This window comes from Zhongshania borealis, assembly GCF_039539625.1.
In the GTDB taxonomy this organism is placed as follows: Bacteria; Pseudomonadota; Gammaproteobacteria; order Pseudomonadales; family Spongiibacteraceae; genus Spongiibacter; species Spongiibacter borealis.
Genome location: NZ_BAABDM010000015.1, coordinates 1 through 47,569, shown reverse-complemented (window position 1 = coordinate 47,569; position 47,569 = coordinate 1). Strand labels below are relative to the sequence as shown.

Genomic DNA, 47,569 nt, shown 5'->3' with positions numbered 1-47,569 from the left:
CGATCAACATTAAGCAGCAAGGTATTCTGAAGTTAAAAGCGACGGGGCTCGTCGTTTCTGCTCATGGAGGCCTGCGTAAGACCGGCACAGTGTCGGCAGCGGCCTAAGAAGTGAGAAGCCTCACCCTGGCGAAGCGTAGGGTGGGGAGAAGTCACACGTGATTGATTTGCCTTGGCCTGTCATTTCTTTTCTCGTCAAAAAATATTGTGCAGTTTCTTCCCGCTGCTTTTGCACGATATAAGGCTTCATCGGCACACTTAACTAACAGGTTTAGCGGTGTCTTCTTATTGGCCTGGGTTTGGCTAACACCAATACTGACCGTGAGATGTTGCTGGTCTAAGTTAATCGACCCGGCTAATTCGTGTATGCGATGGGCGTAGCTTCGCGCGGCATCGCGGCTGGCGTCAGGCATGACGATAATAAATTCTTCACCGCCATAGCGGCCGACAATGTCAGAGCTGCGACCAGATTCACTCAGTATTTTGCCTAGTTGTTTTAGTATGCGATCGCCGTAAGGGTGTCCGTGACTATCGTTTATTACTTTAAAATAGTCGATGTCGATAAAGAGCAGTGCAACTTCGCGTGAGCCTCGTATTGCCTGTTCTACAAGACTTTCACTTAATCGCATAAGTTCGCGGCGGTTATTGACGCCGGTGAGTTCATCGGTAGTGGCGAGTGAGTTGAGAGTCTCCGCTTGGGCTTCTAAACGTTCCCGATTAGTGATGAGCTCTTCGTAGAGTTTGTCGCGATTAATCGATGGCACAATTGTCCAATACAGTAGATCTTCTTGATCTGGTGCGCTTCGAATATAAACCACAGCAGGTAGGCGTTCACCGTTGCCTTTTATTAAGGTGATTTGTGTTTCTTCGCAGCGGCCCTCAACGGAGGTTATCGGAAAGAGGTATGAGTCGCAAAAAATTTGCGAGGCTCCGGTGAAGAGAATATTGATATCGTTACCGAGGAGGCGCGAGTCATCCCAGCCGAGCTCTTTCTGGAAATAGCTATTGGTAAAAATAATTTTTCGGTGTTTGTCACTAATCATGAGTGCGCAAAGGAAATGATCGGCAAAATCAGCCTTTGTGGTTTCTGGCTGGGAGGAGATTTTACTTTCCATTGAACTGAGTTTCTCGATCTAGTGACACGAAATCCTTAATTTTAGCGCTAATGTCTGTGGGGTTTGTCATATGCAGGCAGTGGCCGTGGGCGTCGATAATATGTAATTCGCTATTGGAGATATTTTGATTCATGTATTGGCCTACCCGTACTGGTGCGAGTATGTCGTTACTACTTTGGAGAATTAAGCATGGCAGTGGTGTTTGAATTAGTAAGTTCCGGTGATCTTCAAAGAAAGTGGCCTTGGCAAAGTTCTTGGCAATAATAGGGTCAGTAGAGCAAAAGCTGCCGGTGAGTTCGTCGAGAAAAGCTTCTTTGTTTGCTGTGCCTATAACTAAGGGCGCGAGGTAATTTGCCCAGCCGATATAGTTTTTGTCCATCAGTGATATTAATTCTTCGAGATCTTGGCGATCAAAGCCACCCATATAATCTGGTGGTTGATTGAGGAAGCACGGTGACGGGCAAACCATTGTCAATGATGAGAATAGCTCAGGCCGCGCGATAGACGCCATTAGCCCGATCATGCAACTTACCGAATGCCCAATGAACGTGATGTTACGTAATTGCAGTGCGTCGCAGATTTCAATTAGGTCTTGGCTGTAACCGCTAAGTTGGCTGTAACGGCGGGAGGAGTAGGCTGAGATTGTCGAGTGACCGGAGCCGACGTAGTCGAATAGAACGATGCGAAAGTGCGTTTCAAGGCTTGGTATTAGAAATCGCCACATGTTTTGATCGCAGCCGAAACCGTGGGCCATGAGCAGAGTCTGTTCACCGCTTCCGATAATTTGCACATTGTTTCTACGTAAAATATCGCTCGCGGGCATCTGCTTCACATCTCTGGGTGTTGGGTTTGCAGAAGCGGAGTGTGAGGATTGAGGATCTGCACAAGTACAATGGTTAGAATCCCCATTTTATGACCGATGCGGTGAGATGGATGTAGGTAGATGCACTTATACGCGGCGCGCTAGTGGCGATGCTATGGAGAATTCATGTTGCGCAGGTAAGCGAATGCCCAAAGGAGACGCAGCGGCTTCCCCTGGGCGTTTAGCGGTTGTCAGAGCACGGCGCGCTGTTGGAAACGCTGTTTCTTGCGGTATGGGAAAACGTCGGCAACGTAGCCATTGCGTATTATTTCTTGCAGGCCTTGCCAGTAGGCTGGATCGTAGAGGTCGCTATGTAGGGAATCAAACACTTTTTTAGCGCGCTGATTGCCAGAGAAGAACAGGCGAAACTCTTCGGGGAAGACGTCTTCTGGTTTGACCTCGTACCAGGGTTGGCTGGACATCGCTTGCTCGTCGTTCTTGGGTTCCGGCAGCTTGCGGAAGTTGCAATCGGTCAGCGGGCAAATTTCGTCGTAGTCATAGAACACCACCCGTCCGTGACGGGTAACCCCGAAGTTTTTGAGCAGCATATCGCCGGGGAAGATATTGCCGGCGGCCAATTGTTTTATGGCATTGCCGTATTCGCCCATCACGCTGTCGAGCTGTTGTTCGTTGCAGTCTTTGAGGTAGAGGTTGAGAGGGGTCATTTTGCGCTCAACGTAGACGTGCTTTAAGAGAAGCGCGTTGCCCTTTACGCTGACCTTGGACGGCGCCTCTTTTTCTAACTCGGCGATGAGCTCGTCGGAGAAGCGGCGACGATCAAAGGCCAAGTTATTAAACTCTTGTGTGTCTGCCATGCGCCCGCCACGGTCCCAACGTTTTACTAGGCTATAACATTTACGGACATGTTCTTGGCTCATGTCTTTTGGCGGCGTGAAGCGATCTTTGATCACTTTGTATACATAGCCAAAGTCAGGCCGGGTAAATACCAGCATGACCATGCCCTTGATTCCCGGCGCAATAATATAGGGTGAATCACTATTGGTGGTTTCGTTTACCGCAAAGCGATAGAACTCGGTTTTGCCGTGTTTCGGCATGCCGATAGCGATATACAGTTCAAAGATTTCTTTGTGGGGCATTAAACGATGTAAAAAGGCGATGTACTCTGAGGGTACCGAGGTGTCGACCATGAAGTAGCTACGACTGAAGCTAAATAGTATGGAAATATCATCTGGGTCAGAGAGCACGGTGTCGACAAATATAGAGTTGTTCTCGCTGTGCAGGATTGGCAGTACAAAAGGCATGCTGAAATCGCCACTGACAATACGGCCAACCAAGTAAGCGGCTTTGTTGCGGAAGAATAAGGACTCTAAGGTTTCGACGTAAATATCTTTGCTGCGGTCTCGTATTTTTGGGATAAGCTCGCGGTTGACCACGTTCATGATAAAGCCCACGTCGCGGTCAAGGTCTTCCCAGGGGATATTGAATTCGCAGTCGATGAGTAGCGATTTGGCAATATCTGCAGCATTGTCACCGTCGAAGCGGTAGCGCCGTAGTATGGACTCGCTTGAAACGGGGGCGCAGTGTTCAACTGACGTCAGTGCAAAGGTGTGCAGGTCGCGGATTTTTTCGTGGTTAAAGATGTAGCAATATATTGAATTGAAAAACGACTGTGCAATTTCGAAGTTGTCGTGATTTTGAATTAATTCGGCGTACTCTTGTTTGGCGATTTCCCAGTTGTCGCGATCTTCGACACTGCCACCGGTAATGGTATAGGCGGCCTCAGCAACAATTCGGCGTTTTTGTTTCCATAAATCTAAGCGGTCGCGCATGGCCTTTTGAGCGCCGTGCCAATCAGCGCCCTCAAAGCGCGCTTGGGCGCCGAGGGTAATGTTTTTATACTCTGCAAAGAATGCATCAAAGCCATTGAGAATGGCCATGGCAAGGCGACGGGTAACGGCGGTCATGGGGGCGTCCTTAGTGTGTGGCTGTTTATGGTTCGGCAGATATTGGCCGTATGCTTGACGGAAGACGCTAAAACCGTATCACTGCCTAAGGCGGCTAGCTATCTATGTGAGTGCAGCGATTGCGCTAGCGTCTCCCATCAAGCGCTTCCTCTTAAAGGAAGCAATCCGCCATTACTTCCATTGCGTCGGGCTGCTGGCAGTTCAGTAGCATGGTGTTGACTTCACCTCGGCTACACGCGGCGTTCCAGTCTTTGGCGCGTTCGCGAATACGGGCTTCTGGGCCAACCAGCGCGACTTCGTCGACGAGCGCATTGGGTATAGCTGCGCGGGCTTCGTCTTTTTTGCCGGCCAAGTACAGGTCCTGTACTTCTTCGGCGGCGTCGCCATAACCCATGCGAGTTGCGTAGTCGGTGTAGAAGTTTTTACCCTTGGCACCCATGCCGCCGATATAAAGCGCGAGGAAGTCTTTAACAAATACACGGCAGCCGTCAAGGTCGTCATCCATTATGACGCCCACAAAGGGAGCTACATCAAAATCGGCTTTCGTTCGGCCGCTAATTTGTAAGCCTTTATCAATACTTGGCTGCAGCACGGAGTATTTCTCTGGGCTCATCCAAACCGGAAATACGCCATCGGCAACTTCTGCTGAGGCGCTTACGCCGGCCGGTGTGATAGACGCGGTATAGATAGGAATGCTGGGATCACCGTGAAGTATGGATTTTAGCGGCTTGCCAAGACCCGTCGCGCCGGGGCCTTTATAAGGCATTTGGTACATTTTGCCGTCAAATTCGACTGGGCCTTTGCGCTCAAAAATTTCTTTCATGATTTTGATGTACTCGCGGGTGCGAGTTACAGGCTTGCCGTAGGGCACGCCGTGCCAGCCTTCTACTACTTGTGGGCCAGAGGCGCCAAGGCCAACGATAAAGCGGCCACCCGACAGCTGGTCGAGGCTCATCGCGGTCATCGCGCACATGGCTGGGCTGCGTGCCGGCATTTGCATAATAGCCGTGCCGACTTTAATTTTGCTGGTTTGGGCAAGTATCCATGCGGCAGGGGTAACGGCATCTGAACCGTAAGCTTCTGCGGTCCATACTGAATCAAAGCCGAGGGTCTCGGCTTGTTTAACAGTATCCATGGGAATGGATAGTTTTGCCCCAGAGTAGCCCAGTAATAGTCCTAGTTTCATTGTCTTATCCTTTTATTTTGTTTGCGACAGCCTAGTAGATTACGGCGCTTATGTCAGCGCCTGACTTGAAATGATAATACCGGTTAGGTCGGCGTAAAGGTGTTCGCCAGGGCTTAGGGTGGTGCCGCCAAACTCTAGGGCTATGTCGCAGCGTCCGTCGCCCAGTTTTTCGGTTTTACGGGGGACGCTGCCCAGCGCCATAATCCCAATTGGCATGGTGGCAAGTTCTTCAACATCGCGAAGATAGCCGTAAATTACGATGCCACGCCAACCATTCTCGGCGGCTGCGCGGGCGAGGTTGTCGCCTAGTAAAGAGCGCCGCGGCGAGGCGCCACCGTCGACTACGAGTACTCGATCCTTGCCGGGCTCTTTGACCATTTCGGCAACTCTTGAGTTGTCTTCGAAGCATTTTATGGTCGCTATCTCGCCCCAAAAATGCTGCTTGCCGCCATAGTGACGAAAATTACCGTCGATTACGCGAACCTTATCGCCGTGTTCATCGCAGAGGTCGGGGGTGGATATAATGTCCATAATGGCTCCTGTAATTTGCTTTGCCTAAGGTCAGAGGTGGCGGGAGTAAAATACTACTATGCCCTTTTTTGCGTCTCCCGTCTTCCGTCCTGCTTGTCCATAATTGTTTGTTTAGCCAGTAATAATATCGAGGCATGATGCATCAATATCGGCATTCAGATAGGCCATTCCCAATACGCTTAAGTACGCTAATCGATCTGCCTTCATTAGGTCTATTTCGGGTGTTCCTAAACCGTTTTCCTGGTAGATGGCGGCTAGGTAGGCCATAAAGTCTTCGCCCTCTTTTAGTAGCAGTAAGCTTGCCGCACCGACATCGGGTTTTACTTTAGCATTTAGCGCCTCTGGCAGTGTTATGCCAAACACGACGGCTTGCTCGTCGCCTTCAATGCGCACGCTGCGGTTTCTTACTGTTTGCGTGGCCCAGTAAAAGGCGAGCTCTTTGCTTTGGGTTAAAAATACCGGTTCAATCGATTCGGTGTAGCTATTTCCGATTGTTGCCATGGTTTGCTTTGCGGCGTTCTTGAGCGCTTTGTCGCCGGAACGCTTTAGGCCTTGCGCTTTGATTGAGTCAACCAGCGCCGACGAAGTGCCGTGATACCAGACGTTACTCGTAGCAAATCCTTGGTCGCTTAATACATTTTTAGCGTCTTTAAGAAAAGTAGGTGTATCAGTCATATTCGAAGTCACTTAGTCAGATTGAGATAGCAGGTAGCGGGAATGCTGAGTTAAAAGCCATTCTCTGCTTTTGCCGAAATAGTAGGGAGCAATCATATTCTATTCACAAAAAAGGCGACACCTTTTGCAAGGGTCGCCTTTTTGTACTGCGCTGAACTGTGCCCTGCGTATGCGTATGCAATCGTTAGGGCACGTCACTTACACCTTAATTCAACTTAGCTGAACTGGTTAGAAGTGTTTTTCGCGCCGCCTGCTTTCAGTGCAAGCTCGCCAGCGTAGTATTCTTTGTGGTCGTCACCCATGTCTGAACCAGACATGTTTTGGTGCTTAACACAGGCGATACCCTGACGAATTTCTTTACGCTGTACGCCAGCAACATAACCCAGCATGCCCTGCTCACCGAAGTACTCTTTTGCGAGGTTGTCAGTAGACAGCGCTGCAGTGTGGTAAGTCGGCAGAGTGATCAGGTGGTGAAATACGTTCGCTTCACGGGCAGTATCTGCTTGGAAGGTCTTGATGCGTTCGTCAGCAGTAGCAGCTAGCGCAGTGTCGTCGTAATCAGCGCTCATTAGTGCTGTACGATCGTAAGCAGAAACGTCTTGACCTGCTTCAACCATTGCATCGTAAGCCTGCTGACGGAAGTTCAGCGTCCAGTTGAAAGAAGGTGAGTTGTTGTACACCAGCTTCGCATCTGGGTGAACTTTCCGAACGTCATCCATCATGCCCTTGATTTCGTGAACAGTCGGAACGGCAGTTTCAATCCACAGCAAGTCAGCGCCGGCATTGATGGCTTCGATACAATCGAATACGCAACGCTCGTGGCCAGTACCTTGACGGAATTGGTATAAACCCGAAGGCAGACGCTTAGGGCGTACCAGTTTGCCGTCACGGTTGAAGCAGACATCGCCTTCAGCCATATCAGCTACGTCGATTTCTTCAACGTCTAAGAAAGAGTTGTAAACGTCGCCCTGATCACCTGGCTCTTTAACAACCGCAATTTCTTTGGTCAGGCCAGCGCCTTCAGAGTCAGTACGTGCAACGATAACGCCGTTGTCGACACCCAGCTCCAAGAAAGCGTAACGCAATGCGCGCAGCTTATTGTGGAAGTCGGCGTGAGGTACGGTTACTTTGCCGTCTTGGTGGCCGCACTGCTTCTCGTCAGCAACCTGGTTTTCGATCTGCAAGCAGCACGCGCCGGCTTCGATCATTTGCTTGGCCATCAGGTAAGTCGCCTCAGCGTTACCGAAGCCAGCGTCGATATCGGCAACAATGGGTACTACGTGAGTAACATGGTTGTCGATTTGATCTTGGATCTTAGCTTCTTCAGCCGTGTCGCCAGCTTCGCGAGCAGCATCTAGAGCGCGGAATAGGCCGCCAAGCTCACGTGCATCTGCTTGACGCAGGAAGGTGTACAGTTCGCGAACCAAATCGGCAACAACGGTTTTTTCATGCATTGATTGGTCAGGCAGGGGACCGAAGGAAGAGCGCAGCGCGGCAACCATCCAGCCAGACAGGTACAAGTAGCGACGGTCAGTTTTGCCGTTGAAGTGTTTCTTGATAGAAATCATCTTCTGCTGACCAATGAAACCATGCCAGCAACCCAGAGACTGAGTGTATTTAGTCTTGTCTTTGTCGAACGCTGCCATGTCTGCGCGCATGATGTCGGCAGTGTATTTGGCAATGTCTAGACCGGTTTTGAATTTGTTCTGTGCACGCATGCGTGCTGCAGATTCTGGGTTGATGGCGTCCCAGCTGCTGCCGCCGGTTTCTTTGAGTGAGGCAACTGCCTGGATGTCTGCTTGTAGAGTTGACATATGTGGTCCCTATTTTGTCGCGTTTAGGTTGTTTAACGCTGGCTAGTCTACGCGCGGCGGTTAAATTTTTCTAATTTATAGTTATTATGACGAGTATTTTTCTTGCGAATGAGGTTTGCTTGATAGTATTTGAAGAGCTATATAGCTACATAACAAGATAAGTGCAAATTAAATGGCTGGCGTGGTGTATTGCTAAAGTGGCTCGATTTAGTGCGTGCATTCACAAAAAGAATAGCAGTGATAATATGGATAAATTTGCAGAATTATCCTCAGCTGCTAGGATGTCATTCTATATCGCGCTTCATCGTAAGCCACTATTTCTTAAACAGAACATACTAAATTCATAAGGAGTGATTATGTCTTCGCAGGCCAATACCCGGGTGCAGCACGCAGGTTTACAGATTGCTGATGTGCTTTATCGTTTGGTCAACGATGAGGTTGCTCCTGGTACCGGTATAAGCACCGCGCAGTTTTGGGATGCAATGGCAGCCCTGATTAAAGATCTTGCGCCGAAGAATCGCGCACTGCTTGCAAAGCGTGAGCAAATTCAAGCGCAAATCGACGATTGGCACCGCGCTAATCGTGGTCAGTTCAACGCCGCAAAGTATAAAGCCTTTTTGACCGACATTGGTTACTTGCTACCTGAACCCGCAGACTTTGCGGTGAGCACCGTAAATGTTGATGAAGAAATAGCGACATTGGCAGGCCCACAGTTGGTTGTACCTGTAATGAATGCGCGTTACGCGCTCAACGCGGCTAACGCGCGTTGGGGCAGTCTTTACGATGCGTTGTACGGCACCAATGTTATTTCAGAGGCCGACGGCGCCGACAAGGGCAAGGGCTACAACCCTGTTCGTGGTGCGAAAGTAATCGCCTATGCTCGCCAGTTTTTGGATCAAAGCGCGCCGCTGGTTGCTGGCAGTCATGCCGATGCCACACTTTATAGTGTTGTAGATGGTGCGTTGGCCGTGAGCTTGGCCGATGGGTCTGTAGCGGCGCTGCAAAAGCCGGAGCAATTTGTGGGTTTCCTTGGCGACGCCGCCAGCCCGAGCAATATTTTGCTGGTCAACAACGGCTTGCACATCGATATCCAAATTGATGATCAGCACCCTATAGGCCGTGATGACGCTGCGCGGGTAAAAGACGTGGTGTTGGAATCGGCGCTTACCACGATCCAAGATTGCGAAGACTCCGTTGCGGCAGTCGATGCCGACGATAAAGTCGAGGTTTATCGCAATTGGCTGGGATTAATGAAGGGCGATCTTCAGGAGAAGCTTACTAAGGGTGGCAAAGAGATGGTGCGCACCCTGGTTGGTGATCGGGTGTTTACTGCTGCCGAGGGCGGTGAGAAGAGCTTACACGGCCGAAGCCTGTTGTTGGTTCGTAACGTTGGTCACTTAATGACGAACGAAGCCATTATCGATGCTGACGGCTTTGAAGTGCCCGAAGGCATTATGGATGCCATGGTTACCGTATTGGCGGCGATGCACGATCTAAAACAAACCGGTTCACTGCGCAATTCGCGCACTGGCAGCGTTTATATCGTTAAGCCGAAAATGCATGGCCCTGAAGAAGTTGCCTTTGCTGGTGAGTTGTTCACACGTGTTGAAGATGCTTTTGGTCTGCCACGCAATACTCTGAAAATTGGCATTATGGATGAAGAGCGCCGCACCACGGTTAACCTTAAAGCCTGTATTGCTGCGGTGCCTGAGCGGGTTATCTTTATCAATACCGGTTTCTTGGATCGTACCGGTGACGAAATTCACACCAGCATGGAAGCCGGCCCGTTTGTGCGCAAGGCGGATATGAAGCAGCAGGCGTGGATTAGTGCCTACGAAGATTGGAACGTAGATATCGGTTTGGCCTGTGGTTTAAGCGGGCGCGCCCAAATCGGTAAGGGCATGTGGGCAATGCCGGACGAAATGGCGGCCATGATGGATGCGAAAATTGCACATCCGCAAGCTGGCGCAAACTGCGCGTGGGTGCCGTCACCGACTGCGGCGACCCTGCATGTTATGCACTACCACCAAGTTAATGTTAAATCAGTGCAAGAACAGTTGGCCAGCCGTCAGCGCGCCGCGCTGGATGACATTTTAAGCATCCCTGTAGCGGAAAACCCCAATTGGAGCGCGGAAGAGATTCAGCAAGAATTGGATAACAACGCTCAGGGTATGCTCGGCTACGTGGTGCGCTGGATTGACGCCGGTGTTGGCTGTTCCAAAGTGCCTGATATCAATGATGTTGGTTTGATGGAAGATCGCGCGACCCTGCGTATCTCCAGCCAGCATATCGCAAACTGGTTGCACCACGGTGTGTGCACCGAAGAACAAGTAATGGAAACCATTAAGCGCATGGCTGCGGTAGTTGATCGCCAGAACGCGAGCGACCCGAGCTACACGCCAATGGCGCCCAACTTTGACGACAGCGTGGCCTTCCAAGCCGCCTGTGAACTGGTATTTAAAGGTTGTGAGCAGCCTAGTGGATACACTGAACCAGTATTGCATCGCCGTCGTATAGAGTACAAAGCGCAGGTTTAAACCCAAGGGTTTATGCTCAGTTTTAAACAGTTCCTTTCCTGTCAGTGAGGCTTGGCCCGGATTTATCCGGGCCTTTTTTATTGCAAAGCCGGGTGTCGGACGTATGGCGTCAGAAGCTGTTTGTGGGGCTTTTACGTCCGACTTCAGGCATCCGCCGCCCGACTTGCCTTGCAGCCTCTGGCAGCAAGGCTTAAAAACGCCCATAATCACCTCAAACTATAAAGTCCTGCGGAGTTATTCTTAGTATGAATCTATCGCGAATCGATCTTAACTTGCTGGTCTATCTCGACGTGCTGTTGCGGGAGAAAAATGTCACTCGCGCTGCAGAGCAATTGGGCATTACCCAGCCAGCGCTGAGTAATGGTTTGCGGCGTCTGCGGGATTTGTTTAATGATCCACTGCTGGTGCGCACTAGTGAAGGTATGACGCCAACTGAACGAGCGCTGGAATTGCAGCCTCAAGTGCGCACGATTTTGTCTGCGGTCGAGCAGGCGGTGCTGCCAGTATCGGAGTTTGAGGTTACTAAGAGCACGCGAGTGTTTCGGATTATGGCCAGCGACTATGCTGAGTCCACGCTGCTGATGCCATTGCTCTTTAAGCTTAGGGATGAAGCGCCAAATATTACCTTGGATATTCTTACGCCCAGCGACGTCACTTTTCAGGATCTTGAGCAGGGCAAGATTGATATGGCGATCAACCGCTTTGACCGCCTGCCTCAGTCTTTTCATCAGGCTACGGTATGGCGAGACAGTTTTTCTTGCTTAATGAGTAGCGGCAATTCGGCATTAAATAACTTTGATATGGACGCTTTTTTAGCGGCGCCTCATATTTGGGTTAGCAAAACCGGTATGGGTGTTGGTCGCGGTATGAGCCAGCGCGACAGTCAGCGCTTGGGGTGGGTGGATGAGGCCTTGGCCGAGTGTGGGCACGAGCGGCAAATCCGCGTGTTTACCCGGCATTACCAGGTTGCGGCGCTATTGGCCAAGCACCCTGATTTGATAGCTACGTTACCAACTCAGGTGGCTAATCTGTATACCGACGACCCGCGTTTAGCTGTACGTAAGCCGCCGTTTATGATTATTCCCATCGAGCTGAAATTGGCGTGGAGTCCCTTGTTGCAGCACGACCCCGGCCATATTTGGTTGCGCCGTCGTATTGTTGAAGTGGGCGAGGAAATTTCTGGTCGCGCCTGAGTTTGGCTGTAGCGCGCCAAGTTCTGCAAAGCGCGCCGATATTGCCAGCTGGTCGTCGAATCTCGCCAAATAGGCAATAATTTTGCCCCTTGGCGTGACCTTGCCCACTAAAACTGTCATGCTTACCGGCTTATTTTAACGGGAGGCTCCCATGATTATTGCTAACGATTGCGTAGTGGCTTTTCACTACACCCTGACTGACGAAGCTGGTGTTGAAATTGACACTTCAAAAGGTCAAGAGCCACTGGCCTACCTGCATGGTCATGGCGGAATTATTCCGGGTTTAGAGCGTGAACTGACTGGAAAAACCATTGGCGACGCAATGAAAGTGACTGTTCAGCCTGAAGATGGCTACGGCGAGCTAAATGCTGAGCTTATTCAAGCTGTGCCACGCGAGGCGTTCCAGGGCGTTGATCAAATTGAAGTTGGTATGCAATTTCAAGCACAGGGTGCGCAGGGTCAGGTGCAAACTGTTGTGGTTAAAGCGGTTGACGACGAGTCGGTTACTGTTGACGCAAACCACCCTCTGGCCGGTCAGGTCTTGAGTTTTGATGTCAGCATTGAAGAAGTGCGCGCTGCCAGCGAAGAAGAATTGAGCCACGGCCATGTTCACGGCGCCGGTGGTCATCAGCACTAAGTTTTTGCGGTGTTAGAAAGGAGCCTTTTGGCTCCTTTTTTTTGCGAAAAATTTGTGCCCAAACCGCATAGGCAATTGCGGTTAGCTATTTTATTGGCAAGGAAACTGCTTGTTAAAGGCGTTGGGCGTATCGATATTTGAAATCGCACTGTGCTATAACTAAACAGCGGCATTTATTTCTAAGAGGACATTCTATTGTCAAAGATAGACGCAGACCTGACTGAATTTTTACTGGGCGAGCGTTTGCCGGAAGACTACCGGCGGCAAATACATGATTATTTTATTCCATTTATTCGCGATATCCTGCCGCAAATAGAATGCGGCGAACTGCGGGTATTGGGTATTCACGGTGCCCAAGGCAGTGGTAAGTCGACGCTAGCGGAATTTTTGCGTTGGTATCTGGAGGGCGAGCACGGTATGACCGTCGCGGTGGTATCGATCGACGATTTCTATTTGCGTCGCGCAGAACGACAGGCGCTGGCCGCAGCGGTGCATCCTTTATTGCTTACCCGCGGCGTGCCGGGCAGTCACGATGTGTCCCTCGCTGAAGAAACCTTGACCGATTTAATGGCCTTGACGACAGGCCAGCAATTGGATCTACCACGCTTTGATAAAGCCAGCGACGATCGGGCGCCGCAGTCGGAATGGCCGACAATTTATGGGCCAGTCGATTTAATTATCTTTGAAGGTTGGTGTCTCGGCGCGGAGCCTTGTGACGAGACTGCATTGATCGCACCGGTCAATAGTCTCGAGGCCGCAGAGGACCGTGAGGGTCAGTGGCGAGGCTATGTAAATAGGGCGTTGGCTGGTGAGTATCGTCGCCTCTTTTCAAAAATAGATTATCTCCTGATGCTTGCCGCGCCGAGTTTTGACTGTGTGCAGGGTTGGCGCCTAGAGCAAGAACAGAAACTCGCCGCGCGAGTGGATAGGGGCACTGCCACGGCATTGATGGATTCCGCCGCGATTCAGCGCTTTATCCAGCATTATGAGCGTATTACTCGGCAGTGTTTGGCGACATTGCCGCAGCGTGCTGATTGCGTAATGACGATGGCAAAAGATCGCCGAATTAGCGCGGTGAGTTACGCTGAACATGGCTCAGCGAATATTGCTGAATTGCCTCCCACGGTGATTTTTACTGATTTAGACGGCACGCTACTGGATCACGATAATTACTCCTTTAGCGCGGCGACATCGGCGCTGGCGCGGATCGCCGAGCTCGATATTATTTGGGTGCTCAATACCAGTAAGACCCAGGCTGAGCTTCATCAATTGGCTGGCCAACTAAATAATCCCTATCCTTTCATTATTGAAAATGGCGCAGCCGTTGTGGTGCCTGAGGGCTGTGATTTGCTGGCAGGCGTGCCGCTTGATGTGGTGAACGGTCAGCGGGTAAAGGCATTTGCTCCGCGGCGCGAAGATATCGTTCAGTTGCTGCATGATTGGCGAACAGAGAAGGGGTTTCAGTTTTCAGGCTTCGCCGATTACAGTGCACCAATGTTGTGCGAAACAACGGGATTACGTTTACACGAGGCTGAGCTGGCTTTGCAGCGTGAATATTCGGAGCCGATTCGTTGGGAGGACAGCGCTGAACGTTGGCAGGAGTTTGCCGCCTTGCTTTCAGCGGAAGGCTTGCAAGCGCTGAAAGGGGGGCGTTTCATCCATATTATGGGTGCCGCCGATAAAGGGGCGGCAATGGCGTGGCTGGCTTCTTGCTTATATCCAACTGGGGCCGCGCCGCGACTTATCGCTTTAGGTGATAGTGGTAATGATATTGCCATGCTGGTGCGCGCTGACATTGCTGTTGTGGTGCGTTCGCCGCATCACGCACCGCCGGACATTATGGCGCCGCAGGGGGAGTTACGTATTACTGAGGGTTTTGGCCCATCGGGTTGGAATCAAGCTATTTTGGATATTTTAGGTGCGGCTACGTAAGCGGCATTCGTAATTACATGATGACAATAAGATAGGTATTTTTATGGGTGATTTTTACCAGAACGGCATCATTACTACATTGCACAACTTAATTGATCGTCCGGTTAGTGACATTGAGGCCGAACTTAAGCAGTTTGCTAAGCAGCGACCGATGTCCTTGATGTTGCCGTCACTGTTTTCTGAGTTAGAGGGGCCGGCATTAGCCGCCATTATTGATGAAATTGCCAAAGTCGATTATATCGACGAAATTATCATTGGCCTGGATCAGGCCGACGAGGCGCAATATCGCTACGCGTTAAAATTTTTTAGCCGATTGCCCCAGCGTCACCGGGTGCTTTGGAATGACGGTCCGCGCCTCCGCGAAATAGATGCACGTTTACAGAAACGGGGCTTGTCGCCAGAGGAGCCGGGCAAGGGGCGCAATGTGTGGTTTTGCCTGGGCTTTATTCAGGCATCTGGTCGCGCAGAAGCGATCGCACTGCACGATTGCGATATTCTGACCTATGACCGTCGCTTGCTCGCGCAATTGTTTTATCCGGTGGCTAACCCCGCGTTTAATTATGAATTTTGTAAGGGGTACTATGCTCGGGTGGCTGACGGCAAAATTAACGGCCGGGTCAGTCGTTTACTTGTGACACCGTTAATTCGGTCGTTGAAAAAAATTCTAGGCTCGCTGGATTACCTTGATTACCTCGATAGCTATCGTTATCCCTTGTCTGGGGAGTTTTCCATGCGAATGGACGTGCTAAACGATTTGCGCATTCCCAGTGACTGGGGCTTGGAAATTGGTGTGCTGTCAGAGATGTATCGCAATTACTCGACTAACCGCCTGTGTCAGGTTGATATTGCGGATGCTTATGATCATAAACATCAATCTCTGTCCGCGGCCGATGATGGCAGTGGCCTGTCAAAAATGTCGATTGATATTTCCAAAGCGATTTTCCGCAAGCTGGCCACCAACGGTGTGGTTTTTAATAGTGAAACCTTCCGGACTATCAAGGCTACTTATTATCGCGTTGCCTTGGACTTTGTCGATAGCTACCGCGCTGACGCGGTCATGAATGGCCTCGATTTAGACCTGCACCGCGAGGAGCAGGCGGTGGAGTTGTTTGCGCAGAATATTGTGAAAGCCGGGAATATGTTTTTAGAAAACCCAATGGAAACCCCATTCATCCCCAGCTGGAATCGGGTAAGCAGCGCAGAGCCGAGTTTGCTTGACGATATGCTGCTTGCGGTCGAGGCTGACAATGAGGAATTTGCAGAGTAATGACGGATTTAGGGCCTGAGCATCATTTACGAAATCGTCTCGCCACGCATTTACAGGTTTTGTACCCAGACCTCGATAAAGCGGCATTAGTCGAAGAAATAATTGGCGTGATGGCGCTGGATCAGCGCTGCTTTATGCCGGAGGCCCATAAAAATCACTGGGACGAAAGTGATGCTTTGGTGATCACTTACGGCGACTCAATTTTGCGCGAGGGAGAGTGGCCGCTGCATACGCTGCACGACTTTCTGCGGCGAGAGTTGCGGGGTGTGGTCAGCGGGGTGCACATTTTGCCCTTCTATCCCTACAGCTCCGATGACGGTTTTTCGGTCATTAACTATGTTGAGGTTAATCCCTCTCTGGGTGATTGGCAGGATGTGAGTGCGATTGCTCGTGACTTCGACTTGATGGCCGACTTGGTGATTAACCACTGTTCGAGCCGTAGTCTCTGGTTTGAAAATTTTAAACAGCGTCGTGATCCGGGGCAGGATTATTTTTTTGAGGCCGACCCTGAACTGGATTTAAGTGCTGTGGTGCGTCCCCGTACGAGCTCTTTGCTTAACGAAGTGCAGACCCTTGATGGCAAGCGCCATGTTTGGTGTACGTTTAGCCATGACCAAGTTGACCTAAATTTTAAGAACCCGACGGTGTTGCTTGAATTTATTAAAATTATTCGGCATTACTTGGATATGGGGGTCAAAATATTCCGCCTCGACGCAGTTGCGTTTCTGTGGAAAATACCTGGCACCAACTGTTTGAATCTGGAGCAGACACACGAGGCAGTGCGTCTGCTCCGTAGTCTGATTGAGCACGCGGTGCCCGACGCCATTATCATTACAGAAACGAATATTCCGCTACGTGAAAATTTGGCCTACTTTGGCAACGCTAACGAAGCGCATATGGTGTACAACTTTTCGCTGCCGCCTTTGTTAATCAATACCATGGTCACTGGTAGTAGTCGCGCCCTAAAAACCTGGATGATGGGGATGCCGGCGGCGCAGGATGGTACGACCTACTTTAATTTTATCGCCTCACATGACGGTATCGGCTTGCGCCCGGCTGAGGGTTTGTTGTCTGACGATGAAATTCAGGCGATGGTAGGTCTTATGCAAAAAAGCGGAGGCCGAGTGTCGTGGCGCGCGTTGGCTAATGGGGAAAATCGGCCGTATGAAATTAATATTAGTTTGTTCGATGCGATGCGTCGGCGAATTATGGATGGCGATTCAGCGGACGATGATGAAGACGGCTACCAAGAACAGCGATTTATCTGCGCTCACGCACTTATGTTGGCCGTGCAAGGCGTGCCAGCATTTTATATTCATAGCTTGTTAGCCACTGAAAATGACGAGAATCGGGTTTTGCATACCAGTCATAATCGTTCGATTAATCGCCATCAGTGGTCGGCGGATGATCTTGAGACGCAGTTGGCCACGTCGAGTCATCACGCTCGGATTTTTGCTGTGCTCAAGGAATTGATAGCGTTGCGCTCTGCGCAGCCCGCATTCCACCCTAATGCAGCGCAGTATCCCTTACATTTGGGTGATCAGGTTTTCGGTTTGCGTCGGGAAAGTAGCTCTGACGGCAAATCTGGTCAAACCGTGCTGGCTATTTATAACGTCAGTGCTATCCCGCAATCGCTATCATTGGGTAGTCTAAATTTAGACGCTGATAAACAATGGCGCGAATTGCTCAGCGACGGTGATATCCACGCCGAAACCGGTGATATTGTATTGCCGCCATACGCCTATTGTTGGCTTGCCTGCGGATCTTGAACCGGGCTGCTAGGCTCGGTTCTTGTATGCGCTGGGGTTTTTATGGTGAGTGAATGATCTGCATGTCTGTTGACCCCCGATGTTACTAAACCGCCGTCGTTAATCTGCTATGGTGTTTTCACTTAATGATGTGAACACCAGATCTGAGGTTTGTGATGGCTGACTACAAAGCCCCCCTGCGCGATATCGATTTTGTCCTAAAAGATTTTTTAAACTGCGAACAACACTACGCTGGCCTTACGGGTTGTGAGGAGCTTGGTGCCGATTTAATGGATGCCATTATCGGCGAGGGTGCCAAGTTCGCCGAGAATGTGGTGAACCCCATTGCCGCAAGCGGTGATGAGCAGGGCTGCCAGTATGTTGATGGCAAGGTGACAACACCGAGCGGTTTTAAAGAGGCCTTTCGGCAGTGGGGCGAGGGCGGTTGGCAAACGCTGGGTATTCCTGTGGCGGCAGGCGGGCAAGGTCTGCCATCATCGCTGGGCTCGGTTATTGGTGAAATGGTGGGTGCGCCGAGTTGGGCGTTCAGCATGTACGGCGGTCTGGCGCTGGCGCCGGTCACCTGTCTTCTGAACGGCGGCACTGAAGAGCAGAAACAGCGATATTTGCCCAAGCTGCTCAGTGGCGAATGGGCCGGTACTATGTGTCTGACTGAGGCGCATTGTGGTTCGGATGTTGGCTTGTTGCGCACCAAGGCCAGCAAAAATGATGACGGCACCTATACATTGCAGGGCACCAAGATATTTATCTCCGGTGGCGAGCAGGATATGACTGACAACATCATTCACGCGATTCTGGCGAGGGTGGAGGGGGCGCCGGCAGGCACCAAAGGGATCTCTTTGTTCATCGCGCCTAAGTACTGGGTTGATGAAGATGGTGCAATGGGGGAGTTTAACAATATTAATTGCGGTGCCATTGAGAAGAAGATGGGGCTCAAGGCTTCTGCTACCTGCGTAATGAATTACGATGGGGCTCGCGCGGTACTTTTGGGTGAAGAGAATCGCGGCCTGGAGATTATGTTCAAATTAATGAACGCGGCCCGGCTTGGCACGGCTTTGCAGGGGCTCGCGATGGGCGAAATGGCGTATCAAGGCGCCGTGAGTTACGCTCGCGACCGCTTGCAAATGCGCTCGTTAACCGGCCCTAAAAACCCCAATGGCCCCGCTGATCCGATTATGGTCCACCCAGATGTCCGCCGTATGCTGCTTACCCAAAAAGCCTTTGTCGAAGGTCAGCGCGGGCTTATTTACTGGTTGGCGCAGCAAGTTGATTTGAGTCAGTTTGGTAGTGAAGAGCAGCAGGCTGAGGCCGGGCAGCTATTGGAGTTACTCACGCCAATTGCCAAGGCATTTTGTACTGAAACAGCGCAGGAGGTGACATACCTCGGCGTGCAGGTGTTTGGTGGTCATGGCTATATCAGCGATAACGGCATGGAGCGGATAGCGCGGGATAACCGTATTTCCACCGTGTACGAAGGTACCACCGGCATTCAGGCGCTCGACTTAATTGGTCGCAAGGTGCTGGGCAGCGGCGGCAGCGTATTGCGTAATTTTACAAAGATTGTGCATAAATACTGTGAAGCAAATAAAGATAATGCGCAGCTAGCCGAGTTTATCGCGCCGCTCGTTTTGCTGAATAAAGAATGGGGTGAAGTCACTATGGCGGTTGGTGAAAAAGCCATGGCTGACGCCGACGAAGTGGGCGCTGCTTCGGTCGATTATTTGATGTATTCCGGCTACGTGGTCTTTGCTTTTCTCTGGGCGCAGATGGCGGAAGTTGCTCAGCAAAAGCTCGATTCAGGTATGGATGATCCGCTCTATCACGGCAAACTCAAAACCGCGCGCTTCTACTTTCAAAGGCTACTGCCGAGAACGGCAAGTCATAAAGCGGCTATGCTCGCCGGGGCGGCGGGCCTTATGGGTATGGCTGAAGAAGAGTTTATTTGCTAAGTACCGGCTTGGTGTGAGTGAAGCCCCGGATGCGGTATTCGTCTGCGCTCGGGGCTTTGGTTTTACTTATCTATTCAGGCGATTGTCAATAAGCTGATCAACCACGGATGGGTCTGCAAGCGTTGATGTGTCGCCAAGGTTGTCGAGTTCATTGGCGGCAATTTTGCGCAGTATTCGGCGCATGATTTTACCGGAGCGTGTCTTCGGTAGTCCCGGCGCCCACTGAACCAAGTCTGGTTTGGCAATTGGGCCGATTTCCTTAACGCAAAGTGCGGTTAATTCCTTAAGCAATTCATCGCTGCCTTCAACATCGTGCATCAACGTGACGTAGGCGTAAATACCTTGGCCCTTAATGTCATGTGGGTAACCCGCGACGGCTGCCTCAGCGACGGCCTCGTGAAGTACAAGGGCGCTTTCAATTTCGGCTGTACCCATGCGGTGGCCAGAAATATTCAAAACGTCATCAACACGCCCCGTGATCCAGTAATCGCCGTCTGCATCGCGCCGCGCACCGTCGCCGGTAAAATAATAGCCGGGGTGGGTGCTGAAATACGTTTCGATCAGGCGTTGGTGGTCGCCATAGACGCTGCGAATCTGGCCGGGCCAGGAGCGTTTGATCACAAGAAGGCCCTCGCCAGCGCCGCTGATCTCATTGCCATCGTTGTCTAATAGCGCGGCTTCCACGCCAAAGAAGGGTCTGGTGGCTGAGCCGGGCTTCATATCAATAGCGCCGGGCAGTGGTGTCAGCATATGGGCGCCGGTTTCAGTTTGCCACCAAGTATCGACGATGGGGCAACGCTGCTCACCGATTACGCGGTGATACCATTCCCAGGCTTCAGGGTTGATTGGCTCACCGACCGTGCCGAGCAATCGCAGGCTGCTGCGATCTGTACCTCCTACATAGTCGTCACCGGCGCCCATTAAAGCGCGCAGTGCGGTGGGCGCAGTGTAGAAGATATTTACTTTATGTTTGTCTACTACCTGCCAGCACCGCGAGGCGTCGGGGTAAGTGGGTACACCTTCAAAAAGTAGGGTCGTAGCGCCATTGGCGAGGGGGCCGTAGACAATATAGCTGTGACCGGTGATCCAGCCGACATCGGCGGTACACCAAAACACTTCACCATCTTTGTAGTCAAAGACGTATTTGTGGCTCATTGCTGATTGCAGTAAATAGCCTGCGCTAGTGTGCATTACGCCCTTCGGTTTACCCGTGGAGCCAGAGGTATACAGTATAAAGAGTGGGGTTTCGCTGGGCATGGCGACCGCGGGGCAGTCGGCGCTGACTTTTGCCATTTCCTCGTGATACCAGAGGTCGCGGCCGTCTAGCCAGTCAATTGGGCCGCCAGTGCGTTTTACTACCAGGCATTTCTCGATGCTAGGGCAGTGCGCCAATGCTTTATCCGCATTCACTTTGAGCGGAATTTTTTTACCGCTACGCAGACCTTCGTCGGCGGTAATCAGCATTTTGCAGTCCGCGTTCTGAATCCGGTCTTTCAGTGCTTCAGGTGAAAACCCGCCGAATACGACGGAGTGAATGGCGCCAATGCGGGCGCAGGCCAACATCGCATAAGCTGCTTCGGGAATCATTGGCATATAAAGGCAAACGCGGTCGCCTTTGCTAATACCGTTCGCTTTTAGCACATTGGCGAGCTTGGAAACTTCACGGTGCAGTTCGCGGTAGCTGATGTGTTTAGATTCGCTGGGGTCGTCGCCTTCCCAAATAATGGCGGTTTGCTCAGCGCGGGTGTCGAGATGGCGGTCTATGCAGTTGTAGGCGACATTGAGTTCGCCGCCCTCAAACCAGCTGGCTTCACCTTTGCGAAAGTCATAGCTGTTCACTGTGTGCCAATCTTTATCCCAGCTTAAAAAGGAATTCGCCTGGCTTGACCAAAAGGTGTCCGGGTCGGCTAAGGATTGCTCATACATGGCGTCGTATTGTTCGCGGTTGACGTGAGCGTTAGCCGCGAAATGACTTGGTACTGGGTGAACCTTGATTTTACTCATAGCAGGACTCTCAAATGCGCGATTGTTATCGTTGGACGGTGTGGCGCGTCGCATTGCGGATTTCAATTTAGCAGAATAACGGCTTGGCGACAGTGATTGAAGCCCCTTACGACTAAAGTCTGGGCTTGGTTTGCGCGCAGATAGTATAGGCTTATAGGCGTGAGAAAATCTGCCAGCGTAGCTGTGGCATATGAAGGGCAAAGGGGGCTTTCGCGCGATTTGGCTTGTGGCCGAAATCGCGCAGCGTGTTAGGCGACTTGAACGGGGATGGCGTTGCTGGCGTGGCTAACCGTGTTGTCTTGATTCATATAGATCAAGCGGGGTTTGAAGTTGATTAGTTCAACCTCGGAATAACTGGCATAGGCGCAGATAATAATAATGTCGTCGACATTGGCCTTGTGAGCCGCGGCGCCATTAATAGAGATTATGCCACTATTGTCTTCACCACGAATTGCATACGTGGTGAATCGCTCCCCATTGGTGACATTGTAAATTTGAATTTGCTCAAATTCACGGATACCCGACATATCGAGTAGCTTGCCATCAATTGCACAGGAGCCTTCATAATTTAGCACTGCATGTGTAACGCAGGCTTTATGGAGTTTCGCTTTCAGCATAACGGACTGCATAACGCTGTTCCTTTCTCTTCGGTCTTCGCTGGCTTAATTAGCTGCCAGCATTCCCCAGTCGGCGCTGGAGTTAACGTTCAGGGTGACGTTGTCAATTAGGCGGGTGGAGCCAAGTTTGGCCGCCGCCAGAATAACAACTTCTTCGGTGTCCGCTGTTGCCGGACGCAGGGTACGGGTATCGCAGATATTGAAGTAATCCGCCTTTAGGCCGGCCTGATTAAGGCTGCTTCGAGCGTGCTGCTCCAGTTTGCAATAGCTGTCATAGCCGCAGGCAATTGCCTCGCGACACTCCTGTAATACTCTGTGTAAAACGGGCGCAATCTGCCGATGCTCGGCACTGAGATAGCCGTTGCGCGAACTTAGTGCTAAGCCATCTGCCGCGCGGGCGGTAGCTACACCGACAACGTCGATTGGCATGCACAAATCGCGAACCATTTTACGGATTACGCTGAGCTGCTGGAAATCCTTTTCCCCAAACACCGCAGTGTCGGGCTGAACGATATTGAAAAGCTTGGCGACAACGGTAGCGACACCGGTGAAATGCCCGGGTCGGCTTGCGCCGCAGTGCTCGTCAGACAGTTCAGGCACAGAAATTTTACTGTGGCTGTCCATACCCTCTGGGTAGATTTCTTCTACCTGGGGCAAGAATAAATACTGCGCGCCTTCGGCAAACAATTTCTCTTTGTCGGCTGCGAGGGTACGCGGGTAGTTACTCAGGTCTTCGTTGGCACCGAACTGCAATGGGTTGACAAAAATACTGACAACCACAATATCGGCATATTGGCGTGCTCGACGGACTAAGCGCAGGTGACCTTCGTGCAGATTGCCCATAGTTGGGACAAATGCAACGGTCTTTCCAGCGCGTCGTTCCGTATTTAGAGCGGCCCTTAAGGCAGCGGTTGTGCTATACGTTTTCATACCCCTAACTTCCCAATCTCATACTTCGCCTGCTGCGAAGGTAGTTTGCTGTGAAGTCAGTCCGCGCACACCGCGGGCTGGCGACCAAAACACTGGCGATAAGGCCTTTAAAAACAGAAAAGATTGCTCACAATCTGATCAGTTTGGCCAGTGGCGGGCAAGTATGCCCCAATCGGAATGGCCGTTCAATGCTTTGGTAACAAAAAATTCACTACTTTGTTACCTTGTAAAATGTTCCCCGAGGTAACAGTTTACACCTTTTTCTTGCTAGTCAAAACTGTGCTCATCGGCAGGGAAGCTGCCGTTTACCACTGCATCGTTGTATCGGCCGAGGGCGTCGGCAATGCTACTGCTACCCTCGGCAAAATTGCGGACAAAGCGTGCGGTTTTCTCGGTGATGCCGAGGAGGTCGTGAAGGACTAATACTTGAGCGTCGGTTTCATTGCCCGCGCCAATGCCGATCACTGGGATTTTTAGTGCGCTAGTGATCTCTGCAGCGAGTTTGCGGGGTACGCACTCCAGTACCAGCAGCGCGGCGCCGGCGGCCTCTAGGGCAAGGGCGTCATCAAGAATCGCTTTCGCTTGGCTGTCTTCGCGACCTTGGATTCGGTAGCCGCCGAGGACATTTACCGACTGTGGGGTTAAGCCGAGGTGTCCGCAGACCGGAATGCCGGCGCGATTGAGTTGGCGAATGCTGTCGCAAAGCCAGCTGCCACCCTCAAGCTTGACCATGTGAGCGCCAGAGCGCATTAAGCTCGTTGCATTGTTAAGGCACTGCTCAGTGGTGTTATAGCTGCCAAAAGGCATGTCGCTAATAATCACCGGGCGATGGCAGCCGCGACTGACGCAGGCGGTGTGATAAGCCATATCGCTGACGGCCACCGGCAGGGTGGAATCGTGGCCCTGCAATACCATGCCTAGCGAATCGCCCACCAAGATGGCGTCAATACCGGCTTTTTCTACTAGCTGGGCAAAGCTGGCGTCATAGCAGGTGACCATGGCAAATTTTTGCTGGTTTTGCTTTTTGGCTAGCAAGCTGAGGATGTTGACCTTACTCATAGCGCGCCTCGTTGGGGCTTAAAAAAAAGTGGGGTTAAAATAATGGCGACCGCTGCGAATTTCCAGCAGATATTGTAATAACTGTTCATATTGCTGGTCATTGTGGGCAAAGTCGATTTCGCTGGCATTAATGATTAGCAGCGGCGAATCTTGATAGGTGTGAAAATACTCGCTGTAGGCGCCGTTAATTTTCTCCAGATAGTCGGCGTCGATACCGCGTTCAAATTCAACGCCACGCTGCTGGATGCGGTCCCGCAATACTTTAACTGGTGCTTGCAAATAGATCACTAAGTCTGGCGTTGGCACGTCGACTTGTACTTGTTCGTAAACCTTGTTGTATAGGTCTAACTCATTGCTATCTAAAGTTATTTTTGCAAATAGCGGGTCTTTTTGGAAGACAAAATCAGCAACATGGGTTTGCTCAAACAGGTCGCTCTGACGTAAATCGCTGAGCTGTTGGGCGCGCTGAAACAAAAAGAATAACTGGGCCGACAAGGCCGCATGGCGCTGATTGGCGTAGAACCGCTCTAAAAAGGGGTTGTCCTCGGCCTTTTCTAATAGCTGATGGAAGTTGAGTGATTCCGCTAGGCGCCGCGCTAAAGTGGTTTTGCCCACGCCAATTGGCCCTTCTACGGCAATAAAGCGTGGCGGGCGCTGTAAATTGATAATGGGCTCGTTAAGCAGATTGTGATTGGTCATTGTCATTTAAAACCCAGAGGTCGTCGGTATCCTTGAATGTGGCGCTATTGATGCCGCCGAATTTGGACTGTAGCAATTTTACCGGTGCAATATCGGCCAGTGGCCGCAAGACAAAGTCCCGTTGGTGCATGCGAGGGTGGGGGACGCAGAGGGTGTCGGTATTAATGGTCGACTCACCGTAAAGCAGTAAATCTAAATCAAGGGTGCGTGGACCCCAGCGCACGTCACGGCGGCGTTGGTGCTGACCCTCAATGCTCTGCAAGGCGGTGAGTAGTTGCTCGGCCGTTAATGTGGTGTCGATGGCGGCGACAGCATTCACATAATTGTCTTGCCGGCCGGGGCCAACGGCAATGGACCCGTAGAAGCGTGAGCAGTTCACTAGCGTGGTGTCGGCCAAACTCCTAAGCGCCGCGAGGGCGGACAGTAGTTGCTCGCGGGGTTTGCCAAGATTGCTGCCGAGAGCGATATAGCAGCGAATCATCTTGGTTTGCGTGGTCCACGTCGGCGGCGCGGCGCTCGCGGTTTGTCACCGGCGGGAACTTGGCTAAGCATGGCGCCGCGGGTATCGACGTGTGCTTCTTGGAAGGCCAGCCACCACTGACCGAGTCCGGCTTCAATTTCACCGGCTTGTTCACGCAATAGCAAAAAGTCGAAACCAGCTCGGAAGTAGCGGTGTTCCAGTAGCTGCTCGGGGCGTTTGCCGGAGCGGCGTGTTAACCGGCATTGGAGTTCCCAAATATCGCGCATGGGCAGGGAAAACCGCTTGGGTATCGCCACGGTTTGCTGTTGCTTGTGGAGAACGCGTTCAGCGGCTTGGTGCAAGGCGGCAATTTCAGGGGTGCCGGAGTCCATTATTTCTTTATGTAAATGCTTAACTACCGGCCACAAAATTACAGCGTAAATAAAGGCTGGGGTGACGGGTTTGCCATCTGCAATGCGAATATCGGTGTTAATTAAACCCTGCTTTATGATTTCTTCTGCTGCCGGTTCGCGTTGGTTGAGCATTTTCTGAGTGGCGGGGAATAGCGGTGAAAATAAGCCGTAGCGTTGCATCAATGCATATGTGTGTAGGCCTTGGCCGGACATGAACAGCTTGATGACCTCGTCAAACATTCTTGCTGCTGGAATATCGCAGAGCAGAGTGGCGAGGCGCTTCAGTGGCTCTTCGCTATGTTTTTCAATGTCAAAGTCGAGTTTGGCGGCAAAGCGAACTACCCGTAACATTCGTACCGGGTCTTCGCGGTAGCGCGTTTCTGGGTCGCCAATAATGCGAATAAGTTTGTTGTTAAGGTCTTCTATGCCGCCAACAAAATCATAAACACAGAAGTCGCGGCTGGAATAATATAAGGCGTTAATCGTGAGGTCGCGGCGTGCGGCATCGTCATCGATTGAGCCATAGACGTTGTCGCGGGTCAGCATGCCGGATTCAGTCTGAGCAGAATGCTTATTGCGCTGGGGGTTGTTGGCCGGCGCGCTGTGGTTGCCGCGAAAGGTGGTGACTTCGATAATCTCCCGGCCAAAGCGCACATGGACAATGCGAAAGCGTCGGCCAATGATGCGACTGTTTCGAAACGCATGGCGAACCTGCTCAGGTGTTGCGTCCGTGGCAATATCGAAATCTTTAGGTCGGCCGCCAAGAAGTAGGTCGCGAACGCCGCCGCCAACGAGGTAGGCTTCAAAGCCTTCGTCGTTCAGTCGGCGTATAACTTTTAATGCAGCGTCACTAATGTTTCGGCGTGACACATTGTGGTGATCGCGAGGAATAATGGCCACTTGATTGGAAGTGCCTTGACGAGTTTTGGAAAATTTGCCGGTTAGCTTTTTCCAAAGCCCGGTAACGGAGCTTGATGTCATTGAGTTTGAAGGTCGGCCGTTGGTTTGAATGGCAGTATTCTAGCACAGGGCTATAGAATGTGCGGAAAATGCGAATGAGGAATTTTTGAGGGTTTTAAAATGAAGAAGGGGAAAACAATGTCTTCCCCACCCAGGTCTCTTTGCTGTTGTATTATTATTATTGTTTATCTTTTCTTATTATTATTTTGTTTTCTTATTGTTGTTTGTGCCTAAAGAGAGCATATGCCGTGCCAGGTTTGTAAATTCTATGTATTTCAGCTACTTAGGTATTTACCCTGTTGTGGAAAGCCCTTACATATTTATGGATCGTTACCGTAGTAAACGCCATTTGTTACATTCCGTTGGGTGAGGTAACGATGTGCCCGGTTCATTATACGCCGCTTCTGGCGCTGACTTTTTTACGTGGAATGCCTAAACGCTGACGGCGCTCCCAAAGGCATTTACGGCTGACCCCCAGTTTTTGCGCTAACTCGGTTTCGCTCATTGAGTCCTGATGCTCTAAGACAAAGCGCTGGAAATAGTCTTCGAGGGATAAGTCCTCGCTAGGATCGTTAGCGTGATTCGCTTTGCTCCGGCTATCTTTGCGCTCGTTGCTGCTATTGTTGTTGACGCTACTGGGCCGGTTGTTGAACTCGTTGTTGCGGCCGCGGATCTGGGCTATATCGACGAGCTCTAGATCAATATCGAGCAATTCATTGTCTATTTCTTTGCGGTCACAGAGGATGACAGCGCGCTCAATGGCATTCTCCAGCTCACGGATATTACCGGGCCAAATATAGGTGGTAATCGCTTGTATTGCTTTGGGGCTGAAGTGCATCAACGGTTTTTTCATTTTGCCGCAGCGATTTTTCAGCAGGGCTTCAGCAAGCTCAAGTATATCTTTACCGCGCTCGCGTAGTGGCGGTAACTCTAACTTCATAACATTGATGCGATAGAAAAGGTCTTCGCGAAATTCACCGGCGTGTGCCATTTCTTTAAGATCGCGGTGGGTTGCGCAAATAAGTCGAACGTTGACCTTGCTCGATTCAACTGAGCCGATGCGGCGAATCTCGTCTTCTTGGATAAAACGCAGCAAGCGGGCCTGCGCTTCAAGTGGCAATTCGCCAATTTCGTCGAGGAATAAGGTGCCGCCGTCGGCTGCTTCGATTAAACCGATGCGGCTGGTATTTGCGCCGGTAAACGCGCCTTTTTCATAGCCGAATAGCTCAGACTCAATGAGCGTTTCCGGGATGGCCGCGCAGTTCACGCAAATAATAGCCTTGTTGGCTCTGGTGCTCTGATTGTGTATTGCTCTAGCCACAAGCTCTTTCCCGGTGCCGGTTTCGCCGTGGACCAGAATGGTGGCGTCAGTGGGTGCGGCCCTGCGAATATGATCGTAGAGCTGCTGCATGGCTTTGCAGCTGCCGATCATGCCGTTGGCGTCAGCTATTTGTTTGCGTTGGCTGCTGTTGGGCTCTGGAGCACTGCTTGCTTGGTTGTCTTGCGCACTATTGGCGATGATGCGCTCAACGGTCTCGAGCATTTCGTCGTGGTCAAAGGGCTTGGCAATATAGTCGATAGCCCCTTTTTTCATGGAGTCGACGGCGGACTTGAGGCTGGCGTAGCTGGTCATGATGAGCACCGGCGCCTCGGTTTTGCTAATCAGGTCGGTACCAGGCGCGCCGGGTAGGCGCAAGTCGCTGATGATTAAGTCGTAATCATTAACTTGGAATGTGCTAAGGGCTTTTTGGACAGAGTCGGCCTCGTCCACCTGATAGTCATTGCGTTCCAATAAGCGGCGCAGTGCTAGACGGATAACGTCTTCGTCTTCGACTAAAAGGATTTTGGGCATATTTGTCTCCGATGCTGCTTACAGGCAATGCGTCGATTTATGTAGCCGAACAACATAACGCGATCGGCCAATTATTTCTAGAGCACCTCGGCTGGAATTAGCCGGAGGTGAATGTGAATTCGGGTGCCGGTGCTATTTAATTCTGCGACCGGACTTTCAATACTTATATCACCGCCGAGGTCGCTAATGATGTTGTACACCAGCGCGAGGCCGAGGCCGGTGCCTTTGCCTGGTTCCTTGGTGGTGAAGAAGGGTTCAAAAATTTGATCCAACACCTTGGCGTCGATACCGGTGCCCTGATCGGTAACCGTGATGTGGGCATTATCATTGTCGTTGCTGGCATCTACGGTGATAACGCCGTTTTCCGGGCTGGCATCGCGGGCATTGGAGAGCAGATTGATAAACACCTGCATTAGGCGTTGATTGTCGCCAGCAACAATCAGCGTTTCTGGGCAGTGGTTGTGGTAACGGATGTGCCTTGCTTCTGGGTCGAGGCTTAGTAGTTGAACAGCTTCGCTGACACAGCCGTGAATGGATACCGCTTCGGAGGCTTGGCTTGGGTCTTGGCGGCCGGTGTGCGCAAAGTTGACCAGGCTGTGAACAATGCTGCTGATGCGTTGGGTTTGTTTCACTATTTGCGACGCCGCTTCTAGGGTATTGGGATTGTCGCTTTCATAGCGCAAGTTTTGGGCTAGGCAGGCGATACCGGTAACAGGGTTGCCGATTTCGTGGGCAACACCGGCAGCGAGGCGGCCAATCGACGCAAGTCGCTCTTGGTGGGTGAGCTCATGTTCGAGTAATTGGGTGTCGGTGATGTCTTCAAGCACCACAATTAATTCGTCGCGGCCAAGCATCTGGGATTCAGTGCGGTGTAAATTGAGCCAGCGCATGCCTTTGTCTGTTTCGATGCTAAATTTACTGCGGTGCAGGTCACTGCTGGCCAAAAAGCTTTGCAGGCAGCTTGCCCAAGGTTCGGGCAAACCTGCTAAGCGTGAGCCGGTAACCGTATTCGCGTCAATGTGCGTAATGTCGGCCATGGACATATTCCACAGTAAAATCTCCTGGTCGCGTCCTAATGCGCATACGCCGATGGGTAGGTCTTCCAGAGTTTGGCGATGGTAGCGGCGCAAGCTGTCTAAGTCGGCGGCCAAGCCGGTGAGATGGGTTTGATAGAGTTCAAGCCGCTCTTCGATATAGGTAATGTCTTCACTGTCACCCATGACATTATCGGTATAAGGCAGGGCGCGATCGATAACGCGACGGGCGCTAGAAGGGCCGATCAGTGACGACAAATTGATTTCAATGCGGTCGCGAATTCGTCGCAGGGCATAAGGTCTGGTTTCGAGCTCATTCATTTGCAGCTCATCCAGTGCGCGTTTGAATTCTTGGGCGGCGGCGCGGTCGCCTAGCGCGTCTTGGAGGTGCAGTTTAATTTCGCCTGCGTGTTGTAAGTTCAAGGCCTGACGACTCGGGCGATTGAGATCGTCAATGGTGCAGGCTTCTGCTGCTCGACGCTCTTCCGGTGATGTTTCGCTGAATAGTGAAATCACGATAAACACAATGCCGTTTAGTGCTAGGGAGATACTGGTTACCACTACCCAGAATTGATTTTTCTCGACTGGGTAGATGTAAAGTTGTTCTAAAAAGCTGGGGTGGACTCCGCTAAACATGGGGAGGATTAGGCCGATCAGCCAAATCGAAAACCCAATACATAAGCCGCTGATAAAGCCTTTGCGATTCGCCCGGGGCCAGTAGAGTACAGCGAGGACGCCGGGTAAAAATTGAGCACATCCACTCGCCGAGGTCATCGCCAAGTGGGTAAGGTTTTGTGTCTCGCCAATCAATTCATAAAATACAAAGCCAATAAGAATAATCACGCAAATTAGCAATTGCCGGGTTGTTAGCAGCCAGCGATAAATGTCTGTGCCGCGGTCGTTTGAGCCTTTTGGACGCAGTACCGGCAGAACTAAATGATTCAGGCACATCGTTGCCAGTGCCAGCGTGGTGATGATGATAGCGCCACCGGCTGCAGAAAGCCCGCCGAGATAAAGCAGCACTGAGAGCCACGGTTTGTCCATCTCGAGGGACAGCCCTAGCGCATAATAGTCGGCTGGCAGCGCTAGTCCTTGCGCGCTTCCCGCCCAGAGTATGGGCAGAATTGGTAGGCTCATTAGCAATAAAAATAAGGGGAGGCCCCAGCTCGCGGTCCCGAGGTTTTTGGCGCTGGAATTTTCGGAGAACAGCATATGAAAAACATGGGGCATACAAACCGCGGCCGCAAAAAACATAATCAACATTAAGCGACTGCTGTCGGCAGGTTGGGGTTTGTTGAGTGCTTCTAATATAGCGGGCTTACTGTCCAGCCATATTTGCAGGCCGTCAAAGCCATTAAAGACGGCATAGGTACTCATAATGCCAGCCAGCAATAGGCCAAATAATTTAATTAATGATTCAAATGCGAGTGCGGTAACAATGCCGCGATGACTGTCTTTGGAAGTGAGGGTGCGTGAGCCGAATAAAATGGTGAATATCGCAATAACGACACAAAACAAAAGGGCGATGAGGCGTCGCTGGCCGCCGTTCTCGGTAGCTATTGCGTGGCCCAAACTTAATATTAGCGTTGATTCTGAAACGGTCTGAATTTGAATGGCGAGCAGCGGCCATACCGCAATGGCTGTAAAGAGGGTGACGAGCGCGCCTACCCATGAGCTGCGAAAGCGAAAGCTAAGCAAGTCAGCGAGTGAATTAAGACGATAGCTCTTACAGATTTGATAGATTGGTAGTAGCAGAATAGGCAGTAAAACCATGGCTGCGGAAATGCCAATATAGTAGCTGAGAAAGCTATAACCGTAATTCTTGGCGAAGCCCACGGCGCCATAAACCGCAAAGCCGCTTGCATAAATGCCTAGCGATAAGACGTAAGTGGCAGGGTGATTGATGAGCTTGGCGGGGAGAAGTTTGCGTTCGGCAGCGTACGCTATCGCGAAAAGCAGCAGTAAATAGCTGATGCCAATAGCAATTAGGGCGGTGATGCTAAAGGTCATTGCGGCGCTGCTGACGAAGGCTGATATACACAAAGCAAATAACGGCCAGCCAGATTACGTGGTGGCGATACCAGAGGTTGCTGCCCTCATAAAGCCAGCGGCTTAATGTTGGGGCATACACAAAGGCAAAAATTGCTAATAAGAGCAGGGGAGACTGAATTTGCATGGCGACCGAGGCGTGTTCACTGTCAGCACGATGTTACTGGACGCCAGCTAAAACTGCAAAGGATGCCGCTGCGTGCCCCACTTAAAGGCTTTGGTTTATTGCATCGAATTGACGGCGTGCGGGAATGTCTTGCGGGTGCCAGTGTTCAGTAGCCCAAAGCAGAAGATCGGCAACATCATTGATGGTGTCTGGGGGGGGAGTTTGCTGCAAATAGTGCAGCGCTAAGCGGAGATTGGCAAAAGCATATTGGTCGTCGAGCGCTGGGGCAAAACTTTGTTTGCTGAGCTTGTGGCCGTCGTCACCGACAATCACTGGGATATGGCAATAACGAGGTTGCTTGAGTCCAAGGGCGTTTTGTAAATGAATTTGCCAGGCACTGGCATCGAGTAAATCTACGCCGCGAACAATGTCGGTAATTCCCTGTTCGGCGTCGTCAACAACAACGGCAAGTTGGTAGGCGTAGAGGCCGTCTTTTCGTTTTAGCACGGGATCGCCAAGCTCAACCTGCGTGCGGTGCTGGCTGCCTTGGATGCGGTCATTAAAGCCTATAGTTTCATTGGGAACGCGTAGGCGGATCGCGTCGCCATTGGGTGAGCCTGGGTGGGCGCAGGCGCCGATATGCAGACCGTTGGTGGCGGCGAGTTGGCGGCGCGAGCAGCCGCAGTAATAGGCTAAGTTTTTGTTGAGGAGTTGCTGCAGGTAAGTGTCGTAGGCAGCGCTGCGCGCGCTTTGCCAGAAAATGTCGCCGTCCCATGTCATGCCGTGGTTAAGTAAGCTATTAGTAATTTGTTGGGCAGCACCCGCTTGCTCGCGGGGCGGGTCGATATCTTCCATGCGCAGCAGCCATTGACCGCGGTTGGCGCGGGCGTCTAAGTAACTAGCCAAAGCGGTAACGAGTGAGCCGATATGCAGGGGCCCACTGGGGGACGGTGCAAACCGACCTCTGTAATTGCTATCGAGGGAGGGCATTTGGGGTGTTGCGGGCGGCTTGCCGCCCGACAGGGCTAGCCGCGTTCTTGGCGCTCTTTGATTTCATCAAGGGTTTTGCAGTCTATGCACAGCGTTGCCGTTGGGCGTGCTTCTAAACGCTTAATGCCGATGTCAACGCCGCAGGTGCTGCAGTAGCCGTAGTCATCTTCATCGATCAGATTAATGGTCGAGTCAATTTTCTTGATCAGCTTACGTTCGCGGTCGCGAGTTCGGAGTTCAAGGCTGAACTCTTCTTCTTGGGTGGCGCGATCAGCTGGATCAGGGAAATTGGCTGCTTCGTCTTTCATATGGCTCACAGTGCGATCCACTTCTTCCATTAATTCTGCTTTCCAGGCCAGCAGAATTTGGCGGAAGTGTTCCCGCTGCTTTTCGTTCATATACGTTTCGCCCTTTTTCTCTACATAAGGGACGAAAGTTTTTAAATTCTCAGGTGTGCTCTGTTGTGCAGGCATGGTTGGCCCTCTTCTTTACAAGCCGGTAACCGCAAACCGCGGACATGCGCGGCGACGCTGTGCCGCCAAATCGGCAAAACTACCAGATATGGCCCGGCTGCGCCACACGAAATTACGCATTAAGGCCGGAACTGAACATTTCATTACCCTGTTGTGACGATGTTAAGCCCGAAAGGATAGCGTTACACTCTTGTTTTTGAATGTTAGGAAGTGTCTTGGTGAGTAAATCTTTTGCGCGTCGTTTAGCGGATATTGAGCCCTTTCGTGTGGTCGAGGTGTTAACCCGGGCCAAAGCATTGGCGGCGGCTGGCCGAGATATTATCCATATGGAAGCCGGTGAGCCCGACTTTAGCAGCGCCGAGCCAATCATTCGCGCAGCGAAGGCCTCGCTTGACCGGGGCGAGACGAGTTATACGCCGGCAGCCGGAATTCAAGCTTTGCGCGAGGCAATTGCCAATTACTATAAACAGGATTATGGGCTGGATATTGCACCGGAACGCATCATGATTACGCCGGGTGCATCTGGCGCGCTGCTTTTGCTGGCGGGTTTATTGATAAATCCCGGTGATGGCATGTTAATGACGGATCCGGGTTACCCCTGTAACCGCCATTTTTTGCGTCTTGTTGAGGGTGAGGGGCAACTAGTGCCAGTGGGGCCAGAGGATCGTTTCCAACTCAGTGCCGAGAAAGCTGAACAGCACTGGCGGCCAAATACCAAGGGTATTATGGTTGCCTCGCCAGCGAATCCCAGTGGTGAAATTCTCACCGCCGCGCAGCTGCGAGATCTACACAGCCTGTGCGAGCGCAAAGAAGGTTACTTGATTGTTGACGAAATTTACCACGGACTGAATTACGGTGTAGAGGCGCCAAGTATCTTGTCGATTACTGATCAAGCGTTTGTGATCAATAGTTTTTCAAAATACTTTGGCATGACCGGTTGGCGTTTGGGTTGGTTGGTGGCGCCCCCTGAGGCGGTACCTGAGCTTGAGAAGTTGGCGCAGAATCTGTTTATCTCCATGTCGACCATGGGGCAGCACGCCGCGCTGGCCGCATTTGCGCCAGAAACGCGTCTTATCCTTAATGAGCGTAGAGATGAATTTGCGCGCCGCCGGGATTATTTGCTGCCCGAACTCAGAGACCTTGGTTTTGAAATTCCTAACTGCCCAGACGGCGCCTTGTATCTCTATGCGGGCATTAAACGCTTTAAAATGAGTAGCTCGGAATTTTGTCGCATGCTGCTGGAGGAGCACGGCATCGCCATTACCCCAGGTGAAGACTTTGGCCGGTACGGGGCGGATGAGCATGTGCGATTTGCCTATACCACCAGCATGGCGCGTTTGGCCGAGGGTGTGGCGCGCTTGCGTAAAATTTACGGTTGAGGTTTGTTGTAGATTTGTACCCCGGGCTCACCGCTAATGTCCTCTGCGCGTTCGGCGAGCGCCGTGGCCATGGATTGAGCTATCGCCTTGGCGCGTTGTTTCATGGCGTCGCAGCGTGGGCCGCAGAATAAGCTATCGATGCTTGTATTGAGTAAATACAGCCAGCGCTGAAAATGATGTGCACTAAGGGCTGCGCGCTGGTGAATCTCCTGGTGACGCTTAAATAATTCGCCTTGATATACGCGTTCAGAGAGCAATTGCTGTACCCAAAAATCAGTGACTTTCGGTAGGTGCTGTGTAAGGGAGAAGCTCATAATATCGGTAAAATAAAAACCGATAATATCGTCGCTGAGTACTTGAGCATAAAAATGTTCGAGCAATGTTTCTATATCGCGGCGATGGCGGATGTCGTGTTTGCTATTGTGAGTCATATATTGCAACTATACGAAGCGCGGTTGGTCTTGGGGTATTATGGTTTGCGTAATAATCTTAGCACGGCTGGGCTGCGAGGCCGTTTTATAATAATCAGCACATTCTGCTAGGCACAATAAGGGAGTAGGCATTGGAAAAAACAAGCGACGAAGCGCTTGCTCTGCAGCAAATCATTACGCGATTAGATGGCTTTAAACCTCGTCAGCGCTGGTGGCGGCGCTGGGTAAAGCGTTCGGCGGTGGCGCTAATATTGCGCGAGCAGGGCGACCATATTGAAGTGCTTATGATTAAGCGTGCAGACCGCGAGGGCGATCCGTGGTCTGGGCATATGGCGTTTCCTGGTGGTCGCATGGATCGGCAAGACGTGACCGGATTGCGCACCGCAACGCGCGAAACCGAAGAAGAGACCGGTATTTATTTAGACAAGGCGGGGCACTGTATTGGGCGTTTGTCCGATATTGTCAGTCGGCCGCATTCTGGTCGCCAGCCTATGGTGGTCACGCCTTATGTCTTTCGTTTGCATACTGCCGTGAGTATTGAACCCAATCATGAAGTTGCCGAGGCAGTGTGGGTGCCTATGCGGTTTCTGATGAATTATGAAAATCGTGAGTCGATGGTTTGGCGGCGCGGTAAAATACACCTGACACTGCCGTGCTACTTTTACGGTAAGCGGCGTATTTGGGGGATGTCACTTAAAATGCTCGACGAGCTTTTGGGCTTAATCTAAATCATTAACGCTGGGCTCGGCGATAGTCTCCTGCGGCTTTTCTGCGGGTAAGCCCGAGCGTAAGTTGGGCCGCACTGGGCCGAATTGCTCGTCACTCTCTTGCTCGGGTTCCGGGAGCAAATTGCGCTGATCTTCCCATAAGAAAATCTTGGTTTCATTGAGTAATTTACGCGCCTCACTTTGGGGGCGGGCCGCTTCTGCAAGCGCCTCGTCTGGCAGTATTTTTTGAAGCCAAGCTTGAAATACCGGCATAATAACCGGGGTTTTCTTGGGGTCTAGGTACTGCCACCGCGAGCCGCCGAGAATATTGCCTGACACCCGGGCTTCGTTAACTGCTAGCCAATAAACACCGCAGCTCGACAGGCTAAAATCATCCTGGCGGCCGAAGCTGATGTTAGCTTTGAAGGGGTTAAAGGCATCTTCTGGCGGATTGTCGATGCGCTTCAGCGCCATTATCCACTGGCTGCCGGGGGGGAACTCTGAGGCTTCCGGCCGGCATAAATTGTCTTTTTTGCCCCAAATTCGAATTTGCTCGCGGTATTCGCTGCCTTGAATAACTTCATTGATACTTAAATCAAAGCCATTGCCCTGACTGCGCTCGACCTTCCCGTAGACAACAAGATCAGCATCACTATAAACCGCCTTAAACGGCCCCTGCCAAAGGCATTCACAGGCGAGGGTGGTCGTACTATAGAGTAAGCTAATAATGACGAGGGCGATTCTCAATGGTTTTCCTCGGGGTTGTTTGGTCGGTGATTCAGCGGCTAATCATATACTGCATGAATGGGTGTTTTGAATGGTTCCAATAAAAAAGGGTGCAGCCAACGCTGCACCCTTGCGGTCTTGCTCGTTCGGTATTTAGATGTCGATTACTACACCAAGAAAGTAACCGTCAACGGTAACGTTGGCTTCTTCGTTGTCGTCTTCAAGCTGGACGTCAAAGTTGCGGTAACCTAATTCTATGCCGACAACACCGTACTCGTAGCCTAGCGCAACGGTCATGTCAGTCACTTTATTGTCGCCGTAGGCAATGACGTTGCCGAGGCCGGATGCGTAAAAGCCCGTCAGCGGTAATTCAAAGCGGGCATTTACATAGGCCATAGGCAGTGGAGCGTCGATTTCGATCGAGCCTTCATCGGTAGTGGTTTGATTTTTAATACGGACTTCGCCGTCGAACATGCGCACGGTCAAGCCGATATCGAGGTTTACCCAGTTATCGAGAATTTCATAGTAAAAAGTACCGTCAGTGTGGCTTAGATCTGTTGTAGAGTCGACGGTGTTTGTGGTGACGTAGCCTTTCCCGTCGTAGGTAAAGCTGCGCGATAGTGTGCTAGTTTCCGATATGTCTAAGGAAGTGTGCTGTAAGCGAATATTTGGCAACACTGGAACCGGGTGCTCAAGAGCAACATAAAAACTTTTGCCAGTCTCGTCGTCGTAGCCAAGATCATCATTCATGTCGATACTGTCTGAACCGGCTTTTACGTCGCCGTCCCAGCTCTGTTTCCACATATAAGCGCCGGCGGTCGCGCCGACGATATCGGCTTGGCTGCTTACGGATGCGCTCGCGGCAAGTATTGCCAATGCGATTATTCTTTTTTGCATGTCTTATCCCCAGAAAATTGTTTATCTAATGTATTAATCCGCGTTGTCTTAACCATAGTGCCTGTCTGTGACAGGGTAAATACTAGTTATTCAGTAATAATGCCATGTCTTTGGCAAAATACGTCAGGATGCCGTCAGCGCCCGCGCGTTTAAACGCGAGCAGTGACTCGGCCATAACGGCGTTTTTGTCTAGCCAGCCATTTTGAAACGCGGCGCAGTGCATGGCGTATTCGCCGCTTACTTGGTAGGCGTATGTAGGCACTGCGAGCTCGTCTTTGACGCGACGAATGATGTCTAGATAAGGCATGCCCGGTTTTACCATGATCATGTCTGCGCCTTCGGCGAGGTCGAGTGCGCACTCGTGTAGTGCTTCGTCACTATTGGCCGGATCCATTTGGTAATTGTATTTATTACCGCTACCGAGATTGCCCGCTGAGCCTACGGCGTCACGAAATGGGCCGTAGTAAGCTGAGGCGTATTTGGCCGCATAGCTAAGAATGCAGGTGTTGATGTGGCCGTTGCTCTCTAGGGTTTGGCGAATGGCGCCGATGCGGCCATCCATCATGTCTGAAGGCGCGACGATATCGGCGCCGGCATTGGCTTGCGCCTCAGCTTGCTTGCATAAGGTCTCCACGGTGCGGTCGTTGAGTACGTATCCGCTGGCGTCAATAATGCCGTCTTGGCCGTGGGTGGTGTAAGGGTCGAGCGCTACGTCTGTGATAATGCCAAGTTCGGGTACTGCGTCTTTAATTGCTTTGACGGCCCGTTGCGCAAGGCCATCTGGGTTGTAGGCCTCTTCTGCAAAGAGCGATTTTTTATCGGCGCCAACCACTGGAAATAAGGCGATGGCAGGTATACCTAATGAGGCAAGATGTTTCGCCTCGGCTGTAAGCAGATCGATACTTAAGCGTTCTATACCGGGCATTGAACCGACGGTTTGCCGCTCGTTGCTGCCTTCGCAAACAAACATCGGGTAAATTAAGTCGTTCACGCTAAGTTGGTTTTCACGCATTAGGCGGCGTGAGAAATCGTTGGCCCGCAGGCGGCGCATGCGAGTGGCTGGAAATGCGCCGCGGTGTAGTGACTTACTCATAATGGCTCTCAATTCAAATTGGCAAAAACGCGCTCGGCAATATCGAGGGTGTCGGCGATGTCGGTGTCGGTGTGGGCAGCCGATAAAAAGCCAGCCTCGTAAGAAGCGGGTGCAAGATACACGCCGCCTTCGAGCATGCCATGGAAGAAGCGGTTAAAACGCTCGATATCGCAGGCCATAACTTGCTGATAATTGGTGACGTGCTTGGCGTCGGTAAAAAATACGCCGAACATCGTGCCGACATGGTTGCTGGTCATGGCAATACCGGCAGCGGCGGCGCGTTCGCGCAGGCCCTCGACTAATTTGTCAGTTTGTTTGAATAGTGGCTCGTAAAAGCCTGCTTTTTCAATGTGTTCTAGCATGCATAGGCCGGCAGCCATAGCGATAGGATTGCCAGATAAGGTCCCTGCTTGGTACACCGGGCCGCTTGGGGCGATGCAACTCATGATTTCGCGCTTGCCGCCAAACGCGGCAACCGGCATGCCGCCGCCAATCACTTTGCCGAGGCAGGTGATGTCGGCGGTGACGCCGTAATAACCTTGCGCGCCGTGTAGGCCAAGTCGGAAGCCGGTCATTACTTCGTCGATAATTAGTACGCTACCGCTTTGGTCGCAGCATTCGCGCAGGCATTCTAAGAAGCCGGGGATGGGGGGGACACAATTCATATTGCCCGCGACGGGTTCAACGATGATGCACGCGACTTGCTCGCCAAATTCTTTAAAGGCCGCTTTTACGCCTTCAATGTCGTTGTAGGTCAGGGTGACGGTATGTTCGGCGAGTGCTGCGGGCACACCCGGCGAGCTGGGTACGCCAAAGGTGAGCGCGCCTGATCCTGCTTTAATTAGCAGGGAATCTGAGTGACCGTGGTAACAGCCTTCAAATTTGATGATTTTGTCGCGACCGGTATAGCCACGAGCCAAACGAATAGCGCTCATGGTAGCTTCGGTACCAGAGTTCACCATACGAACCATGTCCATGCCGGGCATGATGCCGCAAAGTTTGGCGGCAAGCTGGGTTTCGATTTCGGTGGGGGCGCCAAAGCTCAAGCCTTTTTGTAGTTGCTCGGTGACTCTGGCAATTATGTCTGGGTGAGCGTGGCCGAGTAGCATTGGCCCCCAAGAGAGGACGTAGTCGATATATTTTTTGCCGTCGACATCAAAGAGGTAGGGGCCTTTGGCGTGATCGATAAACCGTGGCGTGCCGCCGACGGCTTTAAAGGCTCTAACTGGGCTGTTAACACCGCCTGGAATAAATTGACGGGCGACTTCAAATAACTGTTCTGAGTTGCTCATAAAAGGCTTCTTGTAATAAATAAAACGGAATTCGGCGATTAATAACTGACATTATCTCGCGCTAGGGGCCGGCTTAAAAGGGTTTCAGTACGGCGAGTAGCACAATGGCGAACAATGCGAAAACGGGAGCTTCGTTAAACCAGCGATAAAATACATGTTGGCGCTGATTTTGGTCGTTGGCAAAGATTCTGACTAGGTGACCACAGTACAGATGGTAGGCGATTAGCCCTGCGACAAAAGCGAGTTTAAGCTGCAGCCACCCAGCATGCAGGTAGTAGCTAGGTTGCTGGTAAATCATTAATAGGCCAAACACCACGGTTAATATCGCAAAGGGGCTAACAAAGCGATAGAGCTTGCGCTCCATAATTTTCAGTTGATCCCGGGTGGCTTGATCGTCGCTCATTGCGTGGTAAACAAATAGTCTAGGCAGGTAAAAAATGCCGGCAAACCAGCAGATAAGGGCAATGATATGAAAGGCTTTAAGCCAGAGCATTGGGCAGGATCCTGTTTGGGTGGCAAAATTACACTGGGTGGCGCTGGGTGTGCCAAGGGAATTAGCATACAATATCCCTTGGCCAAATGCGGCCCGCCGCAGTTTTTTTTCGTACTGATTTTCATTCTGGGTATTCGTTTTCGCTCTACTGCCTTTGCAGGCTCGCTAATATATGACCACCAACCGGAAACACACCCGAACTGCTCGCAGGCTTCGTCTGTGGTGGCTGCTGGGTAATCGTCACACTCGCCGTCAGTTGGGCACTATTGAAGACTGGAAAACCCGCGGGGTCTTTTGGGTGGGCGCGTTAACAGTGGGCTTGGTCATTCAAAGTTTCGCGTGGTTGTCAGAAGAAAGCTATGGCTTGACCGAGGCCATTTTTGCTTATAACCCCTATTTGTTTTTAATTATCACGCCATTGGGGTTGGCGGCAATTGTGTGGGTGATGAATAAAGGCGGTAAAGCTTCACGGGGGAGTGGTATTCCTCAGGTATTGCTTGCTCATAAGCAAAATTATCACTGGCTGCGCGCGCCGTTTTTATCGCTGCGCGTCGCGATTCTTAAGGTTTTGCTAACCTGTGCCGGTTTATTGGTTGGCGCGACAGTAGGGCGAGAAGGTCCTAGTGTGCATGTTGGCGCGGCAATCATGTATAAGTTTGGTTGCTGGGCAAAGTTGAAACAGCGCCAAGTTGAAAGCAGTTTGATTGTCGCTGGCGGTGCCGCTGGGGTGTCGGCCGCTTTTAATGCGCCGCTGGCGGGTATTGTTTTTGCCATTGAGGAATTGCAGCAGTCCATGGAGGCGCGTACTTCGGGCACCTTTATTATGGCTATCATCCTGTCGGGGGTGGTGGTTTTGGCTTTTGCTGGGCATTACAGTTACTTCGGGGTGCCCGAGGTCAGCGCCATGCCATTTGCTTACTACCCGTATATTATTGGCGTGAGTGTGGCCTGTGGCTTATTGGGTGGTTTATTCGGGGTGCTTTTGGTGCAGGGCAATCGGGCAATGGCACCTATTGTTCAGAAATGGCCGTTGCGGGTTGCCTTGGTCATTGGCCTGTTGTTGGCGGTGATGGCTATTTTGTCTGGCGGTTTGACCATGGGGAGTGGTTATGTAGAGGCTAAGGCCTTGCTGGCAGGCGAAGACGAGGCGACCTGGCTCACTGCCGTTGGCAAAATGATGGCGACCTTATTGACCTATTTTAGCGGTATTCCCGGCGGTATTTTTTCGCCAAGCTTGGCTGCTGGTGCGGAACTGGGCTCAGCCATGGGCACATTTTTTCCTCAGGTACCGCCTGTCTCCTTAATTTTGGTTGGTATGGCGAGTTACTTTGCCGGTGTCGTGCAGCGGCCTATTACCGCCTTTGTGATTGTGCTGGAGTTGACGGGCAATAATCACGATATACTACCCGTCTTAATGGTAAGTGCATTGACGGCAACGGCGGTGTCTAAATTAATAATGCCGGAACCGGTTTATCATGTTCTGGCTAAGGATTTACTGCGTGGCTGGGAGCATTTGCTGCGGGACAAAGAAGAGCAGTCGGCCGTTCGAACAGACGAGCCCCAAGCCATTAAATAGCATTGCGTGAGTGAAGGAGAGTTTAGGTGTTAAAAGTCGGAATTGTAGGTGGTACAGGTTATACCGGCGTTGAGTTGCTGCGTTTGTTGTCGACCCACGCGGAGGCTGAGGTTGTGATGATCACGTCTCGCGCCGAAGAAGGTGTTGGGGTTGATGAGTTGTTTCCGAGTTTGCGCGGGGCGATGGACTTGCGGTTTTCAACGCCTGATGTGAAATCACTTGCGACCTGTGATGTGGTGTTTTTTGCTACGCCGCACAATGTGGCCATGAATATGGTGCCGGAACTGCTGGCGGCGGGTACCCGTATTATTGATTTGTCAGCGGATTTCCGTATTACGGATGCTGATTTGTGGTCTAAGTGGTACCACGAAAAGCATGTTTGTCCTGACGTGCTAGCGACCGCGGTTTACGGTTTGCCGGAGCGCAACCTTGAGAAAATCCGCAATGCTAAGTTAATCGCCTGTCCTGGCTGTTACCCCACGGCAGTGCAGTTGGGTTTAATTCCTTTGCTTGAAGAAAAACTAGTTGATCCCAGCCGTTTGATTGTTAGCGCCGCATCTGGGGTAAGTGGCGCCGGGCGCCAAGCCAAGATCGACAATTTGTTTACTGAATTGTCAGAAAGCTTTAAGGCCTATGGCGTGGGTGGCCATCGTCATTTGCCAGAAATTGAACAAGAATTGGCGCTCGCCGCAAAAGGTCCTGTTGGTTTAACCTTTACGCCTCATTTGCTGCCACAGGTGCGCGGTATACATGCCACCATGTATGCCGAGATGTTGGATCCGGCGGTGCCCTTGGATGAAGTGCAGTTTTTGTTTGAAAAGCGTTACGCAGATGCGCCATTTGTTGATGTGATGCCATTAGGCAGTACGCCACAGACGCGCACTGTGCGGGGCAGTAATATGTGCCGGATTGCTCTGCATAGACCCCAGAATAGAGACACTATTGTGGTGTTGTCAGCGATCGACAACCTCGTGAAAGGGGCTTCTGGTCAGGCGATACAGAATATGAATCTCATGTTTGGATTGCCTGAAACTATGGGTTTGCAAGGCCTGGCGTTAATGCCCTAGGCAATTTGCTAAGAACAGACAGTGACGGTTAATTCTTGACTGAATTAGTCGGGAATTGGATAATCACTCTATATACGATGCCAAGCGGCGTCGTTGGTTTGTGAGGTGGACTATGTCTGCAGTTGAACAATTTACCCCCACGGTACTGAGCTTGACGGATCGAGCTGTGGCGAAGGTGAAAAATTTAGTGGCCGAAGAGGCTAATGACGATCTGAAATTGCGTGTTTTTGTAACAGGCGGAGGCTGCTCGGGTTTTCAGTATGGCTTCACTTTTGATGAGCTAGCAGAAGAAGACGATACTTTGGTCGAAAAGGACGGCGTTATTGTGTTGGTCGATCCGCTTAGTTATCAGTATATTGACGGAGCTCAACTCGATTACACCGAAGGTTTGGAAGGCTCGCGCTTTGTGGTGAGCAACCCTAACGCCAGCACTACTTGCGGTTGTGGCTCTTCGTTCTCAGTCTAAATCTTTTCTGTGCGAAGCTTGGTTCGGGCTTCGCCAGTACTAATCCATTATTTTATTTGAGCGACGTTTTACGCTAGCGCGGATAGACTGCGCCTAAAATTCGTGGACCTTTTGCGCCAGTCGCAGCAGGCACATTGCCGGGTAAGCCAAAAAGGCTTTGCTTTGCCAGCCAAGCAAAAGCGGCGGCTTCTACCCAGTCGGGGTGAATACCTAATATTTCTGTCGTCGCTACTTTCTGATTCGGTAATAGCGCCTGAATTCGCGAACAGAGTCCAATATTAGCGCTGCCGCCTCCGCAGATGAAAACCTCAGAGCCCGCTGTGCTGTATTGTTTGATCGCGTCAGAAATGCTGCACGCCGTCAGTTCAAGCAGTGTTGCCTGGACATCCGCAGGGCGAATGTTGTTGTTAGATTCTAGGGTTGCTAGTAGTTGCGCTAAGTTAAATTGTTCGCGGCCAGTGCTTTTCGGGCCAACGACGGCGTAATAGGGGTCTTTAAGCAAGGTTGCTAGCAGTACCGGGTTCGCTCTGCCGCTTTGCGCCCATTCGCCGTCGCGATCAAAGCTTAGTCCTTGGCAGTGCATAATCCAGCTATCCATTAAAACATTGCCGGGGCCGGTGTCGAAGCCGAGTACCTCGCCGTCGGTTTTGATTAGGCTTATGTTTGCCATGCCGCCGATGTTTACAATCGCGCGCTCGTGGCCTGCTTGGCCAAATGCGGCGGCGTGAAATGCAGGAACCAAGGGGGCGCCTTGGCCTCCAGCTGCAATATCGCGGCGCCGAAAGTCTGCAACGGTCGTGATATCGGTGATTTCAGTAATGGTATTTGGATCGCCGATTTGTAGAGTAAAGGCTTTGTCGGCGGTGCGTTGCTTGTCTGGGGGGCGATGGCGAATGGTTTGGCCGTGACTGCCGATGGCGGTGATGTCCGCAGTTTGTGTTTTTGCAGCCCGGCACAGGTCGAGGGCGGCGTGGGCAAACAGCTCGCCTAGTTCGCGGTCGAGCTGGCCCATGAGTTCAATTTCGGCTGTCGTGCCATTACACAGTTTAAGTATTTGGGTTTTGAGTGATGAGGGTAATGTTGTCGAGAGGCTGTGTACTAGCTCGATGTGGTCATTGTCGATACTGATAAGCGCGGCATCGACAGCGTCCAAGCTAGTACCTGACATTAGTCCGATATAGAGTTGTTTTCTCATTAACCTGCGCCAGTGCCGGTGTAATTACGCTGTGCAGCATAGGTTCTGAGTTGCAACTGCATGCCCGCAATTTGCGCTTTAAACTCCGGCATTGCCCCAGCGGCCACTTTCTTAGGCGCGGGTAGTTGTTTGACGATTGTTGCCGGGTTGCGGTGTACGCCGTTGAGCAGAAATTCGTAATGCAGGTGGGGGCCAGTCGCATAACCAGTGGAACCAACCCAGCCAATGGTTTCTCGTTGTCGAACTCGATCGCCTTTGGAAACTGCGCGTTTGTGTAGGTGTAAATATTTAGTCATATAGGCTTCGCCGTGTTTAATAAACACGTAGTTGCCATTCGCTTTTGAATATCCGGCGGCGGCAACGCGCCCATCACCGGCAGCGTAAACAGGTGTGCCACGGGGTGCGGCGTAATCGACGCCGCGATGTGGTCGCACTGTTTTGAATACAGGGTGCAAACGCTTGGGATTAAAGCCGGAGCTGATTCGGGTAAAGTCCAGTGGTGCGCGCAAGAAGGCTTTGCGCATGCTTTCGCCAGCTTCCGAGAAGTAGTCTACTTCGCCTTGCTTGTTGATGTAGCGGTAGGCCTCAAAAGATTTGCCGCGGTTAAAGTACTGGGCGGCTAGAATTTGCCCACTGCTCAATAGTTCGCCGTTTAAATACAGTTCTTCATAAATGACAATGAAAAAGTCGTCTTTGCGCACATCGTAAACAAAGTCTAAAACGCCACCAAAGATATTCGCGAGCTCCATAATAATGCCTTGGCTTACGCCTGCATCCTGAGCTGCTCTATATAATGAGGACGTAATCGTTGCGCTGGCTACGCGCTGGCGAATTTCGGGTGTTTCGGTCATTTTGGTGGTGGTGAAGCCGGTAACGCCGCGCTCGAAGATGATGCTGTTTAGTTTGTCGACTTGAAAGCTCATGGCATCGAGCTGGCCGTTGTCGCTAATTTTGAACGACAGCTTTTGCCCTGGCTTGATTTTGTTTAGCTCTTTCGCTTTGCTGGAGCTGCTCAATAATTCGTGAAGGTCTTGGGGGGTAAGATTTGCACGGCTGAATATGGCGGAGAGTGAATCGCCATTTTCGACGGGGATTTCTTTCCAGCTTTGCTCAATGGCAACCGGGGGCTCTTCCGGTGCGCTAACGCTTTCGCTGATCCGGCTTGGTGTAAGCTCAAGGTCGAGTGGTATGGCCGTGCGTTTGGCTTCGGCATTTTCACCGGGCAATAGAAGAAGCGTCAGGCCGAGGGCGATAAGCGTTGACGCCGCCAGTGCTAAATGGCGACGGGGAAATTTGCCTGCAGGTGGTTTGCGCATGGCATGCCGTTTGGGAATCCAATTCTGCATAGTTTTGCTACTTCATACCTTGCTGGTGGTTTTTGTTGAGTATAACAAATGTACACTGCGGCTAAAGCCCGTATAAACCGAAAGTTAATGTAGATTCTAGCTTGTGGGCGGTGGCCTGTCAGCTTTTCCTGGTTTGCATTTCAGTTTGGTTGTTGTATCTTGCCGCCTTCTCAATCAGTTTTCACATATTGCAGGCACCGTATTGGCGGATGAATGCGCATTCTTATTGATAAAGGTCGACGGTATGACAGCGGTAAATGCAGAATTGCTCACTGAATTAGAGGCTCGTGGTTTGGTGGCGCAAATGACTGGCGAGAATGGTTTGTCAGAATATCTGTCGGGCGAAATGCGTACCCTTTATTGCGGCTTCGACCCCACTGCGGATAGTCTTCATATTGGTCACTTGGTGCCCTTGTTGGCATTGCGACGCTTTCAGCAGGCGGGGCATAAGCCTATTGCCTTGGTTGGTGGTGCGACTGGCTTAATTGGCGATCCAAGCTTTAAAGCACAAGAGCGTCAGCTCAATACGCCTGATATTGTGGCCAGTTGGGCGGATAGGTTAAAAAGCCAGGTATCACGCTTTATTGATTTTGATAGCGGCGAGAATGCAGCGGAAGTCGCCAACAACCTAGATTGGTTTGGCCAAATGTCAGCGCTGGAGTTTCTGCGTGATGTTGGTAAGCATTTTACCATTAATAATATGATCGCCAAGGAGTCTGTTAAGCAGCGCCTTAATAGAGAGGGTTCGGGAATCTCTTTTACCGAGTTCAGTTATTCTTTATTGCAGGGCATGGATTTTTCCGAGCTCTATAAGCGCAATGGCTGCACCTTGCAGTTGGGTGGGTCGGATCAGTGGGGAAATATTATTGCGGGGGTGGATCTTGCTCGTCGCCAGCATGGCGTTGCTGTTCATGGTTTAACAATGCCTTTAGTAACCAAATCAGATGGTACTAAATTTGGTAAAACTGAATCGGGTACGGTTTGGCTCGATCCCGATAAAACCTCTCCGTATGCCTTTTACCAATTTTGGCTTGGGACGGCGGATGCCGATGTGTATAAATTCCTTCGCTACTTTACTTTTTTGTCACTGGCTGAAATTGATGCAATTGAGCAGGCTGATAAAGCGGCGGGGCGTCCTGGTGCGCAGCGTATTCTGGCGGAGCAGATGACGAGTCTTATTCATGGCCAGGAAGAATTGGCTGGCGCGCAGCGGATAACTGAAGCCTTGTTCTCGGGTGACTTGGCTGAATTGTCGGCGAGTGATCTTGCTCAGCTTCAGTTGGATGGCTTGCCTACGGCTGAGTTGGGGCGGGGTGAGTTGGTTGACCGGCCGCTTACGCAGTTGTTGGCTGACATTGGTATGGGGGCGGGCAAGCAAATTAAAGACGCCTTGGGTCGCAATGCTGTGCAGGTGAACGGAACTGCGGTGGGCTTAGCTGGTAATATGGCGGCTGAATCCGTCTTTGCCGCTGGCAATGCTTTGTTTGGAAAGTACTATGTTATCAAGCTAGGTAAAAAGAAGTATCAGATGCTGGTCTTTAAATGATCAGTTTACGCTGATAACAGCATGATATTTGTACATATTGTGCGTTTAATGTACTTCTTTGTTAGTAATTCAAAATGATTTCATAAGTATGTTGACTCCTAATGTGGCGTGTCTATAATGCGCCTCCTCAACTGCTGAGGCGGACTTCATCGAGGTGCGGGACGCGATTTGTTTAAGCAGTTGGGGTGGTGAGAAAGTTTAAAAAACTACTTGCTACCGAGGCTAAGATCTATATAATACGCCTCCTCGCTTAAGGACAAGAACTTAAGCGGACATCAAAGCCCCGGCGGTTTTGAGCTATTTAACAAGACGAGATTA

40 protein-coding genes are annotated in these 47,569 nt (G+C 51.3%); 13 read left to right on the top strand and 27 right to left on the bottom strand.

Features of this window, described 5'->3' with window-relative positions; genetic code table 11:
- Nucleotides 1–151 precede the first annotated feature (151 nt).
- From ABD836_RS19210 to ABD836_RS19180, 7 genes are all read right to left on the bottom strand, one after another.
- Nucleotides 152–1,114, bottom strand: a complete 963-nt coding sequence (locus ABD836_RS19210; RefSeq protein WP_344939206.1) for a sensor domain-containing diguanylate cyclase — start codon at nucleotides 1,112–1,114, stop codon at nucleotides 152–154.
- Nucleotides 1,104–1,904: an alpha/beta fold hydrolase gene (locus ABD836_RS19205; protein ID WP_344939203.1), complete on the bottom strand. Its 801-nt coding sequence runs from the start codon at nucleotides 1,902–1,904 to the stop codon at nucleotides 1,104–1,106. Before ABD836_RS19205 ends, ABD836_RS19210 begins: the two co-directional genes overlap by 11 nt.
- Before the next feature lie 263 nt (nucleotides 1,905–2,167).
- Nucleotides 2,168–3,901, bottom strand: a complete 1,734-nt coding sequence (gene aceK / locus ABD836_RS19200) for a bifunctional isocitrate dehydrogenase kinase/phosphatase (RefSeq protein WP_344939201.1) — start codon at nucleotides 3,899–3,901, stop codon at nucleotides 2,168–2,170.
- Between the two features lie 151 nt (nucleotides 3,902–4,052).
- Nucleotides 4,053–5,087 carry an LLM class F420-dependent oxidoreductase gene (locus ABD836_RS19195; RefSeq protein WP_344939199.1) on the bottom strand — a complete coding sequence of 345 codons (1,035 nt, stop codon included), beginning with the start codon at nucleotides 5,085–5,087 and terminating at the stop codon, nucleotides 4,053–4,055.
- 48 nt (nucleotides 5,088–5,135) lie between these two features.
- Complete coding sequence (gene rraA, locus ABD836_RS19190) at nucleotides 5,136–5,618, bottom strand: ribonuclease E activity regulator RraA (RefSeq protein WP_344939196.1); 483 nt, start codon at nucleotides 5,616–5,618, stop codon at nucleotides 5,136–5,138.
- 111 nt (nucleotides 5,619–5,729) lie between these two features.
- A complete protein-coding gene (locus tag ABD836_RS19185; RefSeq protein WP_344939193.1) occupies nucleotides 5,730–6,293 on the bottom strand; it encodes a hypothetical protein in 564 nt (187 codons plus the stop codon).
- Nucleotides 6,294–6,508: 215 nt separating this feature from the next.
- Nucleotides 6,509–8,107 (bottom strand): isocitrate lyase, encoded by a 1,599-nt coding sequence (locus ABD836_RS19180; RefSeq protein ID WP_344939191.1) that lies wholly within the window; start codon nucleotides 8,105–8,107, stop codon nucleotides 6,509–6,511.
- Nucleotides 8,108–8,463: 356 nt separating this feature from the next.
- Here ABD836_RS19180 and ABD836_RS19175 point away from each other — a divergent pair, with 356 nt between their 5' ends.
- The 7 genes from ABD836_RS19175 to ABD836_RS19145 all read left to right on the top strand — a co-directional run bounded on the left by ABD836_RS19175 (nucleotide 8,464) and on the right by ABD836_RS19145 (nucleotide 19,391).
- A complete protein-coding gene (locus tag ABD836_RS19175) occupies nucleotides 8,464–10,644 on the top strand; it encodes a malate synthase G (protein WP_344939188.1) in 2,181 nt (726 codons plus the stop codon).
- A 245-nt stretch (nucleotides 10,645–10,889) separates the two neighbouring features.
- Nucleotides 10,890–11,837 carry a LysR family transcriptional regulator gene (locus tag ABD836_RS19170; RefSeq protein ID WP_344939185.1) on the top strand — a complete coding sequence of 316 codons (948 nt, stop codon included), beginning with the start codon at nucleotides 10,890–10,892 and terminating at the stop codon, nucleotides 11,835–11,837.
- 151 nt (nucleotides 11,838–11,988) lie between these two features.
- Complete coding sequence (locus ABD836_RS19165; RefSeq protein WP_344939183.1) at nucleotides 11,989–12,474, top strand: FKBP-type peptidyl-prolyl cis-trans isomerase; 486 nt, start codon at nucleotides 11,989–11,991, stop codon at nucleotides 12,472–12,474.
- 195 nt (nucleotides 12,475–12,669) lie between these two features.
- The gene (locus tag ABD836_RS19160) at nucleotides 12,670–14,406 is read left to right on the top strand and encodes an HAD-IIB family hydrolase (RefSeq protein ID WP_344939180.1); all 1,737 of its coding nucleotides are present in this window, start codon (nucleotides 12,670–12,672) and stop codon (nucleotides 14,404–14,406) included.
- Nucleotides 14,407–14,449: 43 nt separating this feature from the next.
- Nucleotides 14,450–15,673, top strand: a complete 1,224-nt coding sequence (locus tag ABD836_RS19155; RefSeq protein ID WP_344939177.1) for a glycosyltransferase family protein — start codon at nucleotides 14,450–14,452, stop codon at nucleotides 15,671–15,673.
- Nucleotides 15,673–17,442: an alpha-amylase family glycosyl hydrolase gene (locus ABD836_RS19150; protein WP_344939175.1), complete on the top strand. Its 1,770-nt coding sequence runs from the start codon at nucleotides 15,673–15,675 to the stop codon at nucleotides 17,440–17,442. Before ABD836_RS19155 ends, ABD836_RS19150 begins: the two co-directional genes overlap by 1 nt.
- A 155-nt stretch (nucleotides 17,443–17,597) precedes the next feature.
- Nucleotides 17,598–19,391, top strand: coding sequence for an acyl-CoA dehydrogenase C-terminal domain-containing protein (locus tag ABD836_RS19145; RefSeq protein WP_344939172.1), 1,794 nt, complete (start codon nucleotides 17,598–17,600; stop codon nucleotides 19,389–19,391).
- Nucleotides 19,392–19,457: 66 nt separating this feature from the next.
- On the opposite strand, the gene acs is transcribed toward ABD836_RS19145, so the two are convergent.
- The 12 genes from acs to dksA all read right to left on the bottom strand — a co-directional run bounded on the left by acs (nucleotide 19,458) and on the right by dksA (nucleotide 33,037).
- Nucleotides 19,458–21,395, bottom strand: coding sequence for an acetate--CoA ligase (acs, locus tag ABD836_RS19140; protein ID WP_344939169.1), 1,938 nt, complete (start codon nucleotides 21,393–21,395; stop codon nucleotides 19,458–19,460).
- Nucleotides 21,396–21,643: 248 nt separating this feature from the next.
- Nucleotides 21,644–22,024 carry an aspartate 1-decarboxylase gene (gene panD / locus ABD836_RS19135; protein ID WP_008251283.1) on the bottom strand — a complete coding sequence of 127 codons (381 nt, stop codon included), beginning with the start codon at nucleotides 22,022–22,024 and terminating at the stop codon, nucleotides 21,644–21,646.
- Between the two features lie 33 nt (nucleotides 22,025–22,057).
- Entirely contained in the window at nucleotides 22,058–22,942 is an 885-nt protein-coding gene (gene panC, locus ABD836_RS19130; RefSeq protein WP_344939166.1) for a pantoate--beta-alanine ligase, read from the bottom strand.
- A 267-nt stretch (nucleotides 22,943–23,209) separates the two neighbouring features.
- Nucleotides 23,210–24,001: a 3-methyl-2-oxobutanoate hydroxymethyltransferase gene (panB, locus tag ABD836_RS19125; protein ID WP_344939163.1), complete on the bottom strand. Its 792-nt coding sequence runs from the start codon at nucleotides 23,999–24,001 to the stop codon at nucleotides 23,210–23,212.
- A gap of 18 nt (nucleotides 24,002–24,019) precedes the next feature.
- The gene (locus tag ABD836_RS19120) at nucleotides 24,020–24,700 is read right to left on the bottom strand and encodes a deoxynucleoside kinase (RefSeq protein WP_344939209.1); all 681 of its coding nucleotides are present in this window, start codon (nucleotides 24,698–24,700) and stop codon (nucleotides 24,020–24,022) included.
- Complete coding sequence (gene folK, locus ABD836_RS19115) at nucleotides 24,678–25,181, bottom strand: 2-amino-4-hydroxy-6-hydroxymethyldihydropteridine diphosphokinase (RefSeq protein WP_344939161.1); 504 nt, start codon at nucleotides 25,179–25,181, stop codon at nucleotides 24,678–24,680. Before folK ends, ABD836_RS19120 begins: the two co-directional genes overlap by 23 nt.
- Entirely contained in the window at nucleotides 25,178–26,554 is a 1,377-nt protein-coding gene (gene pcnB, locus ABD836_RS19110) for a polynucleotide adenylyltransferase PcnB (protein ID WP_344939158.1), read from the bottom strand. The genes folK and pcnB overlap by 4 nt, the downstream gene beginning before the upstream one ends.
- A gap of 370 nt (nucleotides 26,555–26,924) precedes the next feature.
- A complete protein-coding gene (locus ABD836_RS19105; RefSeq protein WP_344939155.1) occupies nucleotides 26,925–28,385 on the bottom strand; it encodes a sigma-54-dependent transcriptional regulator in 1,461 nt (486 codons plus the stop codon).
- Nucleotides 28,386–28,462: 77 nt separating this feature from the next.
- Nucleotides 28,463–31,429 carry a sensor histidine kinase gene (locus ABD836_RS19100; RefSeq protein WP_344939152.1) on the bottom strand — a complete coding sequence of 989 codons (2,967 nt, stop codon included), beginning with the start codon at nucleotides 31,427–31,429 and terminating at the stop codon, nucleotides 28,463–28,465.
- Complete coding sequence (locus ABD836_RS19095; RefSeq protein WP_344939150.1) at nucleotides 31,419–31,595, bottom strand: hypothetical protein; 177 nt, start codon at nucleotides 31,593–31,595, stop codon at nucleotides 31,419–31,421. Before ABD836_RS19095 ends, ABD836_RS19100 begins: the two co-directional genes overlap by 11 nt.
- A gap of 81 nt (nucleotides 31,596–31,676) precedes the next feature.
- Nucleotides 31,677–32,564, bottom strand: a complete 888-nt coding sequence (gene gluQRS / locus ABD836_RS19090) for a tRNA glutamyl-Q(34) synthetase GluQRS (protein ID WP_344939147.1) — start codon at nucleotides 32,562–32,564, stop codon at nucleotides 31,677–31,679.
- Between the two features lie 35 nt (nucleotides 32,565–32,599).
- Nucleotides 32,600–33,037 carry an RNA polymerase-binding protein DksA gene (dksA, locus tag ABD836_RS19085; protein WP_344939145.1) on the bottom strand — a complete coding sequence of 146 codons (438 nt, stop codon included), beginning with the start codon at nucleotides 33,035–33,037 and terminating at the stop codon, nucleotides 32,600–32,602.
- Between the two features lie 218 nt (nucleotides 33,038–33,255).
- Here dksA and ABD836_RS19080 point away from each other — a divergent pair, with 218 nt between their 5' ends.
- Entirely contained in the window at nucleotides 33,256–34,416 is a 1,161-nt protein-coding gene (locus ABD836_RS19080) for a pyridoxal phosphate-dependent aminotransferase (RefSeq protein WP_344939142.1), read from the top strand.
- Here the strand turns inward: ABD836_RS19080 and ABD836_RS19075 are convergent.
- Complete coding sequence (locus tag ABD836_RS19075; protein WP_344939139.1) at nucleotides 34,407–34,847, bottom strand: group III truncated hemoglobin; 441 nt, start codon at nucleotides 34,845–34,847, stop codon at nucleotides 34,407–34,409. The genes ABD836_RS19080 and ABD836_RS19075 overlap by 10 nt on opposite strands.
- Nucleotides 34,848–34,978: 131 nt before the next feature.
- On the opposite strand from ABD836_RS19075, the gene ABD836_RS19070 reads away from it, so the two are divergent.
- Nucleotides 34,979–35,575 (top strand): NUDIX hydrolase, encoded by a 597-nt coding sequence (locus ABD836_RS19070; RefSeq protein WP_344939136.1) that lies wholly within the window; start codon nucleotides 34,979–34,981, stop codon nucleotides 35,573–35,575.
- Here ABD836_RS19070 and ABD836_RS19065 read toward each other — a convergent pair.
- The 5 genes from ABD836_RS19065 to hemJ form a co-directional block, all read right to left on the bottom strand.
- Nucleotides 35,567–36,301: a hypothetical protein gene (locus tag ABD836_RS19065; RefSeq protein WP_344939134.1), complete on the bottom strand. Its 735-nt coding sequence runs from the start codon at nucleotides 36,299–36,301 to the stop codon at nucleotides 35,567–35,569. The two genes, ABD836_RS19070 and ABD836_RS19065, sit on opposite strands and share 9 nt — an antisense overlap.
- 132 nt (nucleotides 36,302–36,433) lie before the next feature.
- Nucleotides 36,434–37,177: a TIGR04219 family outer membrane beta-barrel protein gene (locus tag ABD836_RS19060; RefSeq protein WP_344939131.1), complete on the bottom strand. Its 744-nt coding sequence runs from the start codon at nucleotides 37,175–37,177 to the stop codon at nucleotides 36,434–36,436.
- A gap of 82 nt (nucleotides 37,178–37,259) precedes the next feature.
- Nucleotides 37,260–38,270 carry a porphobilinogen synthase gene (gene hemB, locus ABD836_RS19055; RefSeq protein ID WP_344939128.1) on the bottom strand — a complete coding sequence of 337 codons (1,011 nt, stop codon included), beginning with the start codon at nucleotides 38,268–38,270 and terminating at the stop codon, nucleotides 37,260–37,262.
- Between the two features lie 8 nt (nucleotides 38,271–38,278).
- Nucleotides 38,279–39,562 carry a glutamate-1-semialdehyde 2,1-aminomutase gene (hemL, locus tag ABD836_RS19050; RefSeq protein ID WP_344939126.1) on the bottom strand — a complete coding sequence of 428 codons (1,284 nt, stop codon included), beginning with the start codon at nucleotides 39,560–39,562 and terminating at the stop codon, nucleotides 38,279–38,281.
- Nucleotides 39,563–39,635: 73 nt separating this feature from the next.
- Nucleotides 39,636–40,055, bottom strand: coding sequence for a protoporphyrinogen oxidase HemJ (gene hemJ, locus ABD836_RS19045; protein WP_344939123.1), 420 nt, complete (start codon nucleotides 40,053–40,055; stop codon nucleotides 39,636–39,638).
- A 172-nt stretch (nucleotides 40,056–40,227) separates the two neighbouring features.
- Between hemJ and ABD836_RS19040 the strand changes: the two genes are divergently transcribed.
- From ABD836_RS19040 to erpA, 3 genes are all read left to right on the top strand, one after another.
- Entirely contained in the window at nucleotides 40,228–41,631 is a 1,404-nt protein-coding gene (locus ABD836_RS19040) for a chloride channel protein (RefSeq protein WP_344939120.1), read from the top strand.
- Nucleotides 41,632–41,657: 26 nt separating this feature from the next.
- Complete coding sequence (gene argC / locus ABD836_RS19035) at nucleotides 41,658–42,698, top strand: N-acetyl-gamma-glutamyl-phosphate reductase (protein WP_344939117.1); 1,041 nt, start codon at nucleotides 41,658–41,660, stop codon at nucleotides 42,696–42,698.
- Nucleotides 42,699–42,810: 112 nt separating this feature from the next.
- Complete coding sequence (gene erpA, locus ABD836_RS19030; RefSeq protein ID WP_344939113.1) at nucleotides 42,811–43,164, top strand: iron-sulfur cluster insertion protein ErpA; 354 nt, start codon at nucleotides 42,811–42,813, stop codon at nucleotides 43,162–43,164.
- A gap of 73 nt (nucleotides 43,165–43,237) precedes the next feature.
- Here the strand turns inward: erpA and ABD836_RS19025 are convergent, their stop codons facing one another.
- Complete coding sequence (locus tag ABD836_RS19025; RefSeq protein ID WP_344939111.1) at nucleotides 43,238–44,359, bottom strand: anhydro-N-acetylmuramic acid kinase; 1,122 nt, start codon at nucleotides 44,357–44,359, stop codon at nucleotides 43,238–43,240.
- Nucleotides 44,359–45,705 carry a peptidoglycan DD-metalloendopeptidase family protein gene (locus tag ABD836_RS19020; RefSeq protein WP_344939108.1) on the bottom strand — a complete coding sequence of 449 codons (1,347 nt, stop codon included), beginning with the start codon at nucleotides 45,703–45,705 and terminating at the stop codon, nucleotides 44,359–44,361. The genes ABD836_RS19025 and ABD836_RS19020 overlap by 1 nt, the downstream gene beginning before the upstream one ends.
- A gap of 244 nt (nucleotides 45,706–45,949) precedes the next feature.
- Between ABD836_RS19020 and tyrS the strand changes: the two genes are divergently transcribed.
- Nucleotides 45,950–47,251, top strand: a complete 1,302-nt coding sequence (tyrS, locus tag ABD836_RS19015; protein WP_344939105.1) for a tyrosine--tRNA ligase — start codon at nucleotides 45,950–45,952, stop codon at nucleotides 47,249–47,251.
- Nucleotides 47,252–47,569 lie beyond the last annotated feature (318 nt).

Excerpts from the sequence above, each read along its gene's own strand:
- ABD836_RS19185 (WP_344939193.1), bottom strand. The coding sequence starts at position 6,293 with ATGACTGATACACCTACTTTTCTTAAAGACGCTAAAAATGTATTAAGC.
- ABD836_RS19100 (WP_344939152.1), bottom strand. The coding sequence starts at position 31,429 with ATGACCTTTAGCATCACCGCCCTAATTGCTATTGGCATCAGCTATTTA.
- tyrS (WP_344939105.1), top strand. The coding sequence starts at position 45,950 with ATGACAGCGGTAAATGCAGAATTGCTCACTGAATTAGAGGCTCGTGGT.
- ABD836_RS19180 (WP_344939191.1), bottom strand. The coding sequence starts at position 8,107 with ATGTCAACTCTACAAGCAGACATCCAGGCAGTTGCCTCACTCAAAGAA.
- ABD836_RS19175 (WP_344939188.1), top strand. The coding sequence starts at position 8,464 with ATGTCTTCGCAGGCCAATACCCGGGTGCAGCACGCAGGTTTACAGATT.
- ABD836_RS19210 (WP_344939206.1), bottom strand. The coding sequence starts at position 1,114 with ATGGAAAGTAAAATCTCCTCCCAGCCAGAAACCACAAAGGCTGATTTT.
- hemJ (WP_344939123.1), bottom strand. The coding sequence starts at position 40,055 with ATGCTCTGGCTTAAAGCCTTTCATATCATTGCCCTTATCTGCTGGTTT.
- folK (WP_344939161.1), bottom strand. The coding sequence starts at position 25,181 with ATGATTCGCTGCTATATCGCTCTCGGCAGCAATCTTGGCAAACCCCGC.
- ABD836_RS19040 (WP_344939120.1), top strand. The coding sequence starts at position 40,228 with ATGACCACCAACCGGAAACACACCCGAACTGCTCGCAGGCTTCGTCTG.
- ABD836_RS19195 (WP_344939199.1), bottom strand. The coding sequence starts at position 5,087 with ATGAAACTAGGACTATTACTGGGCTACTCTGGGGCAAAACTATCCATT.
- erpA (WP_344939113.1), top strand. The coding sequence starts at position 42,811 with ATGTCTGCAGTTGAACAATTTACCCCCACGGTACTGAGCTTGACGGAT.
- panC (WP_344939166.1), bottom strand. The coding sequence starts at position 22,942 with ATGAAAACGTATAGCACAACCGCTGCCTTAAGGGCCGCTCTAAATACG.
- hemL (WP_344939126.1), bottom strand. The coding sequence starts at position 39,562 with ATGAGCAACTCAGAACAGTTATTTGAAGTCGCCCGTCAATTTATTCCA.
- rraA (WP_344939196.1), bottom strand. The coding sequence starts at position 5,618 with ATGGACATTATATCCACCCCCGACCTCTGCGATGAACACGGCGATAAG.
- ABD836_RS19075 (WP_344939139.1), bottom strand. The coding sequence starts at position 34,847 with ATGACTCACAATAGCAAACACGACATCCGCCATCGCCGCGATATAGAA.
- ABD836_RS19150 (WP_344939175.1), top strand. The coding sequence starts at position 15,673 with ATGACGGATTTAGGGCCTGAGCATCATTTACGAAATCGTCTCGCCACG.
- panD (WP_008251283.1), bottom strand. The coding sequence starts at position 22,024 with ATGCAGTCCGTTATGCTGAAAGCGAAACTCCATAAAGCCTGCGTTACA.
- ABD836_RS19095 (WP_344939150.1), bottom strand. The coding sequence starts at position 31,595 with ATGCAAATTCAGTCTCCCCTGCTCTTATTAGCAATTTTTGCCTTTGTG.
- gluQRS (WP_344939147.1), bottom strand. The coding sequence starts at position 32,564 with ATGCCCTCCCTCGATAGCAATTACAGAGGTCGGTTTGCACCGTCCCCC.
- ABD836_RS19170 (WP_344939185.1), top strand. The coding sequence starts at position 10,890 with ATGAATCTATCGCGAATCGATCTTAACTTGCTGGTCTATCTCGACGTG.
- dksA (WP_344939145.1), bottom strand. The coding sequence starts at position 33,037 with ATGCCTGCACAACAGAGCACACCTGAGAATTTAAAAACTTTCGTCCCT.
- hemB (WP_344939128.1), bottom strand. The coding sequence starts at position 38,270 with ATGAGTAAGTCACTACACCGCGGCGCATTTCCAGCCACTCGCATGCGC.
- acs (WP_344939169.1), bottom strand. The coding sequence starts at position 21,395 with ATGAGTAAAATCAAGGTTCACCCAGTACCAAGTCATTTCGCGGCTAAC.
- ABD836_RS19145 (WP_344939172.1), top strand. The coding sequence starts at position 17,598 with ATGGCTGACTACAAAGCCCCCCTGCGCGATATCGATTTTGTCCTAAAA.
- ABD836_RS19020 (WP_344939108.1), bottom strand. The coding sequence starts at position 45,705 with ATGCAGAATTGGATTCCCAAACGGCATGCCATGCGCAAACCACCTGCA.
- aceK (WP_344939201.1), bottom strand. The coding sequence starts at position 3,901 with ATGACCGCCGTTACCCGTCGCCTTGCCATGGCCATTCTCAATGGCTTT.
- ABD836_RS19060 (WP_344939131.1), bottom strand. The coding sequence starts at position 37,177 with ATGCAAAAAAGAATAATCGCATTGGCAATACTTGCCGCGAGCGCATCC.
- pcnB (WP_344939158.1), bottom strand. The coding sequence starts at position 26,554 with ATGACATCAAGCTCCGTTACCGGGCTTTGGAAAAAGCTAACCGGCAAA.
- ABD836_RS19120 (WP_344939209.1), bottom strand. The coding sequence starts at position 24,700 with ATGACCAATCACAATCTGCTTAACGAGCCCATTATCAATTTACAGCGC.
- ABD836_RS19155 (WP_344939177.1), top strand. The coding sequence starts at position 14,450 with ATGGGTGATTTTTACCAGAACGGCATCATTACTACATTGCACAACTTA.
- ABD836_RS19025 (WP_344939111.1), bottom strand. The coding sequence starts at position 44,359 with ATGAGAAAACAACTCTATATCGGACTAATGTCAGGTACTAGCTTGGAC.
- ABD836_RS19165 (WP_344939183.1), top strand. The coding sequence starts at position 11,989 with ATGATTATTGCTAACGATTGCGTAGTGGCTTTTCACTACACCCTGACT.
- panB (WP_344939163.1), bottom strand. The coding sequence starts at position 24,001 with ATGAGTAAGGTCAACATCCTCAGCTTGCTAGCCAAAAAGCAAAACCAG.
- ABD836_RS19105 (WP_344939155.1), bottom strand. The coding sequence starts at position 28,385 with ATGCCCAAAATCCTTTTAGTCGAAGACGAAGACGTTATCCGTCTAGCA.